General features: G+C 65.0%; 54 protein-coding genes and 1 pseudogene (1 of these 55 cut by a window edge). 36 read left to right on the forward strand and 19 right to left on the reverse strand.

Translation table 11 applies throughout. The features are described 5' to 3' along the window. Positions 1 to 265: pseudogene (locus tag EJB06_RS25690) on the forward strand (DUF4351 domain-containing protein); the annotation flags it as partial. Between the two features lie 171 nt (positions 266 to 436). Here EJB06_RS25690 and EJB06_RS25695 read toward each other — a convergent pair. Continuing rightward, positions 437 to 1,459, reverse strand: coding sequence for a CDP-6-deoxy-delta-3,4-glucoseen reductase (locus EJB06_RS25695; protein WP_126076885.1), 1,023 nt, complete (start codon positions 1,457 to 1,459; stop codon positions 437 to 439). Between the two features lie 184 nt (positions 1,460 to 1,643). Between EJB06_RS25695 and EJB06_RS25700 the strand changes: the two genes are divergently transcribed. The 4 genes from EJB06_RS25700 to EJB06_RS25715 all read left to right on the forward strand — a co-directional run bounded on the left by EJB06_RS25700 (position 1,644) and on the right by EJB06_RS25715 (position 3,612). Beyond that, positions 1,644 to 2,531 carry an SDR family oxidoreductase gene (locus EJB06_RS25700; protein WP_126076886.1) on the forward strand — a complete coding sequence of 296 codons (888 nt, stop codon included), beginning with the start codon at positions 1,644 to 1,646 and terminating at the stop codon, positions 2,529 to 2,531. A gap of 22 nt (positions 2,532 to 2,553) precedes the next feature. Then, a complete protein-coding gene (locus EJB06_RS25705; protein WP_126076887.1) occupies positions 2,554 to 2,757 on the forward strand; it encodes a hypothetical protein in 204 nt (67 codons plus the stop codon). A gap of 123 nt (positions 2,758 to 2,880) precedes the next feature. After that, positions 2,881 to 3,153: a hypothetical protein gene (locus tag EJB06_RS25710; RefSeq protein ID WP_126076888.1), complete on the forward strand. Its 273-nt coding sequence runs from the start codon at positions 2,881 to 2,883 to the stop codon at positions 3,151 to 3,153. Between the two features lie 186 nt (positions 3,154 to 3,339). Further along, the gene (locus tag EJB06_RS25715; RefSeq protein ID WP_126076889.1) at positions 3,340 to 3,612 is read left to right on the forward strand and encodes a hypothetical protein; all 273 of its coding nucleotides are present in this window, start codon (positions 3,340 to 3,342) and stop codon (positions 3,610 to 3,612) included. 66 nt (positions 3,613 to 3,678) lie between these two features. Here the strand turns inward: EJB06_RS25715 and EJB06_RS25720 are convergent, their stop codons facing one another. The 3 genes from EJB06_RS25720 to EJB06_RS25730 form a co-directional block, all read right to left on the reverse strand. Beyond that, entirely contained in the window at positions 3,679 to 4,839 is a 1,161-nt protein-coding gene (locus EJB06_RS25720; protein WP_126076890.1) for a glycine-rich domain-containing protein, read from the reverse strand. Between the two features lie 287 nt (positions 4,840 to 5,126). After that, positions 5,127 to 6,905 (reverse strand): sensor histidine kinase, encoded by a 1,779-nt coding sequence (locus tag EJB06_RS25725; RefSeq protein WP_229427289.1) that lies wholly within the window; start codon positions 6,903 to 6,905, stop codon positions 5,127 to 5,129. A gap of 260 nt (positions 6,906 to 7,165) precedes the next feature. Continuing rightward, a complete protein-coding gene (locus EJB06_RS25730) occupies positions 7,166 to 8,923 on the reverse strand; it encodes a glutamine--tRNA ligase/YqeY domain fusion protein (RefSeq protein ID WP_126076892.1) in 1,758 nt (585 codons plus the stop codon). A gap of 164 nt (positions 8,924 to 9,087) precedes the next feature. On the opposite strand from EJB06_RS25730, the gene EJB06_RS25735 reads away from it, so the two are divergent. From EJB06_RS25735 to EJB06_RS25750, 4 genes are all read left to right on the forward strand, one after another. Beyond that, a complete protein-coding gene (locus EJB06_RS25735; protein ID WP_126076893.1) occupies positions 9,088 to 9,378 on the forward strand; it encodes a DnaJ domain-containing protein in 291 nt (96 codons plus the stop codon). A gap of 118 nt (positions 9,379 to 9,496) precedes the next feature. Continuing rightward, positions 9,497 to 10,000 (forward strand): hypothetical protein, encoded by a 504-nt coding sequence (locus tag EJB06_RS25740; RefSeq protein ID WP_126076894.1) that lies wholly within the window; start codon positions 9,497 to 9,499, stop codon positions 9,998 to 10,000. Between the two features lie 2 nt (positions 10,001 to 10,002). Then, a complete protein-coding gene (locus tag EJB06_RS25745; RefSeq protein ID WP_126076895.1) occupies positions 10,003 to 10,782 on the forward strand; it encodes a hypothetical protein in 780 nt (259 codons plus the stop codon). A gap of 17 nt (positions 10,783 to 10,799) precedes the next feature. Then, entirely contained in the window at positions 10,800 to 11,672 is an 873-nt protein-coding gene (locus EJB06_RS25750) for a hypothetical protein (protein WP_126076896.1), read from the forward strand. 18 nt (positions 11,673 to 11,690) lie between these two features. Here the strand turns inward: EJB06_RS25750 and EJB06_RS25755 are convergent, their stop codons facing one another. Further along, positions 11,691 to 12,581: a LysR substrate-binding domain-containing protein gene (locus tag EJB06_RS25755; RefSeq protein WP_126076897.1), complete on the reverse strand. Its 891-nt coding sequence runs from the start codon at positions 12,579 to 12,581 to the stop codon at positions 11,691 to 11,693. A 105-nt stretch (positions 12,582 to 12,686) separates the two neighbouring features. Between EJB06_RS25755 and EJB06_RS25760 the strand changes: the two genes are divergently transcribed. Further along, complete coding sequence (locus tag EJB06_RS25760; protein ID WP_126076898.1) at positions 12,687 to 13,916, forward strand: MFS transporter; 1,230 nt, start codon at positions 12,687 to 12,689, stop codon at positions 13,914 to 13,916. Positions 13,917 to 14,070: 154 nt separating this feature from the next. Here the strand turns inward: EJB06_RS25760 and EJB06_RS25765 are convergent, their stop codons facing one another. Beyond that, a complete protein-coding gene (locus EJB06_RS25765) occupies positions 14,071 to 15,315 on the reverse strand; it encodes a CaiB/BaiF CoA transferase family protein (RefSeq protein WP_229427290.1) in 1,245 nt (414 codons plus the stop codon). 239 nt (positions 15,316 to 15,554) lie between these two features. Between EJB06_RS25765 and garD the strand changes: the two genes are divergently transcribed. Genes garD through EJB06_RS25780 form a run of 3 tightly spaced genes read left to right on the forward strand, consistent with a single transcriptional unit; the run spans position 15,555 to position 18,785 of the window. Further along, complete coding sequence (garD, locus tag EJB06_RS25770) at positions 15,555 to 17,105, forward strand: galactarate dehydratase (protein ID WP_126076899.1); 1,551 nt, start codon at positions 15,555 to 15,557, stop codon at positions 17,103 to 17,105. 2 nt (positions 17,106 to 17,107) lie between these two features. Next, complete coding sequence (locus EJB06_RS25775) at positions 17,108 to 17,914, forward strand: NAD-dependent epimerase/dehydratase family protein (protein ID WP_126076900.1); 807 nt, start codon at positions 17,108 to 17,110, stop codon at positions 17,912 to 17,914. Between the two features lie 16 nt (positions 17,915 to 17,930). Continuing rightward, positions 17,931 to 18,785, forward strand: a complete 855-nt coding sequence (locus tag EJB06_RS25780) for an aldose 1-epimerase (RefSeq protein ID WP_370660154.1) — start codon at positions 17,931 to 17,933, stop codon at positions 18,783 to 18,785. Here the strand turns inward: EJB06_RS25780 and speD are convergent. The 5 genes from speD to EJB06_RS25800 are packed head-to-tail and all read right to left on the reverse strand — an operon-like array spanning position 18,782 to position 22,276. Continuing rightward, positions 18,782 to 19,159, reverse strand: a complete 378-nt coding sequence (gene speD / locus EJB06_RS25785; protein WP_126076902.1) for an adenosylmethionine decarboxylase — start codon at positions 19,157 to 19,159, stop codon at positions 18,782 to 18,784. The genes EJB06_RS25780 and speD overlap by 4 nt on opposite strands. Continuing rightward, on the reverse strand, positions 19,156 to 19,326 hold the full coding sequence (locus EJB06_RS32070; protein WP_164558041.1) for a hypothetical protein: 171 nt from the start codon (positions 19,324 to 19,326) through the stop codon (positions 19,156 to 19,158). Before EJB06_RS32070 ends, speD begins: the two co-directional genes overlap by 4 nt. Positions 19,327 to 19,328: 2 nt before the next feature. Continuing rightward, on the reverse strand, positions 19,329 to 20,795 hold the full coding sequence (locus tag EJB06_RS25790) for a DUF4178 domain-containing protein (protein ID WP_126076903.1): 1,467 nt from the start codon (positions 20,793 to 20,795) through the stop codon (positions 19,329 to 19,331). Between the two features lie 10 nt (positions 20,796 to 20,805). Then, positions 20,806 to 21,852: an SPFH domain-containing protein gene (locus EJB06_RS25795; RefSeq protein WP_126076904.1), complete on the reverse strand. Its 1,047-nt coding sequence runs from the start codon at positions 21,850 to 21,852 to the stop codon at positions 20,806 to 20,808. A 37-nt stretch (positions 21,853 to 21,889) separates the two neighbouring features. Continuing rightward, on the reverse strand, positions 21,890 to 22,276 hold the full coding sequence (locus EJB06_RS25800; RefSeq protein WP_267876914.1) for a DUF350 domain-containing protein: 387 nt from the start codon (positions 22,274 to 22,276) through the stop codon (positions 21,890 to 21,892). Positions 22,277 to 22,341: 65 nt separating this feature from the next. Between EJB06_RS25800 and EJB06_RS25805 the strand changes: the two genes are divergently transcribed. Continuing rightward, a complete protein-coding gene (locus EJB06_RS25805) occupies positions 22,342 to 23,853 on the forward strand; it encodes a polyamine aminopropyltransferase (RefSeq protein ID WP_126076905.1) in 1,512 nt (503 codons plus the stop codon). Then, positions 23,853 to 25,460: an NAD(P)-binding protein gene (locus tag EJB06_RS25810; RefSeq protein ID WP_126076906.1), complete on the forward strand. Its 1,608-nt coding sequence runs from the start codon at positions 23,853 to 23,855 to the stop codon at positions 25,458 to 25,460. The genes EJB06_RS25805 and EJB06_RS25810 overlap by 1 nt, the downstream gene beginning before the upstream one ends. 4 nt (positions 25,461 to 25,464) lie before the next feature. On the opposite strand, the gene EJB06_RS25815 is transcribed toward EJB06_RS25810, so the two are convergent. Together EJB06_RS25815 and EJB06_RS25820 are read right to left on the reverse strand one after the other, a co-directional pair. Continuing rightward, positions 25,465 to 26,205, reverse strand: a complete 741-nt coding sequence (locus EJB06_RS25815) for a substrate-binding periplasmic protein (RefSeq protein ID WP_126076907.1) — start codon at positions 26,203 to 26,205, stop codon at positions 25,465 to 25,467. Between the two features lie 12 nt (positions 26,206 to 26,217). Then, positions 26,218 to 27,984 (reverse strand): cation:proton antiporter domain-containing protein, encoded by a 1,767-nt coding sequence (locus EJB06_RS25820; RefSeq protein ID WP_126076908.1) that lies wholly within the window; start codon positions 27,982 to 27,984, stop codon positions 26,218 to 26,220. Between the two features lie 378 nt (positions 27,985 to 28,362). Between EJB06_RS25820 and EJB06_RS25825 the strand changes: the two genes are divergently transcribed. Further along, a complete protein-coding gene (locus EJB06_RS25825) occupies positions 28,363 to 28,839 on the forward strand; it encodes a T6SS effector amidase Tae4 family protein (RefSeq protein WP_164558042.1) in 477 nt (158 codons plus the stop codon). On the opposite strand, the gene EJB06_RS25830 is transcribed toward EJB06_RS25825, so the two are convergent. Next, on the reverse strand, positions 28,797 to 31,160 hold the full coding sequence (locus EJB06_RS25830; RefSeq protein WP_126076910.1) for a sugar nucleotide-binding protein: 2,364 nt from the start codon (positions 31,158 to 31,160) through the stop codon (positions 28,797 to 28,799). The genes EJB06_RS25825 and EJB06_RS25830 overlap by 43 nt on opposite strands. Before the next feature lie 226 nt (positions 31,161 to 31,386). Here EJB06_RS25830 and EJB06_RS25835 point away from each other — a divergent pair, with 226 nt between their 5' ends. After that, entirely contained in the window at positions 31,387 to 32,034 is a 648-nt protein-coding gene (locus tag EJB06_RS25835) for a DUF642 domain-containing protein (protein ID WP_126076911.1), read from the forward strand. 193 nt (positions 32,035 to 32,227) lie between these two features. Here EJB06_RS25835 and EJB06_RS25840 read toward each other — a convergent pair whose 3' ends face one another. Both EJB06_RS25840 and EJB06_RS25845 read right to left on the reverse strand, forming a co-directional pair. Beyond that, positions 32,228 to 32,647 carry a DUF3597 domain-containing protein gene (locus EJB06_RS25840; RefSeq protein WP_126076912.1) on the reverse strand — a complete coding sequence of 140 codons (420 nt, stop codon included), beginning with the start codon at positions 32,645 to 32,647 and terminating at the stop codon, positions 32,228 to 32,230. Positions 32,648 to 32,691: 44 nt separating this feature from the next. After that, complete coding sequence (locus EJB06_RS25845) at positions 32,692 to 33,213, reverse strand: hypothetical protein (RefSeq protein WP_126076913.1); 522 nt, start codon at positions 33,211 to 33,213, stop codon at positions 32,692 to 32,694. A 137-nt stretch (positions 33,214 to 33,350) separates the two neighbouring features. Between EJB06_RS25845 and EJB06_RS25850 the strand changes: the two genes are divergently transcribed. The 7 genes from EJB06_RS25850 (at position 33,351) to EJB06_RS25880 (ending at position 41,662) form a co-directional block, all read left to right on the forward strand. Beyond that, on the forward strand, positions 33,351 to 33,782 hold the full coding sequence (locus EJB06_RS25850) for a DUF1294 domain-containing protein (RefSeq protein WP_307720481.1): 432 nt from the start codon (positions 33,351 to 33,353) through the stop codon (positions 33,780 to 33,782). A gap of 32 nt (positions 33,783 to 33,814) precedes the next feature. After that, complete coding sequence (gene ugpQ / locus EJB06_RS25855) at positions 33,815 to 34,567, forward strand: glycerophosphodiester phosphodiesterase (RefSeq protein ID WP_126076914.1); 753 nt, start codon at positions 33,815 to 33,817, stop codon at positions 34,565 to 34,567. Positions 34,568 to 34,662: 95 nt separating this feature from the next. Next, on the forward strand, positions 34,663 to 37,272 hold the full coding sequence (gene alaS / locus EJB06_RS25860) for an alanine--tRNA ligase (RefSeq protein ID WP_126076915.1): 2,610 nt from the start codon (positions 34,663 to 34,665) through the stop codon (positions 37,270 to 37,272). Positions 37,273 to 37,622: 350 nt separating this feature from the next. Beyond that, positions 37,623 to 37,850, forward strand: a complete 228-nt coding sequence (locus EJB06_RS25865; protein ID WP_054268154.1) for a sulfurtransferase TusA family protein — start codon at positions 37,623 to 37,625, stop codon at positions 37,848 to 37,850. 205 nt (positions 37,851 to 38,055) lie between these two features. Beyond that, positions 38,056 to 38,805, forward strand: coding sequence for an electron transfer flavoprotein subunit beta/FixA family protein (locus EJB06_RS25870; protein ID WP_126076916.1), 750 nt, complete (start codon positions 38,056 to 38,058; stop codon positions 38,803 to 38,805). A 40-nt stretch (positions 38,806 to 38,845) separates the two neighbouring features. Next, positions 38,846 to 39,775, forward strand: a complete 930-nt coding sequence (locus EJB06_RS25875; protein ID WP_126076917.1) for an electron transfer flavoprotein subunit alpha/FixB family protein — start codon at positions 38,846 to 38,848, stop codon at positions 39,773 to 39,775. A gap of 96 nt (positions 39,776 to 39,871) precedes the next feature. Further along, entirely contained in the window at positions 39,872 to 41,662 is a 1,791-nt protein-coding gene (locus EJB06_RS25880; RefSeq protein ID WP_126076918.1) for an acyl-CoA dehydrogenase, read from the forward strand. 54 nt (positions 41,663 to 41,716) lie between these two features. On the opposite strand, the gene EJB06_RS25885 is transcribed toward EJB06_RS25880, so the two are convergent. Continuing rightward, the gene (locus EJB06_RS25885) at positions 41,717 to 42,301 is read right to left on the reverse strand and encodes a glycine zipper 2TM domain-containing protein (RefSeq protein ID WP_126076919.1); all 585 of its coding nucleotides are present in this window, start codon (positions 42,299 to 42,301) and stop codon (positions 41,717 to 41,719) included. Positions 42,302 to 42,473: 172 nt separating this feature from the next. Here EJB06_RS25885 and EJB06_RS25895 point away from each other — a divergent pair, with 172 nt between their 5' ends. Then, the gene (locus EJB06_RS25895; RefSeq protein WP_164558043.1) at positions 42,474 to 44,516 is read left to right on the forward strand and encodes a hypothetical protein; all 2,043 of its coding nucleotides are present in this window, start codon (positions 42,474 to 42,476) and stop codon (positions 44,514 to 44,516) included. On the opposite strand, the gene EJB06_RS25900 is transcribed toward EJB06_RS25895, so the two are convergent. Beyond that, entirely contained in the window at positions 44,507 to 44,923 is a 417-nt protein-coding gene (locus EJB06_RS25900) for a TM2 domain-containing protein (protein WP_126076922.1), read from the reverse strand. The genes EJB06_RS25895 and EJB06_RS25900 overlap by 10 nt on opposite strands. 267 nt (positions 44,924 to 45,190) lie before the next feature. On the opposite strand from EJB06_RS25900, the gene rpsP reads away from it, so the two are divergent. The 10 genes from rpsP to EJB06_RS25950 all read left to right on the forward strand — a co-directional run bounded on the left by rpsP (position 45,191) and on the right by EJB06_RS25950 (position 53,907). After that, positions 45,191 to 45,448 (forward strand): 30S ribosomal protein S16, encoded by a 258-nt coding sequence (gene rpsP / locus EJB06_RS25905; RefSeq protein ID WP_126076923.1) that lies wholly within the window; start codon positions 45,191 to 45,193, stop codon positions 45,446 to 45,448. A gap of 36 nt (positions 45,449 to 45,484) precedes the next feature. Then, positions 45,485 to 46,015 carry a ribosome maturation factor RimM gene (gene rimM / locus EJB06_RS25910; RefSeq protein ID WP_198420922.1) on the forward strand — a complete coding sequence of 177 codons (531 nt, stop codon included), beginning with the start codon at positions 45,485 to 45,487 and terminating at the stop codon, positions 46,013 to 46,015. A 23-nt stretch (positions 46,016 to 46,038) separates the two neighbouring features. After that, positions 46,039 to 46,785 carry a tRNA (guanosine(37)-N1)-methyltransferase TrmD gene (gene trmD / locus EJB06_RS25915; RefSeq protein WP_126076925.1) on the forward strand — a complete coding sequence of 249 codons (747 nt, stop codon included), beginning with the start codon at positions 46,039 to 46,041 and terminating at the stop codon, positions 46,783 to 46,785. Positions 46,786 to 46,891: 106 nt separating this feature from the next. Next, the gene (rplS, locus tag EJB06_RS25920; protein WP_126076926.1) at positions 46,892 to 47,278 is read left to right on the forward strand and encodes a 50S ribosomal protein L19; all 387 of its coding nucleotides are present in this window, start codon (positions 46,892 to 46,894) and stop codon (positions 47,276 to 47,278) included. A gap of 37 nt (positions 47,279 to 47,315) precedes the next feature. Further along, positions 47,316 to 48,011: a CoA pyrophosphatase gene (locus tag EJB06_RS25925; RefSeq protein WP_126076927.1), complete on the forward strand. Its 696-nt coding sequence runs from the start codon at positions 47,316 to 47,318 to the stop codon at positions 48,009 to 48,011. 123 nt (positions 48,012 to 48,134) lie between these two features. Next, positions 48,135 to 49,112: a CobD/CbiB family protein gene (locus EJB06_RS25930; RefSeq protein ID WP_126076928.1), complete on the forward strand. Its 978-nt coding sequence runs from the start codon at positions 48,135 to 48,137 to the stop codon at positions 49,110 to 49,112. A 201-nt stretch (positions 49,113 to 49,313) separates the two neighbouring features. Next, positions 49,314 to 49,658, forward strand: a complete 345-nt coding sequence (locus tag EJB06_RS25935) for a DUF3579 domain-containing protein (protein ID WP_126076929.1) — start codon at positions 49,314 to 49,316, stop codon at positions 49,656 to 49,658. A 124-nt stretch (positions 49,659 to 49,782) separates the two neighbouring features. Then, entirely contained in the window at positions 49,783 to 50,232 is a 450-nt protein-coding gene (locus EJB06_RS25940; RefSeq protein ID WP_126076930.1) for a CBS domain-containing protein, read from the forward strand. 90 nt (positions 50,233 to 50,322) lie between these two features. Next, complete coding sequence (locus EJB06_RS25945) at positions 50,323 to 53,028, forward strand: M16 family metallopeptidase (protein ID WP_126076931.1); 2,706 nt, start codon at positions 50,323 to 50,325, stop codon at positions 53,026 to 53,028. 99 nt (positions 53,029 to 53,127) lie between these two features. Beyond that, positions 53,128 to 53,907, forward strand: coding sequence for an SDR family oxidoreductase (locus tag EJB06_RS25950; RefSeq protein ID WP_126076932.1), 780 nt, complete (start codon positions 53,128 to 53,130; stop codon positions 53,905 to 53,907). 193 nt (positions 53,908 to 54,100) lie between these two features. On the opposite strand, the gene EJB06_RS25955 is transcribed toward EJB06_RS25950, so the two are convergent. Continuing rightward, positions 54,101 to 54,841, reverse strand: a complete 741-nt coding sequence (locus tag EJB06_RS25955) for a GntR family transcriptional regulator (protein WP_126076933.1) — start codon at positions 54,839 to 54,841, stop codon at positions 54,101 to 54,103. A 390-nt stretch (positions 54,842 to 55,231) separates the two neighbouring features. On the opposite strand from EJB06_RS25955, the gene EJB06_RS25960 reads away from it, so the two are divergent. Continuing rightward, a protein-coding gene (locus EJB06_RS25960) for a TonB-dependent receptor (protein WP_164558044.1) crosses the window boundary here: on the forward strand, positions 55,232 to 55,789 show its 5' portion. 2,223 nt of this gene lie beyond the right edge of the window; the window shows 558 of its 2,781 coding nt (coding positions 1-558); its start codon is at positions 55,232 to 55,234; its stop codon lies beyond the right edge, outside the window.

Consider the following 55,789-nt stretch of genomic DNA (forward strand, 5'->3'; position numbering starts at 1 on the left):
CGCGCTGGGAGAGAAAGCCAGGGAAGAAGCCAGGGTGCAAGGCAGGCAGGAGGGGATGATCGAAGGCCAGGCGATTGGCCTGCGAAAAGTGCTTGGCAGCCTGTTAGCCAGGCGCTTCGGCGACGTGCCGGCTTGGGTTGTGCAGCGCATCGACCAGGGGACGATTGACGAGCTTGAACAGTGGTTCGAGCGCAGCCTCGACGCGACCGGCCTGGCGGCGGTATTCGGCGACGCGACGGCGACCGGCCGGAGTTCATCCGACTGAGTCAATGATCTGTCGTTTGCCAGCGCATCTGGACATCAGCCGATCCGGCCTCACTGAACAGCACGACGGCAACTGGCCCCACCTCCGCCGGCCAAATCACATCATGCCGATGTCGCGCATCGGCACGCGATCGATGACGATCCGGCGCCGGTGAGTTCAGCCGGCCGCACGCTACGCCAGGTCGGCTTCGCTGGTGAAGGCGTCGGCGTAGAACTCGTCGGCCGGCAGGCCGCATTGTTCCACATACTCGCGCCGCGCGGACTCGATCACCACCGGTGCGCCGCAGGCGTAGACCTGGTAGCCCGACAGGTCGGGGATATCGTGCATCACGGCGGTGTGGACGTAGCCGGTGCGCCCGGTCCAGTGGTCTTCCGGGAAGGCGTGCGAAATCACCGGCACATAAGTCAAGTTCGGCAGGGTGGCGGCCCATTCTTCGCACAGCGCGTTCATGTACAGGTCGATCGGACGGCGTCCGCCCCAGTACAGGCTGACGGGGCGGGTGGAGCCGAGGTGGATCAGGTGCTCGACCAGGGCCTTGACCGGCGCGAAACCGGTACCCGAGGCCAGCAGCACGATCGGCTTGTCGGAATCCTCGCGCAGGTAAAAGGTGCCGAACGGGCCTTCGAAGCGCAGGATGTCGCGCTCCTTCATGGTGTTGAACACCTGCTCGGTGAACAGGCCGCCCGCCATGTAGCGGATGTGCAGGGTCAGCGGGCCGTCCTGGCTGGGTGCGCTGGCCATGCTGTAGCTGCGCCGCTTGCCGTCGCGCAGCATGAATTCGATGTATTGCCCGGGACGGTAGGCCAGCGCTTCATTGGCCGGCAGCTGCAGGGTGACGATGGCCACGTCCGGAGCGGGCTTCTCGATGCTGGCCACGCGCGATGGCATCTTGCGCACCGGATAATCGGTGCTGCCGCCCACTTCACGCGCTTCGATGACCAGGTCGCCCGCCGTGGTGGCGCAGCAGAACAGCGAGTAGCCCTGGGCTTTTTCTTCCTCGCCCAGTGCGCGCTGCTGGTGCGCCTTGTGCGCGACAGTGCCGGATACGACCTTGCCCTTGCAGGAGCCGCAAGCGCCGTTCTTGCAGCCGTAGGGCAGGCCGATGCCGGCGCGGATCGCCGCCGCCAGCACGGTTTCGTCCGCTTCGCAGCTAAACTGGTGGCCGCTGGGCTGGACAGTAATCTGAAACGTCATGGTGTCATCATCAGGTTGAACTACATGGTCGGGGCCGATCGCACGCTGCCTGGACGATCGGCGGTTGCCGGTATTTTACATGCACTGCCGAAGGCGCTGCATCCCGCCCGGCGGCTGGCGCGGCACCGGCAGCGCGCTTATCTTGTATATTGTCCGGCCAGCCCATCGATAATTCATCATTGACATGACCATCTCTTCCTCCTTCCAACGGCCGCGCCTCCTGATCCTCGGCTGCGGCGATGTCGGCATGCGCCTGCTGCCGCTGGTGCGCGCGCGCTTTCGCGTATTCGCCGTGACCAGCAATGCCGAGCGCTGCGCCGAGTTGCGCGCGGCCGGCGCGGTTCCCGTCATTGCCGACCTCGACCGGCCGGCCAGCCTGAAGCGCCTGGCCGGCCTGGCCGACTGGGTGGTGCACATGGCGCCGCCGCCGTCCGAAGGCGGCATCGATACGCGTACGCGCAATCTGTGCGCGGTACTGCCGGCCGGCGCGCGCATGGTGTATATCAGCACCACCGGCGTGTACGGCGACTGCGGCGGCGCGCTGATCGACGAAACCCGCACTGTGGCGCCGCGCAATGCGCGCGCCCAACGCCGGGTCGATGCGGAACGGGTGCTGCGCGCCTGGGCCACGCGCAGCGGCGCGCGCCTGGCGATCCTGCGCGTGCCCGGCATCTACGCGCGCGACCGGCTGCCGCTGCGCCGCCTGGAGCAGGGCACGCCGGCGCTGCTGGCAGCGGAGGACGTGTTCACCAACCACATCCATGCCGACGACCTGGCGCGCATCGTGGCGCTGGCCTTGTACAGGACATTGCCCGGCCGTATTTATCACGCGGTCGACGATACCCACATGAAAATGGCCGATTATTTCGATACGGTGGCCGATGCCTTCGGCATGGCGCGCCCGCCTCGCGTTGCGCGATCGCAACTAGTTGCTTCGGTATCTCCCATGTTGCTGTCGTTCATGTCGGAATCGCGCCGCATGAGCAACCGCCGCATCAAGGAAGAACTGGGGGTGCGCCTGCGCCATCCGCAAGTGGGCCCGGCGGTGGCGGCAATGGCGCTGGTAAAATGACGGTTCTCACTAAGGAAGCGCGATGACCTACGAAGAATATCTTGATGAAGTAACCACCCTGATCACCGAAAAATACAAGCTGAGCGATGCGGCAGCGATCAAGCTGGTCGTGAAGGCGCAGGACGCCGAATTTTTCGTCGAGCATGACGAGAAGGAAGCCATGCGCACCATCGACCGCGCGCATCAGGATGCCAAGACCCTGTACCTGGCAAGCCAGAAGAAATAAGGCGCAAAACAGGCTGTCAATGGGCACATTCCAGCGCCCGTTTGACCGCCGTCAAGTTCTCGGCGCGTGGCGGATCGTATCGTGTGCGGTGTCGCCCTCCATCGCTCACTTGCGAGCCCTGCCATGCCGCATCGAATCATCCAGCCTACCAAAGAGCAAGTACGCGCCTACATGGTCAGGCGCGAAGGCGCGCGCCGCCCGCCGCCGCCTCCCGACGAGATCCGCCGCCAGCTCGGCTGGCGACTGGTGCGCAGCGAGAGTGAGTGCTTGCTCATCGAATTCTATCTGATTCCCACCAACTACAGCCGTTTGGCCGCCCAGATCGCGCTGGACTGGTTGTTCGCGCCCGCGCGGCGCGCCGCGCACCGCTCAAAATCTCACCAAATATTGCCTTAATTACAAACTGTATTGAATTTAAGTTCTACTGGTTGAGCGAATGTCAACACTTAGGTGTATGATGCACGCCTATGCCCAAGCCGCCGCATATTCGGGCTGTTTTTGCCATTACCGCTTACTAATCGACTGTAAAGACAGTGCCCTGGCGAATATGCCACGGGTGCGAATTTCGAGAGACTTAACTTCATGACCAATCGCAGATTTCCAGAAGAACCGACCTACGATCCGAACGCAGTGCTCGACGCCATCATCGAGCGCCTGCAGCTCAAGAACGATGCGGCCCTCTCGCGCGCGCTCGAAGTGGCGCCGCCCGTGATCAGTAAAATCCGCCACCGCACCTTGCCGATCGGCGCCACGATCCTGCTGCGCATGCACGAGATCAGCGACTTCAGCATCCGCGAACTGCGCGCGATGATGGGCGTGCCGGCGGAAAGCATCAACGTCAATATCAACGCCTGAGGCGATCCAAAAGAAAAGGGGCACCATCGGTGCCCCAGGGGATTGCGGGTCAGGGCCGCGGCGTGGTCAGGCCGGCTGCGCGGCGTCCGCGCCATCCTTCATCAACAGCGCCGGTGTGGCCGCGGTGACGATGACAGGCGCGCTCGCGGTGCGCGTGCACCAGGCCGATTGGACAGCGGCCGGCATGGCCCTCGTGCACCATGCCGCCTTGACCGCCTCTTCGCTGGTGCGCGTGCACCACGCGGCGTTGACGTCGGGCGTGACGGTGCGTGTGCACCAGGCGGACTGGCTGCCCGCGGCCGTCGTGCGCGTGCACCAGGCGGCTTTGATTTCCGGCGTGACGGTGCGCGTGCACCAGGCGGACTTGGCGTTCTCGTTGGTGGCGCGCGTGCACCAGGCGGCCTTGATTTCCGGCGTGACAGTGCGCGTGCACCAGGCGGACTTGGCATTATCGGTGGTGGCGCGCGTGCACCAGGCGGCTTTGATTTCCGGCGTGACGGTGCGCGTGCACCAGGCGGACTTGGCGTTCTCGTTGGTGGCGCGCGTGCACCAGGCGGCCTTGATTTCCGGCGTGACAGTGCGCGTGCACCAGGCGGACTTGGCATTATCGGTGGTGGCGCGCGTGCACCAGGCGGCCTTGATTTCCGGCGTGACAGTGCGCGTGCACCAGGCCGACTTGGCCGCTTCGGCGGCGGTCCGGGTACACCAGGCGGCCTTGGCGCCCGTCGCTGGCGCCGCTTCTTGTTCCGTTGGCGTGCGGGTGCACCAGGCCGATGGCGCCGCGCCCGTTTTCACCGGCACCACAGGGTCCACGGTGCGCGTGCACCAGGCGGCGGCGCGGGCGCCATATACTTCGCCGAAGGTGCTTTCATACAGGTCGCGCATGCGGTTGCCGCAGTCCTGCAGGTGCTGCGTGTCTTCCGCTTCGCCGCTCATGCCCACATACGGATAGTGGTGCAGGAAATAGCCGAACGCGTGCTCGCAATCCTTGGCGTACTTCATCGTGTCCAGGATGTGGTAATGCCAGAAGATGTCCACTTCCATCATCGGCGCGGTTTCATCTTCCGGGAATGCCTTCATCAGATACAGGAAACGGCGGTACTCCACTTCCACCGCGTCGGCTTTTTCCTTCGACCAGCCTTCGCCGGATTCGGCATGCGTGAGCTTGAATTTGATCGGTTCCAGATCGAGTTCGGAGATTGCTTTGATTGCGTCGTTGGTCATCATGATAAGGCCTCTTTTTTAGAGTTGTGATTGGTTTAGTGACTACATTCCCTGTTTGAACTTGCGGATATTGCGGTGCTGCGGGCTGCCTGTCTCCTTTCTTTCTACGATTCAATCAATTGCCCGATTACATTGATTTTCGTTACTGTTTGAGGATGTTGCGCCGGTCCGCTGCCAGCTTGTTGACTTTGCTCAAGCATTAATCGGGGATATTCCTAGTGCATTGCGGATGCACTGACGCTGCCGCAGGCCAAACAGGAGGGTTCTGTTTAGGACAGTGCCGGTCCTCATCAGACAAACGCGGCATGGGATGCTGTTTTGCTGCTCGTCGGGATGCTTTGCCCGCGCGCGGGCTCATTGTGCAAAGGGACGCTCACGCAGACCGTCGTCCCTTCTCCGGCATTGCTGGTGATCGAAAACGAGCCGCCCAGGATGCTGATGCGTTCCTCGATGCCGACCAGCCCGAACGAGCCCACCTTGGCCCGTTCGCCGGCCTGCAAGCCGATGCCGTTGTCGATCACCGTCATCGACAGGCGGTTGCCGTTGAGCTTGAGTTCGACGCGGACCCTGGTGGCCTGCGCATGGCGCACGATATTGCTCAGCGATTCCTGCAGGATGCGGAAGAAGGCGGTGGCGGCATGGTCGCCCAGCGCGACTTCCTTCGGCTCGTCGATCAGCTCGCAGGCGATGCCGGTGCGGCGCTTGAATTCGGCGATCTGCCACTCGACCGCGGCCGAGAGTCCCAGGTCGAGCACGTTCGGCCGCAGGTCGTTGATGATCTGGCGCACGCTCTTGATGGTGGCGTCGATCTGCTGCAGGGTGGAGCGGGCGCGTGCGTGCAGGCGCGGATGGCGTTCGCGCGTGCGCGAACTGAGCATGTCCGCTTCGATGCGCAGCGCCAGCAGGTTTTGTCCGAGGTCGTCGTGGATTTCGCGCGCGATGCGCTTGCGCTCGCCTTCCTTGATCTGGTCGGCGTGGGCCGCCAGGCGGCGCAGGTTCTGGTGCGACAATTGCAGCTTGGCCTGGCTGTCGCGCAGTTCGCGCGTCATGCCCTTGGCCATCTTGATGGCGCGCCGGCGCGACGAGGTCAGCGCATGGAACAGCGCGTACAGCAGCATCGAGCTGACCGAGCCGGCCAGCATCGCCAGCCATGGCGCAAATTCTTCGAAGCCCGTGTACAGCTCGGTGGCGGCGACGGTGAAGGTGGCGTCCCACTGGCGCCCGTTGAAGTCGATCGGCAGGGTCGCGCTGAAGCGGCGCGGCGAGAGCATCGCCGGCAGGGACGACGCGGGCGCGCCGCTGTCGAACAGCACGCGCCCGCGCAGCTTGTCCGGCCCCATGGCGTTATCGACCAGCGTCATGCGCACGTTCTTGATCGGCACTTCGTCGATCACGCCCTGCACCAGCTTGTGCACGCTGAACGCGATGCCGACCGTGCCCAGGTAGGCGGCGCGGCGCTGCGCCACGGTCTCGGTCGGCGCATGCGGCCGGTACACCGGCAGGCGCATCCCGAGGCCGGTGCGGTTCGGCCCGGAAATGAAGGAGATCGGCAAGCCCGAGGTGAACAGCTTGCCCGTGTCGCGCAGCTCGTTCAGGGTGCCGATGATCAGCGGATTGGCGAACATATCGTAGCCGAGCGTGGCGGCCCAGCGCTGTTCCGGCTCGACGAAGGTGACCACCGTGTAGGCCGGACGCCGGCCCGGCGGCGTGATGTTGAACTCCGCCGTTTGGGCGCCATCGGCGGCGCGTTCCTTGCGCACGCGCTGCAGGAAGGCGTCGCGCTCTTCGTCCAGCAGCAACTGGGCGAAGTTGATGTTTTCGATGGCCGGGAAATTGTGCGCCAGCCCCAGCCCGTTGACATAGCCGTGGAACTGGCGCCGGGTGAGCGGTTCGCTGATCTGGAACACGCTGACCGTGCCGCGCAGCACGTCGGTATAGGACTTGATGCGGGCATTGATGGTGTTGCGCGCATTCTGCGCCAGGCCGGCGAAACGGGCGCGCGAATCGGCTTCGATAGAATTGGCGGTGGCAAAGTAAAGCACCGTGCCCACCGCCAGCGAGAAGGGCAAACCGATCCACAAAGCTGGACGTGCCGTAGAGAATGTTTTTAGAGTTGTCTTCAAAGTAAGCATTGCGCGTCGCCTTCCTTTCGGTTAGCCGCAATTGGCGATGCATTGTTTGATCTACATTAACTGGAAGTTAGTTGTCAGAATACCTAGCCACCCTGCTAGGTATGCAGTTAGGAAAAGTCTGAATATTGAACAAACCCCGCTGCGGCAGTGCCGGGGCGGGGTTCGGAGGGGACAAAAACGTCGCGCTATGGCAACATTTATTTAGCGAAGCTATCTTTCAGAGTGGTAACTCTGTTAAATACCGGCTTGCCCGGCGCGGAGTCGACACGGTCGGCGACAAAGTAGCCGTGGCGCTCGAACTGGAAGCGCTGGTCCGGTTCGGCCGCGCTCATGCCCGGTTCCAGGTAGGCGGTCACCACTTCCAGTGCGTTCGGATTGAGGAAGGGTTTCCAGTCGCGGCCGCCGGCATCCGGCTGCGCTTCGGTAAACAGGCGGTCGTACAGGCGCACTTCGGCCTCCAGCGCGGTGGCGGCGCTGACCCAGTGAATGTTACCTTTGACCTTGTAGGCGTTCGATCCTTCGGTGCCCGACTTGCTGTCCTCAAAATACTTTACGTGAACGGCAGTAACATTACCGTCGGCATCTTTGTCGAAACCGGTGCATTCGGTCACGTAGCCGTGGCGCAAGCGAACGCGGCTGCCGGGGGCGTCGCCGATCGGCGGGAAATACCGAAAGTAACCTTTTGTCGGCACTTCCATGAAGTCGTCCCGCTCGATCCAGAGCTCGCGCGTGATAGGGAAAACGCGCATCCCGCGCTCCGGAAAGTGCGGATGCACGGGCGAGCTGCATTCGACCGATTCGCCTTCAGGAAAGTTATCAATAATCAACTTCAGCGGACGCAGCACGGCGGTGGCGCGCGGGGCCTTGGGGTCGAGGTCGTCGCGCAGGCAGCCTTCCAGGGTGCTCATGTCGATCCAGCCGTCGGCCTTGGACACGCCGATGCGCTCGCAGAACAGCTGGATCGATTCCGGCGTGTAGCCGCGCCGGCGCAGGCCGACGATGGTCGGCATGCGCGGGTCGTCCCAGCCGGTGACGATGCCTTCGTCGACCATCTCGCGCAGCTTGCGCTTGCTGGTGACGACGTAGGTCAGGTTCAGGCGCGCGAATTCGTACTGGTGCGGCAGCGGCTGTTGAAAGAAGCCGCCCTCGGCCAGGGTAGCCAGCAGCCAGTCGTAGAACGGGCGGTGATCCTGGAATTCGAGCGTGCAGACCGAATGGGTGATGTTTTCCAGCGCGTCCGAGATCGGGTGCGTGAAGTCGTACATCGGATAGATGCACCAGGCGTCGCCGGTACGGTGATGGTGGGCGTGGCGGATCCGGTAGATGGCCGGATCGCGGTTGGTCATGTTGGGCGAGGCCATCGAATCGGCGGCCATCTTGATGCGCAGGATGTGCTCGCCGTCCTTGTATTTACCGGCCTTCATGTCGCGGAACATCGCCAGCGATGCTTCCGGGCTGCGGTCGCGGAAGGGCGAATTGGTGCCCGGCGTACCGAAGTTGCCGCGGTTTTTCTTGATGTCGTCGGCGCTCTGGCTGTCGACGTAGGCGTAGCCGGCCGTGATCAGGTACTCGGCCATGGCATACAGGCGCTCGAAATAGTCGCTCGCGTAGTACAGGTGGCTCTGGCCTTCCTGTTCCCAGCTGAAGCCGAGCCATTTGACGCTGTCGATGATGGTGTCGACGTATTCCTGTTCTTCCTTGGCCGGATTGGTATCGTCGAAGCGCAGGTTGCAGCGGCCCCGGTAGTCGCGCGCCAGGCCGAAGTTGACGCAGATCGATTTGGCGTGGCCGATGTGCAGGTAGCCGTTCGGCTCCGGCGGGAAGCGGGTGATTACCGGCGGCAAGCCCTCACGGACGTGGGTGCCGGCGGCCAGGTCGTTCTCGACGATGGCGCGCAGGAAGTTCGGCGACGGGGCATTCGCAGCCGGCGCCGCAGTGTTTTTTTCGTTGCTCATGGAGAGATGCTTTGCGGATGATAGGGTTGTGTCATTTTAACGCAAATAGGGGGCATCCCAGTGACTTGGCGTGGGCTTGCCCACTGCCGCGAGCCGCGTTCCGCCCCGTCAGGCCGGTTCTATAGGATAATCTCGCTTTACAGTTTCGGCAGCAGGAGTTTCCCGTGGACAATTTATACACCACCCTCGGCGTGGCGCCGAATGCGACCGACGACGAGATCAAGAAGGTGTACCGCTCGCTGGCCATGCGTTTCCACCCGGACCGCAACGACGCCCCCGGTGCGGAAGTGCGTTTCAAGAGCATCACCAAGGCTTACGAAATCCTGTCCGATCCGGCCAAGCGCGAGGAATACAACCAGAGCGTCAACCACCGCATCATCATCGACGCGGAGGAAGAGGCGTTCGCCCTGTGGCGTTCGCTGTTCAGCCTGAACGGGGTGAGCTTGCCGGCGTAAGCGCCGCCTTCCACTTTCGGACCGTGCACGCGCCGCTTTCCGGCGCCGGGCGTCCGTGCTTGAAACGTCCGTGCTTTAAACGTCCGTGTTTTATACGTATTACCAACAGGATCATAAAATGAGAAAAGTACATCCCGAATTTGCCTACCAGTCGCGTGAACTCGGCGGCCAGATCGACGGCATTTTGGGCGACCCGCCGAACCGCAAGAACTACGACATGATGGTCGGCGCCCTGGTCGGCGAATACGCTTCCGGCGGCGGCATCGAAGACGTCAACATGATGAGTTTCGCGCTGGTCGATCACATCACCTTCAGCAATCCCAAGGGCTTGCTGGTGGAAGCGGGCGACTACGAAGGCGGCAGCCCCGAAAAAGTATTCGCCATGGCCGCCTGCGAAGGCGAGGCCGAAGCCATGTACAGCGCCATGACCGACAACCATCCGGAACTGGCGCGCCAGGCCATCATCACCGCCTTCCTGTTCAAGCACCCGCGCCTGTGGGACGAGGACGACGAGTCGCTCGAACAGCTCTCGCGCGACGATGACGGCGACGACGGCTACGACGACGAAGAAGACGGCGTCAGCGACGACTTCGCCCAGATGTTCGATAAGGAAGGAGATTGAGCATGAGCGACAACAGCAATCTGCCCGCGCTGTCGAAACAGATCAGCGAACTGGTACTGGCCGGTTCGCTGTCGCATGCCGAGCAGGCGTTTTCCGAAGCGGTCGAGCAGCACGGCGACCTGGCCGTGGTCGAGGTGCTGTCCACCCTCGCGCCGCAGGTCACGGCGCTGCACTTGTCCGGTTTCGACGGCGGCAAGACCTCGCTCGCGACCCTGCTGGTGCCGCCCAAGGCCTGGGCCGACAGCCTGGCGTTTTTCGCCGCCACCTGGTCGGACGACATGATCGAAGACGACCCTGAGCGCGTCGCCGAGACCCTGTTCGCGCATGTGCACGGGATCGTCTTTTCGACCGACGACGCCGAACGCCGCGCCGAACTGCTGGTGGAGGCCTCGGCCACCGATCACGGCGCGACCGTGTTCGCCATCCTGTTCTCGATGGCGCCGAAAGAGATGCTGGAACTGGCCGGCGAAGTGCTGGCCAAGGGCCCCTACATCACCAGCCAGACCTCGTCCGACAGCGACGTCGCGCCGCTGGCGATCGAACTGGCCAAGGCCAGCGAAGATGGCTGGGACCGCGCCCTGTTCGAACTGTTTCCGGACTTTCGCCACAGCGGCGACCTGGCCGACGCCGAGTACAACGACGACCCGGACGAAGAACAGCAATTCCTCACGCGCAGCACCAAGGAACTGCTGTACCGCTTGCGCAAGCAGGTGCCGTCCTCGCGCAGCAATGTGCCCAAGCGCGGCGCGCGCAAAAGCATCGGCACGGGAATCTTCTCGTGACGGAGGCGGCGCAGGACATGTTGCCCGCCATCGTCGTCGAACGCCTGCCGCGGCTGGTGCGGGCGATCCGCTGCCTGTCCGCGCGCGCGATCGGCGACGAATCGGTGATCCTGGCCGACGAACTGGCCGGCATCACCGCCATGGTGGCCGAAAAATTCACCAACGAGCGCACCGCCGAAGGCATCCAGAAAGCCATGCTGCTGACGGTGGGCTGCGTGTCGCTGGGGCTCGACCATGAGCTCAGGCACGAGAGCGACGACGAGGCGCTCGACTTGCTGATCGGGGAAGGCGCGGAGCATGCGTTCCAGACCGGCTTCCGGCTGGTGCGCGACCTGTCGGCCCTGCCCGAGGATGCGCTGGTGGGCGAGTACGACCAGGATCCGGTGTATGCGCAGCGGCGCCTGCGCGATCTGTTCGTCGACCTGTGCAGCGCCGATCCGCACCAGAACTGGGCCGGCTACGACAAGTTCGAGATCCAGTACAGGCAGCGCAAGGCGGTGCAGGCGATCGTGCGCGCGGCCGGCTGGCTGCGCCGCCATCACTACGCGGGGCCGATCAACGATGCCGACCTCAATGCCGAAGGCGTGATCGCGGTGGCGATCATTTTCGCCATCGAGGGAGGCGGGCGGATCGTGGCGCGCACCGGGCAGGCCGATTTCGAGCGCCTGGTCAAGTCGGTGCGCAAGAACAAGCCCGATTACGAAGAGGGCTGGGCGGCGCTGATGAAGCAGGTGCCGGCGCAGCACCAGCCGGTGATCGCGGAGCGGATCGCGTCCTACCGCGACAGCTGCACCGTGATCCAGAAAATCCGCACGCGCACGGCGATGAAGACCTTGTTCGCCGAGTTCGAAAATTATGCGGGCTCGGAATTGGACGCGGATTACGGTTGATGGCGCCGGGCGGGCGGCTCACAGAGCCGCCTCACTCGCCAGCGCCAGAAACGCCTGCACCAGCGGCGCATGCTCGCCCTTCCTCTGCGCCAGCAGCAAGGTGGTGGTCGCCGCCGCGTCGAGCAGCGGGCGATAGCACACCCCGTCCATCCTGATCCGCTCGAACGACCCTGGCAGCACCGACACCCCGCAGCCCGCCGCCACCAGTCCGATGATGGTCGACGCTTCGCCCGCCGTCTGCTCCACCCTCGGCACGAAGCCCGCATCCCGGCACAACCTGAAGATCTGCGGATAAATCCCCGTCCCCGCGCTGTGCGGATACATCACGAAGGGCAGATCGGCCATCTCGGCGATGCCGATCGCCTTCTTGCGCGCCAGCGCCAGGCCGGTCGGCAGCACCGCCACCAGCGGGTCTTCGCGCAGCGCCGTCAGGCCGATATTGTCGGGCAGCGCATCCTCGGGCGGACGCACGAAGCCCAGGTCGAGTTCGCGCCGCGCCAGCTTCTCGAGCTGCGGCACGGTGGCCATTTCGTGCAGGGTCAGGGTCACCGCCGGATACTGCTGGCGATAGCGGTTGATCACGTTCGCAAACAGGGGCGTGAGCGGAGTCGAAAACGTGAAGCCGATGCGCAGTTCGCCCGCCTCGCCGCGCTCGGCCCGGCGCGCGGTGGCGGTGGCCTGCTCCGACAGCGCCACGATGCGGCGCGCATCCTCCAGGAACAATCTGCCGGCTTCGGTCAGCCTCACCCAGCGCTTGCTGCGCTCGAACAGCCGCGCGCCGACGTCCGCTTCGAGCATCTGGATCGCATGGCTCAGCGGCGGCTGGCCGATGTGCAGCCGCTCGGCGGCGCGCGTGAAATGCAGTTCCTCGGCGACGGCGATGAAGTAGCGGAGCTGGCGAAATTCCATGTCTGTAATCGATTCTAAGTATGAGAAACGACTTAAATATATATTGGACAGTATAAAAGCGCAAACCTAAGATGGCATCAAGTTATTCACTTCGGGTTGCCCATCATGTCTTCCAGCGCCGTTACCGCCGGCTTTTCTTCCTCCTCTGCCGCTTTCAAGCGCATCAACCGCGCCATGCTGTGCGGCGGCTTTTCCGCTTTCGCGCTGCTGTACTGCGTGCAGCCGCTCATGCCGCTGCTGGCGCACCAGTTTGCGCTCACGCCGGCCCAAAGCAGCTGGTCGCTGTCGATCGCCACCCTGGCGCTGGCGGTGTCGCTGGTGATCAGCGGCGCCGTGTCGGACCGCATCGGCCGCAAGAAACTCATGACGGTCGCCCTGGTCGGCGCCGCCGTGTTCACGCTGCTCACCGCCGTCGCCCAGAACTATGCCCAGCTGCTGGTGCTGCGCGCCTTGCTCGGGTTTTCGATGGGCGGCATGCCGGCGGTGGCCATGGCCTACCTGAGCGAAGAAATCGAAGGGCCCTCGCTCGGGCTGTCGATGGGCCTCTACATCAGCGGCACGGCGCTGGGCGGCATGGCGGGGCGGGTGATCGCCTCGGTCGTCAGCGACCATTATTCGTGGCGCCTGGCGCTGGGCGCGATGGGCGCCGCCGGCCTGTACGCGGCCTGGGAGTTCGCGCGCAGCCTGCCGGAGTCGCACAACTTCAGGGGCGGCAAGCCGGGCCTGCGCGGCTTGCTCGACGGCGCCCGCATCCACCTGCGCGACGACGGCATGCCATGGCTGTTCGCGCTCGGCTTCCTGGTGATGGGCGTGTTCGTCAGCCTGTATAACTACATCGGCTACCGCATGCTGGCCGCGCCATTTCACATGAGCCAGAGCGCGGTGGGGGCGATGTCGGTGCTGTACCTGATCGGGATGTTCAGTTCCGTGTGGGCGGGCCGGCTGGCCGACCGCATCGGGCGGCGCAATGTGCTGTGGATGGTGACCGTCATCATGCTGGCCGGCCTGCTGCTGACCTTGTCGAGCCATCTGCTGCTGATTTTGGCGGGAATGAGCCTGTTCACCTTTGGATTCTTCGGCACCCATTCGGTCACCAGCAGCTGGGTGGGCCGGCGGGCGAGGGCGCCCCAGGCGCTGGCGTCGGCGATGTACCTGTTCTTCTACTATATCGGATCGAGCGTGATCGGCGCGGGGTCGGGGATGGTGTGGAGCGCGGCCGGCTGGAATGGCGTGGTGGGGATGCTGGCGCTGGCGCTCGGCCTGGCCCTGGCGATCGCCCTGCGCCTGCGCGGACTGGCGCCGATCGAGCCGGCCGGTTTGAAGGCCGCAGTGTAAGTACCCAACAGGCTCTCTCTTTCCCGATACCCGTCGTTCCCGCGAAGGCGGGAACCCAAGTTCGTGCCGCAGCTACGCGTTACCGAGCATCCTGGGTTCCCGTCTTCGCGAAAAGTCGGTTCCGGCAGTGCCGAAGACGACGAGGGTATCGAAACTAAATGGCGCCTTTTGCCCTGAGCGCCGCAATCTCTTCCTCGCTGCGCCCCAATACCTCGCGCAGCACTTCCTCGGTATGCTGTCCCAGCATCGGCGGCGGCAGGTCGGCCTGCGCCGGCGTGAGCGACAATTTCATCGGACTGCGCACCAGCTTGACCTTGCCCGCCGCCGGATGATCCATCTCGATCGCCACGCCGCGCGCCTTGACCTGCTCGTTCTCGAACACTTCGCCGACATCGTTGATCGGCCCGCACGGCACGCCGACCGCTTCCAGCTTTGCGATCCAGTCGTCGCGCGTGCGCGTTTTGACCATCTGCGCCAGCAGCGGCACCAGCACATCGCGGTGCTGCACGCGCAGCGGATTGGTGGCAAAGCGCGGGTCGGTCAGCAAATCCTCGCGCTCGCCCGCTTCCACGAACTTGCGGTACTGCCCATCGTTGCCGGTGGCGACGATGATATGCCCGTCCGCGCACGCGAACGTCTGGTACGGCACGATATTCGCATGCGCATTACCCCAGCGCCTGGGCGGCTTGCCGCTGTTAAGGTAGTTGCTGCCCACGTTGGCCAGCATCGCCACCTGCGTGTCGAGCAGCGCCATGTCGATGTACTGGCCCTGGCCCGTGCGGTCGCGGTGCGTGAGCGCGGCCAGCACCGCCACGGTGGCGTACATGCCGGTCATCAGGTCGGTCAGCGCCACGCCGGCCTTTTGCGGTCCGCCGCCGGGCAGGTCGTCGCGTTCGCCGGTCACCGACATCAGCCCGCCCATGCCCTGGATCAGGAAGTCGTAGCCGGCGCGGTGCGCATACGGTCCGTCCTGTCCGAAGCCGGTCACCGAGCAGTACACCAGGTCCGGCTTGATTTCCCTGAGGCTGTCGTAATCGAGGCCGTAGCGTTTCAGCTGGCCGACCTTGTAGTTTTCCAGCACCACGTCGGCCTCGCGCGCCAGGTCGCGGATCAGCGCCTGGCCCTCGGGCGTGGCAATATCGACAGTGACCGAGCGCTTGCCCCGGTTGGCGGTCAGGAAGTAGGCCGCCTCGCTGGTGTTGTTGCCGTCGGCGTCGCGCGCGTACGGCGGTCCCCACGCGCGCGTGTCGTCGCCCACGCCGGGTCGTTCGATCTTGATCACATCGGCGCCCAGATCGGCCAGGTTCTGGGAGCACCAGGGACCGGCCAGCACGCGCGACAGGTCGAGTACGCGGATGTGGCCGAGCGCTTTGGGCATGCCCGAAAATGCTTGTGTCATTGTGTCTGCCTTGTTGCAAATCAGGCAGCAATTATATCGGCTCGCGCCGCTCTGCGGCCAAGCGCGGAACGCGGCCGGACCGCCCTGACCATTTTGTGCAGAAAAGTTAAATTGGTCTGACCAATAACGCCAATTGGACTAGCCGATTTGAAAGTTTGCTGGCATACTTATCAAAACCGACCGCAATGGCGCCCGCAATTCCCGGGCTCATGCGGGTACGGGCAGACAAGGCACCCAACATGACGACACCGGAAAAAATCCCGCTCCACATCCGCATGCACGCGGACGACAACGTGGCCATCGTGGTCAACGATGGCGGCTTGCCGGCCGGGACGGTGTTTCCCGATGGGCTGGTGCTGGTCGACGCCGTGCCGCAGGGGCACAAGGTGGCCCTGGCCGATTTCGCCGAGGGCGACCCGGTGACCCGCTACAACGTGACGATCGGCTTCGCCGCCCGCGCGCTGTCGAAGGGCAGCTGGATTTCGGAAGCGGTGCTGCGCATGCCGGCCGCGCGCGAACTCGAAGGCTTGCCGATCGCCACCCGCGCCGCACCCGTCCTGGCGCCGCTCGAAGGCTACACCTTCCAGGGCTTTCGCAATGCCGACGGGTCGGTCGGCACGCGCAACATCCTGGCCATTACCACCACCGTGCAATGCGTTTCCGGCGTGGTCGAACACGCGGTCAGGCGCATCAAGAGCGAACTGCTGCCGCGCTACCCGAACGTGGACGATGTGGTGGGGCTGGAGCACACCTACGGCTGCGGCGTGGCGATCGACGCGCCGGGCGCCGAGATCCCGATCCGCACGCTGCGCAATATCAGCCAGAACCCGAATTTCGGCGGCCAGGCGATGGTGGTCAGCCTGGGCTGCGAAAAACTGCAGCCGGCGCGCCTGTTCCCGAAAGGCTCGATCCCGATCCTCTCCGGCGCCGACCCGGCGCACGTGTGCCTGCAGGACGACGGCCACGTGGGCTTCCAGTCGATGATCGATTCGATCATGCGCACCGCCGAAGTCCAGCTCCAGGCGCTCAATGCGCGCCGGCGCGAAACCTGCCCGGCGTCCGACCTGGTGGTGGGCGTGCAGTGCGGCGGCAGCGATGCGTTTTCGGGCGTGACCGCCAATCCGGCAGTGGGCTACGCGACCGACCTGCTGGTGCGCGCCGGCGCCACCGTGATGTTCTCGGAAGTGACGGAAGTGCGCGACGGGATCGACCAGCTGACCTCGCGCGCCGCCAACGCGGACGTGGCCGAGGCCATGATCCGCGAAATGGCATGGTACGATGCCTATCTGACGCGCGGCGGCGTCGACCGCAGCGCCAACACCACGCCGGGCAACAAGAAGGGCGGGCTGTCGAACATCGTCGAAAAGGCGATGGGATCGATCGTCAAGTCGGGATCGTCCGCGATCACGGGCGTCCTCTCGCCCGGCGAAAAACTCAAACAGAAAGGGCTGATCTACGCAGCCACCCCCGCCAGCGATTTCATTTGCGGCACCTTGCAGCTGGCGGCGGGAATGAACATCCACGTGTTTACCACGGGGCGCGGCACGCCGTACGGCCTGGCCGAATGCCCGGTCATCAAGGTCGCCACGCGCAACGACCTGGCGCGCCGCTGGCACGACCTGATGGACGTGAACGCGGGCCGCATCGCCAGCGGCGAAGCGAGCATCGAAGACGTCGGCTGGGAGTTGTTCAAGCTGATGCTCGATGTGGCCAGCGGCAGCAAGACCTGGGCCGAACACTGGAAGCTGCATAATGCCCTGACCCTTTTCAATCCTGCACCGGTGACCTGATTATGAGCAAACCCTTCAAACGCATCTTGCTGACCGGCGCCGCCGGCGGCCTCGGACGCCAGCTGCGCGACCGCATCAAACCCTGGGCCGACATCGTGCGCCTGTCCGACCTGGCCGACGTCGGCCCGGCCGGCGAAGGCGAAGAAGTCGTGCAGTGCGACCTGGCCGACAAGGCCGCCGTGCTCGCGCTGATGGAAGGCGTGGACGCGGTACTGCACTTCGGCGGCATTTCGACCGAAGCGCCGTTCGACGCGATCATGCAGGCCAATATCCTCGGCGTGGCCAACCTGTACGAAGCGATCCACAAGTGCGGCGTCAAGCGCGTGGTCTTCGCCAGCTCGAACCACACGATGGGCTTCTACAAGACCACCGACCTGGTCGACGCCGAGATGCCGCCGCGTCCCGACGGCATGTACGGCATCAGCAAGGTGTTCGGCGAGTCGATGTCGCGCTACTACTACGACCGCTTCGGCATCGAGACCGTGTGCCTGCGCATCGGTTCCTGCTTCCCCAAGCCGGGCAATGCGCGCATGATGACCACCTACCTGAGCCTGGACGACCTGGTCGAAGCACTGCGCTGCTCGCTGTTCGCGGCGCGCACGGGCCACACCATCGCCTTCGGCGTGTCCGACAACAAGGCGAAATGGTGGGACGACCGCCACTCGCGCCACCTCGGTTTCGTGGCCAGGGACAGTTCGACCCAGTTCGGCGACATGTTCCCCTTCACCGGTGAATACGCGCCGGACGACGACATCACCATCACCTACCAGGGTGGCGGCTTCTTGCTGACCGGGCCGCAATATAACTAAGCTGGCATCGCTGGTCCTGCGCAACGCGCAGCTGTCCGCCGAGATCCTTCCGGGATTCGGCGGCGCCTTGTCGCGCCTGGACTGGATCGGCGGCGCTGCGCCGGTGCCGGTGCTGCGCCCGTACGCCGGGGGCGAGGCCGCGCCGCGCCCGAACCAGCTGGCCTGCTTTCCGCTGCTGCCGTGGTCGAACCGCATGGCCGGCGGCTTTTCGCATGGCGGCCAGCGCTACGACATCGCACCGAACCGCGAAGGCGATCCCTTCCCGATCCACGGCGAGGGCTGGCAGCGGCCGTGGACCGTGGCGTTCCAGTCGGCCAGCCAGGCGCTGCTGATGCTCGAGCGCCGCGACGGCGTGCCGTTTTCCTACCGCGCCTCGCTGGAGTATGCCTTGCGCGGCAATACGCTGGTGGTGACGCTGGAAGCGACCAACACCGGCGCGCTGGCGCTGCCGTTCGGCCTGGGCCTGCATCCGTGGATGCCGCGCGCTCCCGGCACGACCTTGCAGGCGGCCGCGCGCGAGGTGTGGATGGCCGGCGCGGACAAGCTGCCCGCGCATGCACAGGCGATTCCGGAAGCGTGGTCGTTCGAACGCGCAAGGGCGCTGCCCGATGGCCCGATCGATAATATCTTCGAAGGCTGGGATGGCAAGGCGCGCATCCGCTGGCCTGAGAATGGCCTGAACCTGGAGATCGCGGCCGATGGCGCTTACTACATCGTGTATGCGCCGGCCGGCGGGGATTTTTTCTGTTTCGAGCCGGTCGATCACCTGATCAATGCGCACAATATGGCCGGCGGACCGGCAAGGCATGGCTTGACCGTGCTGGCGCCGGGCCAGCGGCTGCGCCGCACGTTCAGTTTTGCGGTGACTTAGCCCGCCACGACGTGCGCGGCGCCGCGTTCGATGGTCTGCACCACGCGCGACGCAGGCTTCAATGCCATTTCGATTACCTGCAAGGCCAGCTGCGGCTGCGCGTCCCCGCACATGAAAATATCGGCCGCCGCGAACCCGTATTCCGGCCACGTATGAATCGAAATGTGCGACTCGGCCAGCAGCAGCACGCCGGTCACGCCCATCATGTCGCCGAAGCTGTGGAAGTGGCTGTGCAGGATGCGCGCCCCGGCCGCCTCGGCGCCCGCGCGCAGCAGGGCGTCGATTTCCGCGCTGACCGTCAGCAGGACAGGATCGACCCCATGGAAATCGGCCAGCAGATGAATGCCGGCCGGGCGATGCGCGCCGATACTCATTTATGGCCCCCGCCAGAGCTGCCGCTATAGCCGCCGCCGGAACTCCAGCTGCTGCCCCCGCTGCTGCGGCCGCCCCAGTTGGAGGAGGAATCGAACATCGAGACCCAGCTGAAGATAGTCGCGAGCACAGTCACGCCGATGGCGTACACGAAGTTTTTCGTTCTCATTGCTAGTCCTTGTCAAGCCAGTCGCCCGGTTGCGCCAACGCGAAAATGAATATGATGGCGACCAGCAGGATCAGCGCGGTCTCTCCGAAGTTAAACATCAGCGGAATGAAATTCAATCCGAGTAACCACCAGAAGAATTTTTGCACGGAGCCCGAGCCCTCCGGCGGCGCCTCGGCCCCGTAGGTTGCGTCGGCCATCTTCGGCCCGACGCCGAACCAGGTCTTGATCTGGTCGTACGCCAAGCGCGTCGAGCGCGACCACGTCATCTCTTCGCGCGTGGTTTCGGCCGACAAGGTGCCGGACGTGTTCTCGTATTCGGTGACGAACACCTGGTCGCCCACGCTCACCCGCCAGTTGAAGGCGCCCGCCGCCGCGACCACCGTCGCCAGGTAGCTGTCGCTCTTTTCATAGTTCTGGTTCTCGGCCTTGGCTACCTCGCCGGCAGCGGGATTCCAGCTTGGCCAGCGGTGCATCACCTTGGCCTGGAACCAGCCGGCATTGGTTTCCACCAGCCAGAAAAAGCCGCCGCGCGCGGAAAACAACAGGTACTCGGTCCATTTGCTGGCGCCCGTGCCGCTGGTGGAGCGTACCATGGCGCCGATTACCGTGTGCTGGCTGCCCCGGATGTTGGCCGTGGCCCCGAGTTCGATGGTAGTGCGCATGGCCGCCACCTTGTCGCCGGCCGCCAGCACGCTCGCCTGCGGGCCGGAGGCGTCGAGCTGCGCCTTGCACGCGGGGCAGATCAGGGTCGTGGTGATGCCGGGCAGGTACTTGATGGCGCTGCCGCACGACGGGCAGTCGAGCGCGTCGACCTTGCCGCGAAAGCGGCCGGCGCCGGCCTTGACCTGGTCGTCGTCGCGCAGCAGCTGGCAGCGCATCTCATCTAACGTGACGGCCACCCCCGAATACACCAGCGGCACTTCGCCGTCGGTGTAGTCGAGCGTCACAAAAGCGGCGCCGTTGCGCAAATCCGCGACCCGGATGCGCCAGCCTTCGCCCACGCGGAACGGCAGCTCGCCCTGGCCGGCGATGCACTCGGCGCTGCGGATCTCGGCCGGCAGAAAGGTTTCGCCGTTGATGACGACCGGCTGCGCGATCCGCAGCGCGTCGAAAGCGGGCAGCGCCTCCTGGACCTTGCGCGCGCCGGTCATGGTGAACTGGCCGGACGAATCGCCCAGCCAACCGCTGCCGCCGTCGCCGAACAGCACGTACCACTCGTTCCACATGCCCTGGGCGTAGCGCAGCTGGATGCGCCCGAGCACCGTGAAATTGCGCCCGCCGTGAATGCCGCAGGTACCGATCTGGATCGGCGAATAATCCTCCAGCACCGACGACATGGTGCCCAGGTTCTTGACCGACTCGGCGTCCTTGAGCAGGGTGGCGCGGCAAAACCCGCACACCGCCATCACGGCGGCGTGCGATCGGAACGTGACTTCGGCGCCGCAGCTTGGGCAGGAAACGATGTGCATGGACAGCGGCTTAGCCGATCAGTTTTCTGAGCAGCTCCGTCTTGGTGCTGTTGTAGTCGTCTTGCGAGATCAGGCCCTTGTCGAGCAGTCCCTTGAGCTTGAGCAGGCGCTCTTCGATCGGATCGACTTCCGGCGCGGGCGCCTGCAAGGGCGCGGTCGGCGCCGGCGGCACCTGCGGGATCATCGAGCCGCTCATGCCCTGCGCCATGGCGTGGCCGAGCATCGCGCCTGCTCCCAGGCCGGCGCCGATGCCGGCCAGGCCGCCTTCATTCTGCGCCGCCAGCGGAATGCTGGTGGCGACCTGGAACTGGGTGAAGCCGCCCATCTTCTCGCTCGAGAGCCCGCCCTTCATGCCGGCCGAAATGCGTTCGTCGAGCGCAGCCTGCAGTTCTTCCGGCAGGCTGACGCTGGCGACGTTGAATTCGTCCAGTCCCACGCCGTAGCGCGCAAAGGCGGCGTACAGGTCGCCCTTGACCTGCTGCGCCATTAGCGCCTGGTTGGCCGCCATGTCGAGGAAGGCGACCTTGGCGCTGCCCAGCGAGGAGGCCATGGTGGCCATCAGGATGCCGCGCAGCTGGTCTTCGACCTCGTCGCGCGTGTAGACTTCGCGCGTGCCGCTGATTTCGGTGAAGAACAGGCGCGGGTCGGCCACGCGGTAGGAGTACATGCCGAAGGCGCGCACGCGGATCATGTCGAAGTCGGCGTCGCGGATCGTGATCGGCTGCGGCGTGCCCCATTTGCGCCCGGTCTGCACGCGCGTGCTGAAGAAGTAGACGTCGGACTTGAACGGCGAATCGAAGAACTTGTCCCAGTTTTTCAGGTTGGTCAGCAGCGGCAGGGTATTGGTGGTGAGCTTGTGGGTGCCGGGGCCGAAGACGTCGGCGATCTTGCCTTCGTTGACGAACAGCGCCATCTGCGACTCGCGCACGTTGAGGATGGCGCCGTTCTGGATTTCGAAGTCCTGCATGGGGAAGCGCCATGCCAGCACGCCGTCGTTCTCTTCGTTCCATTGCAGGACGTCGATGAACTGTTTTCTGATGAATGAGCCAAGGGACATGTCGGTCTCCGGTAGGAATGCGTTGAATGAGGGCGCGTCAGGACAGGGCGCCGGCGTTGACCAGGCCGATCGACACGGAGATGGCGCCGAGCAGCCCGCCGAAGGCCGAATTGTCGGCCTCGATCTGGTCTTTCGACATTTTCAGCAGGCGCGTGGCGACGTTATACGCCAGCACCTGGACCAGCATCGCACCGGCCGCCCATTCGAGGAACTGGTAGTAGTCGCGCGTATGCAGCAGGGCCGAGGCGATCGTCAGCGAAAAGCCGATCAGGGCGCCGCCCAGCGACAGGGCCGCCGCGTGGTTGCCGCCGCGGATCAGCGCCACTTCGTTGAACGGCGTCAGACGCGTATAAATGACAAAAAACGCCATGACCATCGCAACCGCGGTTGCAAGGTGGAGCAGATAGTTTAGGATGGCGGGCACGAAGTTTCCCCATGAAAGATGGTCATAATGGCAGCGCACGACGATCTTAGAGCAAAAAACACGACATGACCAAAAGAATTTTGATACTTTCCGTGTTCGTGGTGGCCTCCTGCGGGCTGGCCTACGAACTGATTGCTGGCGCCTTGTCCAGCTATCTGCTGGGCGATTCGATCCTCCAGTTCTCCACCATCATCGGCTGCTACCTGTTCGCGATGGGCGTCGGCGCCCATTTTTCCAAGTACGTGGCCGAAGAAGACGTCCTGTCGCGTTTTATCGACATCGAGCTGGCCGTGGGCCTGATCGGCGGCCTGTCGGCGGCGCTCTTGTTCATGACGTTTTCGTGGATGACCGCGCCGTTCCGCACCCTGTTGTATGTGCTGGTCTTCATGATCGGAGCCATGGTCGGCATGGAAGTGCCGCTGGTGATGCGCGCCCTGAACGCGCGCGACACCGCCTTCAACGACCTGGTCAGCCGGGTGCTGACCTTCGATTACCTGGGCGCGCTGGCGGTGTCGCTGCTGTTCCCGCTGGTGCTGGCGCCCTATGTGGGCCTGGTGCGCACCGGCTTCCTGTTCGGGATGCTCAATGTCGGCGTGGCCTTCTGGACCCTGTACGTGTTCCGCGCCGAATTGAGCAACATCGGCGCCCGCGTGCTGCGCGCGTCGTGTGTGATGGCGGTGCTGGTCGCCGGCTTCGCGCTGTCGAACCGCATGGTGCAGTGGGGCGAGCATGGCCTGTTCGGCGACGAGATCGTGTACTCCACCAGCACCCCCTACCAGCGCCTGGTGATCACGCAATGGAAGGACGACACGCGCCTGTACATCAACGGCAACCTGCAATTTTCCTCGCGCGACGAGTACCGCTACCACGAAGCGCTGGTGCATCCGGCGCTGCAAACCTTGCCGTGGGCGCGCAGCGTGCTGGTACTGGGCGGCGGCGATGGCCTGGCGCTGCGCGAAATCCTGCGCTACCCGAACATCGAGCACGTCACCGTGGTCGACCTGGACCCGGCCATGACCCAGGCCTTCACCACCCGCGCGGAACTGGTCAGGCTCAATGGCGGCGCCTTCGCCGATGCGCGCGTCAAGGTGGTCAACGCCGACGCCGCGGTCTGGCTGCAGAATACGCGCCAGATGTTCGACGCGGTCATCATCGACTTTCCCGATCCGTCCAGCTTCGCGCTCGGCAAACTGTATTCGGTGCCGTTCTACGGCATGGTGAAAAAGCATGTGGCGGCCAAGGGGCTGGTGGTGGTGCAATCGACGTCGCCGTTCTTCGCGCCGCACGCCTACTGGACCATCGACGCCACCCTGCGCGACGTCGGCATGCGCACCTATCCCTTCCACGCCTACGTGCCCTCGTTCGGCGAATGGGGCTTCATCATGGCCTCGCCCGAACAGGCATACGTGCCGCCCACCAGTTACCGGCTGCCGATGCGCTACCTGAACGAAGCGACCACGCGCGAGATGTTCGTCTTCCCGCCCGACATGCAGCGCCTGGAGATGGCGCCCAACCGGCTCAACACGCAGTCGCTGGTGCACGAGTTCGAGCAGGACTGGCGCAGGGTGATCCGCTGATGGACCGGCGCTCGTTCCTGGCCGTGGCCGGCGGCCTGGGTGCGGCGGCGGTGAGCGCGGCCGGCTTTCGCCAATGGCTGGAGATCACCCCCACCGTGCACTATCCGGGCCGCGCCGAGGGCCACTTCCTGCGCGAGCGCGGCCAGCTGCCGGCGCCGAGCCAGGTGATCGAGACCGACATCGTCATCCTCGGCTCCGGCATCGCCGCCCTGACGGCCGCCTGGAAGCTGGAGCGGGAAGGGCAGCGCAAGGTCCTGATGATCGACGGTCCGCAGCCGTTCGGGAATGCCGCCGGCGGACACTTCGGCGAGCTGGCCTATCCGACCGGCGGCCACTACCTGCCGCTGCCGTCGCCCGAGTCGGTGCATGTGCGCGAGATCCTGTTCGACCTCGGCATCATCGAACGCGATCCCTACGGCGAAAAGCCGTATTACGACGAGCGCTGCATCCTGCACGGCCCGGAAGAGCGCTTGCTGTTCAACGGCCGCTGGCAGGAAGGCTTCATTCCGACCGAGGGCGTGGGCGCGGACGAACTGGCCGAGCACAAACGCTTTTTCGCCGAGGTCGAACGCCTGCGCAAGCTGCGCGGGAGCGACGGCAGGCGCGTGTTCGTGTTCCCGACCGTGAATTCCTCGCGCGACCCGGCCTTCGATGCGCTCGACGACATGACCCTCAAGGACTGGCTGGACCAGCAGGGCTACCGCTCGCCGACCCTGCACTGGTACCTGAACTACTGCTGCCGCGACGACTACGGCACCCGCTACGACAAGGTCTCGGCCTGGGCCGGCCTGCATTACTACTGCAGCCGCTGGGGGCAGGCGGCCAATGCCGGCAACGGCGCCTGGCTGACCTGGCCGGGCGGGATGCAGGTGGTGGCCGACAAGCTGGCCGCCGCCTCGGGCGTGCGGCGGCGCGCCGGCACCGCGGTCTCGCTCAAGCGCAGCGGCGAGGGCGTGGAGGCCCTGTGCTTCACGCTCGACGGCGGCGTGGCGCGCAGCTATCTGGTACGGGCGCGCAAGGCGATCTGCGCGATGCCGCTGTACGTGGCATCGCGCGTGGTCGAGGATATCGGCGCCTACGGCTTCGATGCCAAGCGCCACACGCCGTCGTACGCGCCGTGGATGGTGGCCAACTTCCTCATGAAGGACTTCCCGCGCGAGCTGCCGGAGGCGCCGCTGGCCTGGGACAACGTGGTGTATCAGGAGCCGGGACTGGGCTATGTGGTCTCGACCCACCAGGATATCCGCGTCGCGCCGCCCGAAAAAACCGTGTTTTCGTCCTACGTCGCGCTGTCCGACCGCACGCCCGAGGCGGCGCGCAAATGGATGATGGGCGCCGGCGGCGAGGAACTGGTGGCGCTGGCCGGGGCCGACCTGACCAGCGCCTACGGCTGGAAGTTCGCGGCCTGCGTGGAGCGGGTCGACATCACCCTGCGCGGGCATGCCATGGCCGCGCCGCTGCCGGGTTTTCGCAGCAACGCGGGGCTTCAGGCGCTGCGCCAGGCGGACGGGCCGATCGTGTTCGCGCACGCCGACCTGTCCGGCTTCTCGGTGTTCGAGGAAGCCGCATGGTGGGGCGTGCAGGCCGCGCTGAAGGTGCTGAAATAGGCGCCTAGCGGTAGCTGGCGGCGATGCGCTGCCAGGCCGGATCGTCCTTGAGCTTCCTGAGGATGGGCGCGATCTGGTCGAAGGTGGCGGCCTGGCTGCGCGGCGCCAGCATGCGCCGTTCGGTGGGCGGACTGGCCAGGGGGGCCAGGTGCAGCCTGGACGACATGCCGTGCGTGCGCACGAAGTAATGCGCCATCGATTCGGCGACGATCACGCAATCGACCCGGCCGAGCAGCAGCTTCTCCAGGTTTTTCTCGTCGCTCGGTCCTTCGCTGCGCACCATGCGCGAGGCCGACAGCCAGGCGTCGATGCGGGGATAGGCGTAGCCGTGGGTGACGCCGACCGAAGCGCCCACCAGGCTGGCCGGAGCGTCCGGGCTGACCGGCTTTGCCGCCAGCGACGCCAGCACGTAGCCGTCGGTGGCGAAGGGCGCCGACCACAGGTACTTTTTCTGTTCCACGTCGTCGAACCACTCGGGCATCATGCCGATCACGATGCCGTCGATACTGCCGTCTTCCAGCTTGACCTGGAGGCGCTTGCGCGGCATGTAGCGCAGGCGGAAGGTGAGCTTGCCGGGCTTGCGCTGGTTCAGGTAGGCGATCAGGTCGGGGTACATGCCGCGCCCGTCGTCGAGCATCAGCGGCGCGAAACTGGCGCTGGTGTAGACAGTGACCACCTGGGCCGGCGCGCCCGTCGACAGCAGCAGGGCGCACAGGACGGCCAGGGACAGGACCAGTTTTTTCATCGGGCGATTATCTCACTTTGCCGGGTTGCGGGCATGGACTTCGGCGTCGAGCGTGGCCAGGAACAGGTTGCGCTCGGCGTCGACGATGCGGTCGACCCGGTCCTCGTCCATGCCGATCGCCTCGAGCACGAAGGCGGACAGCTGCAGGCTGGCCTCCAGCGTTTCGGGCACGACGATGGTGGCGCCGGCGCGTTTGAGCGCGCGCGCATGCTGTTCGTCGCGCGAGCGCACCAGCAGCGGCACGTCGGGAAATTCGCGCCGGATGCCGCGCACTGCGTGCAGGGCCGATGCCGGATGGTCCATCGTCAGCACGATGGCGGGCGACTCGCCGGCGTTCACGCGGCGCAGCAGCTCGGCGCGCGCGGCATTGCCGAAGTAGACCGGCAAGCCCTGGCCGTGCATGCTGGTGGCCAGGCGCGCATCGTTTTCGAACGCGATGTAGCCGATGCCTTCGGCCGTGAGCAGCTTGGCCAGCTGCTGGCCGACGCGCCCGAAGCCGGCGATGATGATGCGGCCGCGCGCGGCGCGCAGCGCCGCCTGGTCGGGCGTGGCCGCCTGTTCGTCGCCGCGCGGCTCCCAGCGCGTGCCGATCTCGCGTCCCAGGCGCGCCAGCATCGGCGTGACGAACAGCGACAGGCCGACCGCCAGCATGACGCGCGCGCCCAGGTCGGCGTCGACCAGTTTGCTGGCGGTGGCGTAGCCGATCACGATGAAGGCGAATTCGCCGCCCTGGCCGAGCAGCAGGCCGCCTTCGACCGCGCGGCCCCAGCTCAAGCCGCCGAGGCGGAACAGCACGGCGATGACCAGCGCCTTGAGGGCGATCAGGCCGAACACGGCGCCCGCCAGCCAGAACGGCGCCTCGACGACCTGGCGCGCGTCCATGCCCATGCCGACCGTCATGAAGAACAGGCCCATCAGCAAGCCCTTGAAGGGCTCGACCATCAGTTCGACCTCGTGCTTGAACTCGGTTTCGGCCAGGAGCAGGCCGGCGATCAGGGCGCCGAGCGCCATCGACAGGCCGGCCGCCGCGCTCAGGCCGGCGATGCCGAGGGTCGAGAGCAGCACCAGCGCCATGAACACGTCGGGCTGGCGGTGCCGCGTGAAGATGCGGAACAGCGGGTGGATCAGGCGCCCGCCGACCAGGTAGATCAGGGCGATGGCCAGGCCCGCCTTGACCATGGTGATCGCCACCAGCGACACGATGCCGTCGCTCTCGCCCTTGGCCATGACGCCGATCAGGATCAGGAGCGGCACCACCGCCAGGTCTTGCAGCATCAGGATAGAAAAGCCGGCCTGGCCGAGCGGGGTGTTGGTGCTGTGCTGTTCGTTCATCAGCTGCATCACCACGGCGGTCGACGAGAGCGACAGCACGATGCCGAGGATGACGGCGCTCTCCATGCGGTGGCCGAGCAGGTAGATGGCCGTGCCCAGCAGGACGGCGCTGATGCAGACCTGGGCCGTGCCGGCGCCGAACACCCAGCGCCGCAGCGCCCACAGGCGGGCGGCCGACAGTTCCAGGCCGATCATGAACATCAGGAACAGGACGCCCAGTTCGGCCAGCGCCACCACGCCTTCGGCGCGCGGGAAGGTGAGGTAGGCCAGCCACGGGTGGGTGTCGGCGAACAGGCCCAGGCCGAACGGGCCGAGCAGGGCGCCCACGGCCAGGAAGCCGAGCACCTGGTTGATGCGCAGGCGCTGCAGGGTGGGGATCAGGATGCCCGCGAGCGAGAGGAACAGGAGGATTTCCCGAAGGAATGGGAAGGCGTGTTGCTCTTGCACGGGGTGGGGCCTGTCGAATGGTTGGTCGCGCTTGCCATTTTATAACAGGGGGACGGCGCGGCGGACTTTCCGGTGGCGCCGCGTTGCGGGCGTTTTCTTTGCGGGAGTGTTAAGTGAATGCGCATACATTCTTGCCATTTTCCAGCTTCCATCAGCGGTGCATTGCGGTGTTGTCCACCGCTACGCAGCGCCCGCACTGCCTAGCGGCGTGCGCCTTGCAAGGCATCCGCTTCTGTTGATTGCAAATCACAATAATTTCTGCACACTCCTCTACAGCCGTCCGCGTGCTTGGCGGTGCTGTTGCCTTGCGACCGCGCAAACGTCGGACTATATCCGTGAGGCAATATGACTGACCTGCCGCCTCATCGGAGTTCCTGTATGAAGCCATCGTTTTCCGCCATCCGCAGCCATTATCCGACCCGCGCCGCCACCGATACCGCCGCGCTGTACAAGGCGATCGGCTGGGATGCCCTGATCGGCGTCACGGCCTACCAGAACACCTGCGCCACCCGGGTCAGCCTGGCACTGGTCCGCTCCGGCATGCGCCTGCCCGGGCGGCTGGCGATCCTCAAGGGCGAATACAAGGGCAGCATGATCGAACCCGGCCATGCGCGCCTGTCGATCCTGCTGCAACGGCGTAACCTGCTGGGCCTGCCGGAGATCCATCGCAGCGGCCAGGCGCGCCAGGCCATCGGCAGGCGCAGCGGGATCGTGTCGTTCTGGCGCATCCAGAGCGGCGATGGGCCGGACGAAGGCCATATCGACATCGTCTGCCCCGATCCGGACGGCAGCCCCATCTGCGGCACCCAGTGCTACTGGCAGGCGCGCGAAGTGTGGTTCTGGCCGCTCGACTGAGGGCGGCCCGCCTGGTTGCCTGCGCCCGCCTGCCGGCGCCTCCCTGTTCGCGCCTGCTGGCGCGTGTCCGTGCAATGGATCGGCTGTGCCGGTTCCACGTCGTCGCCCCGCAGCCGCTCGGCGCGCGCCTGCAGAAAGCGTGCGAGCGCGTCGTCCAGGCGCGGCAGCAGGATGCCGCGTTCGGTGTGCAGCGCGCTGTACGACGGGCGCGGCGCCAGATAGCGGCAGTCGGCGCCCGGCTGCGCTTGCAGGCCGCTGGCGTCGACCCCGGCGTGGCGCGCCGCCTTGCCGGCCAGCTCGGCCCAGGTGAGCGGATCGCCGTTGCTCAGGTGCCAGACCCCGCTTTCCTTGTCGATGGCCAGGTCGAGACAGGCGTTGACCAGGTCCGGCACGTAGGTCGGGGTGACGGTGATGTCGCTGGCGGCCGCGAACGGCGCGCCGCGCTCCAGGCTGGCCAGCGCCTGGGTCACGAAGTTGTGGCTGTCCCAGGGGCCGAAAAACGCGCTGGTGCGCACCACCAGCGCGCCCGGGTCGTGCTCCAGCACGGCGCGCTCGGCGGCGGCCTTGCTTTTGCCGTAGATATTGATCGGCGTGACGTCGTCGCTTTCGACATACGGGCACTGGCGGCGGCCGTCGAAGACCAGGTCGCTGGAAAAGGTGGTCAGGTGCGCGCCGTGGCGGGCGCAGGCGGCGGCCAGCAGCGCCGGGCCGGCGACGTTGTCGCGGAAGCAGCGCGCGACGTCGTTCTCGGCCTCGTCCACCCGCACGTAGCCGCTGGCGTTGATGACGGCCCAGGGCTGGTAGCGCCGCATGGCATCCTCCACCGAGGCGGGGTCGGCGATGTCCATCTGCTGACGGTTGAGCAGGCGGTAGGCCAGGTTGCGGTGCGCGCAGATGCGGGCGAAGGCGCGTCCCAGGGTGCCGCTGGCGCCGGTGATCAGGATCGGCGCCGGGGCGGTGCCGACCAGGCTGTGGCCGTCCGCCGCGATCGAGGTCGGCGCTTCGGGCGTGGCCACGGGCGGGCACAGGCAGCGTCCGGCGCGGCGCCACCAGCCCTGGCCGCGCAGCACCGGGTGCGAGGGCGCTCGTCCAGCGGCCAGTTCGCGCATCATGCCCGCCAGCGCGGTGGGGCGCGGCAGCGGCGCGCGCACGTCGAACGGTCCCGGTTCGTAGTAGCCGCGGCAGGCCGTCACCAGGCAATTCCAGTCGAACGAGCCGAGCAGCGCCCAGACGGTGACGGCGCGCAGGTCGACCCCGTTGCGGCGCGCTTGCTGGCCGGCGTCCCACACTTCCAGCAGCCAGCGCAGCTGGTCTTCGCGGTTGGCGTCGATGTGCGCCTCGGTGACGGCCAGCGGAAGGCGGTAGCGGTCCCAGATTTCTTGCAGCAGGGGGCCGAGGCCGGGCGTGGGCGTGGCGAGGGCGCGCGCGGTTTCGATGTCGGCGCAGGGTAGGCCGTTGGCATGGCCGCGAAAGTGCGCGGGGTAGCGTTCGGCCCGGTGGTCGAGCCAGCGCTCGCTGGTCACGTAGTAGTTGACGCCGATCAGGTCGGGCGGACAGGGATTGTCGCGGAACCAGAGCAGCGCGGCCGGCTCGGCGCCGTGGCGGGTCAGGTAGTCCCACAGCGCGTGATCGCGGTCGACTTTGCCGCACAGCAGATCCCAGCCCAGCCAGCGCCGCTCGTTGTAGAAGCCGGCGCAGTGGGCCATGGCGGGCGTGCTGTAGGTCTTGCCGAGGTCGTCGGTCTGGAGCAGGCGCGCGCGCGGATTGACGCGCCGGATCGCGCGCATCGCCAGCACCGTGGCGCGGCACTGGATCAACAGCGCCTGCAGGAAACTGCGGTCGTCGCGCCCGTGCGGATACCACAGGCCGTACAGGCCGGAAAAACGCGCCGTGGTCAGCGGTTCGTTGACGGGGGTGTAATCCTCGATCCACGGGTAGCGCGCGGCCACCGCGCCCGCGTAGTCGGCCAGCCCGGTGGCGAATCCCGGATCGGTCAGGCAGGTGTGGCGCGGGCCGCTGCCGTGGTGCACCAGCCCGGCGATGGGGCCGATGCCGGCCGCGCGCAGGGCATGCAGGCGCTGGTCGGCCCAGCTCCAGTCGGCGCCGGCCAAGCCGTCGGGCGCCACGCGTTCCCACAGCAGGGGGTAGCGGATCCTGCTGATGCCTAATGAGGCAAAGCGCGCCACATCGTCGGCGCGGGCGTGATGTCCATTCCTTTCTATCTGGCTGAAGTAGTTTTCTCCCACACGGTTGACCGTGCATTCGAGCCCGCCCCAGAGGGCGAGCGGCTGGCGTGCCGCAGCGCTGTCGATTGTTTGCATAGATTTACTCATGACATTTAAGCAAGTTTGAATTTAGATATCGGGCAGCGCGGAAAAGTTCAGACGCGCGATGGGCGCGCTCGCCGAGATGACAAAAAACAACGAGAAAGTGCTGGCATCCAGGAAATTTTTGTTAATCGTGTACAAAGATGATATGAATCAATGATATGATCCGCTATCAATTACGTAACAATAATTTCCTTCTAGATAATAAGTTAGGGTATCAATGAAATTCACAGCACTCCTGGGCGGCTTGTTTGCCGCCGCCATGCTCGTCAGCGGCGCAGCGCGCGCTGAACTCGTTACCAATGGCAGCTTCGAAGTCAACAAGACCTCCGGTTCGTGGCAGCAGTTCAGCGCCATCAACGGCTGGACTTCCAGCAGCAATGTGTTCGAAATCCAGAAGGGCGCCAAGCAAGGCGGCGTCGCCGGTTTCAACCCGTACGCAGCCAACGGCCGCCAGTACCTGGAACTGAACAGCACCGGCCTGAGCTCGGTATGGCAGATGATCGACACCTCGGCAGCCGGCCTGTACTCGGTCTCGTTCGCCTTCTCGGGCCGTCCGGACACCGCCGGCGGCGCCAACAGCGCGATGAATGTGTACTGGGGCGACACCAAGCTCAACGATTCGCTGCTGATGGGCGGCACCAACGGCCAGTGGAGCTTCTTCAGCATCACCGACCTGGTCGCCACCAGCGCGCTGACGCAGCTGCGTTTCGAATCGGTCGGTCCGACCTCGGCGCCGACCTACGGTTCCTACCTCGACGCCGTCTCGGTCGAAGTAACCCCGGTACCCGAGCCGGAAACCTACGCCCTGTTCCTGCTGGGCCTGGCTGTCGTCGGTTTCACCACCCGCCGCAACAAACAAGCCTGATCTCGCGCGCCATTGACGCGCCTCAAACCGGGGTCAGAGCTTTAATTAGAAATCTTTCTAATTAAAGCTCTGACCCCGGTTGGTGTTTTTGCTGTCGCATGGTGCGCAGGCAATGAAAAACGCCGCCGGCTTGATTGCCCGGCGGCGTTTTTTTCGTCTGGATCTTGCGGGACCGCGGTCCCGCGCGCCACGCTTAGTCCTTCAGGTCGGCCGGCACCTTGCCGCCATTGGCCGCCAGCTTGTTCATGACCTGGCGATGCAGCCAGATATTCATCGAGGCCGAATCGCCGGTGTCGCCCTTGTAGTCGAGCTCGCTCGCGAGTTCCTTGCGCGATTGCAGGCTGCTGTCCAGGTTCAAGAGCTTGAGCAGGTCGACGATCGAGGTGCGCCAGTTCAGGTTCTGGCTTTGCGGCATGCCGCTCAGGATCGCTTCGACGTCAACCTGCTCCATCGGCGCGGCCGGTGGCGGAACGGCGGCCTTGGCCGGTGCGGCGGCGGGCGCCGCGCCAGCCGATTGCATCGATGCCGGCGGCGCCGCCTGGGTCGATGCCGGTTGCACCGCCGGATGGGTCGAAGGGAAGATTTTGTGGAAGATATTGCTGAGAATGCCCATGTGTGACCTCGTTTTGTGTGGGTGAGTGAATCAGTGGAAGCCGATTAACGGCGCATGCCTTCGGCCACGCGGCCGAGCACGATCGCCAGCGCGGCGCCGCCGATGGTCTTGACCAGGGTCGGATGCTCGGCGTAAAAGTCGCCCATGCGGTCGACAATGCTCGGGTTGTTGCGTTCGGCGTCTTCGGCGATGTGCTGGACTTGCTCCGGCGTCAGCTGGGCCGCTTGCTCAGGCGTAATCGCAGCCGGCGTCTCGCCGCCACGGAACAGGTTGCCGAGGGCGCCGCCCGCAATCGAGCCGAGCAGCCCAGGGCCGACGTTGCCGATCAGCTGGTTGAGCATGCCGGCGCGCTGCTTGGCGTCGCTGTGGCCGAACAGCTGGCCTATCATTTGCGGAAACGGCGGCGTCTGGTCGGAACGCAATGCCTCCGAGACACCCTGGGCCACCGTGCTACGCGGCGCGTTCTGCGCGACCTGGTCGAAATCGTCGTCGACAGCCCGCCCGCCATTGTTGCCGGCGGCGCCGCCCAGGTATTGCTGTAACAGATTGCCTAAATCGAAAGCCATACATCCTCCAATCGGATTGAGAAGACCGGCCCGGCCGAAAGGCGCGAGCCGATGCGGGAGCTTAGGCCGCAATGGGGCTGGCATCTGTACGCCAGCGCACCGTGACGGGTTGAAGCTGTTAATCAGGCAAGTTTCCGATGCTAAGTAAATGGTTGCGTGGCAAGCTGCTGAGCCATAAGCTGTCGGTTTTGCTCGATGCCATGCCGATGCCTTACCTGTCGATCCTCTTGTTTGCCGCCGTGTTCGCGGGCGCCGTGCTGGCCTGGGAGGCGCCGCTGTGGGTGGGGACGCTGTACGCGCTGGCCAGCCTGGTCTGCTTTGCCGTGTACGCGCGCGACAAGGCGGCGGCGCGCGCCGGACGGCGCCGTACGCCGGAACGCACCTTGTTGCTGCTCGGTCTGCTGTGCGGCTGGCCCGGAGCGCTGCTGGCGCAGCAGTGGCTGCGCCACAAGTCGTCCAAGATGCCGTTCCTGGTGGCATCCTGGGGCACGGTGGTCGGCAATATCGGCTTCTTTCTGTACTTGGCATCGCCGGTGTCGTTCTTGCGCATGGCGGAAGGCATTCGCTGACGCCCGCCACGGAACATGGTAAGGTCCTGCCTATGTGGAATTACCCTGACATCCTGGCCCATCGGGGCGGCGGCAAGCTGGCGCCCGAAAACACCATCGCTGGCCTGCGCTGCGGCCTCGAGCACGGCTTTCGCGCGGTCGAGTTCGATGTCATGCTGGCGCGCGACGGCGTGCCTGTCGTCATGCACGACCCCTACCTCGGGCGCACCGTCGCCGGTGCCGGCAATGTCTTCGATTACGACGCCGCCGAACTGGTCACGATGGACGCCGGCAACTGGTTCGGCGCCCGCTTCAAGGGCGAAACGGTGCCCCTGTTCACCGCATTCGTCCAGTTCTGCAAGGACCACGGCATCTGGATGAATATCGAGATCAAGCCCGCCCCCGGCTTCGAGGAAGAAACGGGCAGGGTGGTGGCCAGCCTCGCGCGCGCCCTGTTCGGACTGGAAATCGCCCGGGACGATGCGCGCCGGATCCCCCTGCTGTCGTCCTTCAGCCCGGTCGCGCTGGCCGCGGCCATGCAGGCGGCGCCCGACCTGCCGCGCGCCTTGCTGCTCGAGCGCCTGGAGGAGGGATGGCAAGACCAGGCCCGCGCCTTGCAGGCGGTGGCCATCCATACCAGCCACAAGCACCTCGACGAAGCGCAGGCGCGCGCGGTCAAGGACGCCGGTTACGGCCTGTTTTGCTACACCGTCAACGATCCGGCCCGCGCACGCACGCTCCTGGGCTGGGGCGTGGACGCCTTCTGCACCGACCGCATCGACCTGATCGGGCCGGATTTCGCCTGAGACCCCGGCGCCGGCCGTCCCAGACGGTGTTGACTGCAGTCGCATACGCTATAATCGTTTTTTTATAGCATGCTGCCCTCTCACGCCCATACGACATGAAATCATCCGAAATCCGCGACAAATTCCTGAAGTTCTTCGAATCCAAAGGCCATACGATTGTCCGTTCGAGCTCACTCGTACCGGGCAACGATCCGACCCTGATGCTCACCAACAGCGGCATGGTGCAGTTCAAGGATGTGTTCACCGGCACCGACAGCCGCCCGTACACCCGCGCCACCTCGGTGCAGCGCTGCGTGCGCGCCGGCGGCAAGCATAACGACCTGGAAAACGTCGGCTACACCGCGCGCCACCACACCTTCTTCGAAATGCTGGGTAACTTCAGCTTCGGCGACTACTTCAAGCGCGACGCCATCAACTACGCGTGGGAGCTGCTCACCAAGGTGTACGGCCTGCCGGCCGAGAAGCTGACCGTCACCGTCTACATGGAAGACGACGAAGCCTACGACATCTGGGCCAACGAAGTGGGCGTGCCGAAAGAGCGCATCATCCGCATCGGCGACAACAAGGGCGCGCGCTACGCGTCGGACAATTTCTGGCAGATGGCCGACACCGGCCCATGCGGCCCGTGCACCGAGATTTTCTACGACCACGGCGCCGACATTCCGGGCGGCCCGCCAGGCTCGCCCGACGAAGACGGCGACCGCTTCATCGAAATCTGGAACCTGGTGTTCATGCAGTTCAACCGCGACGAAGCGGGCGTGATGCACAAGCTGCCGAAGCCCTGCGTCGATACCGGCATGGGCATGGAGCGCCTGGCCGCCGTGCTGCAGCACGTGCATTCGAACTACGAGATCGACCTGTTCCAGGCATTGATCAAGGCCGCCGCGCGCGAAACCGGCACCACCGACCTGGAAAACAAGTCGCTGCGCGTGATCGCCGACCACATTCGCGCATCGGCCTTCATGATCGTCGACGGCGTCATTCCGGGCAGCGAAGCGCGTGCCTACGTCCTGCGCCGCATCATCCGCCGCGCGCTGCGCCACGGCCACAAGCTGGGCCAGACCAAGCCGTTCTTCTTCAAGCTGGTGGAAGACCTGAACATCGAGATGGGCGCAGCCTATCCCGAGCTGGCCGCGGTCAAGAAGCGCGTCGCCGACATGATCGAAGCCGAGGAAATCAATTTCGGCCGCACGCTCGAAAACGGCATGAAAGTGCTGGAAGCGCAGCTGGCCAAGAACCCGGGCAAGCTCGATGGCGCCACCGCCTTCCTGCTGTACGACACCTACGGCTTCCCGCTCGACCTGACCGCCGATATCTGCCGCGAGCGCAATATCGATTTCGACGAAGCGGGCTTCCATGAAGCGATGAAGCGCCAGAAGGAGCAGGCCGGCGCCGGCGCCGGTGGCGCCAAGCAGAAAAACGTCGAATACACGGGCGAGAAGAACAAGTTCGTCGGCTACGACAGCCTGGCGCACGCCAGCCGCGTGGTGGCCCTGTACGCCGACGGCAGCGCGGTGCAGGAACTGGCGGCCGGGCAGAGCGGCATCGTGGTGCTCGACACCACCCCGTTCTACGCCGAATCGGGCGGCCAGGTGGGCGACCAGGGCGTGCTCGCCTCAAGCAGCGCCACCTTCAGCGTCGACGACACCCTCAAGGTGCAGGCCGACGTCTTCGGTCACCATGGCGTGCTGACGGCCGGCGTGCTCAAAGTGGGCGACACGGTCGACGCCAAGGTCGACCAGGCCAAGCGCGCGCGCACCATCCGCAATCACTCCGCAACGCACCTGATGCACAAGGCGCTGCGCGAAGTGCTGGGCGACCATGTGGCGCAAAAAGGCTCGGTGGTCGATCCCGACCGCACCCGTTTCGACTTCTCGCACAATGCGCCGCTGACGGCCGACCAGATCGCCCAGGTCGAAGTCATCGTCAACCGCGAGATCCTGGAAAACCATGCCACCCAGGCGCAGCACATGAGTTTCGATGACGCCGTCAAGCATGGCGCCATGGCGCTGTTCGGCGAAAAATACGGCGACCAAGTGCGCGTGCTCGATATCGGTTCGTCCAAAGAGCTGTGCGGTGGCGTCCACGTGGGCCGCACCGGCGACATTGGCCTGTTCAAGATCATCGGCGAAGGCGGCGTCGCCGCCGGCATCCGCCGCGTCGAAGCGGTGACCGGCGAAGGCGCGCTGGCGCTGGTGCAGTCGCTCAACCGCCGCGTGCAGGAAGCGGCAGGCGCGCTGAAAACCACGCCGGACGAACTGGGCAACCGCATCGCGCAGGTGCAGGACCACGTCAAGTCGCTGGAAAAGGAACTGGCGGCGCTGAAGTCGAAACTGGCGGCAGGGCAGGGCGATGAACTGGCCGGCAAGGCGGTCGACGTGAACGGCGTCAAGGTGGTCGCGGCGGTGCTGGAAGGCGCCGATTCGGCACGCCTGCTGGAAACCCTGGACAAGCTGAAGGACAAGCTGAAGACGGCCGCCATCGTGCTGGCCAGCGTGGCCGACGGCAAGGTCAGCCTGATCGCCGGCGTGACGGCCGATGCGACGTCCAGGGTCAAGGCGGGCGAGCTGGTCAACTTCGTGGCGCAGCAAGTCGGCGGCAAGGGTGGCGGACGTCCCGACATGGCGCGCGCCGGCGGCACCGATCCGAGCGGCCTGGATGCGGCGCTGGCGGGCGTGACGGCCTGGGTGGCCGAGCGCGCGTAACATACGTCGCCCCGCGCAGGCGGTGGCCCAGGTTCGCCGGCGTCGCCAGTGACTGCGGCAGCTCGGACCCCGCCTTCGCGGGGGGGCGGCGCTGGCTGCGCGAGCACGACGTGGTTAACCATGCGTCACAGTACGGCGCCGACCGATTCGCCACATCACTTCAGACGTTTCTTACACGCAGCTTACAATTTCAGTTGCAGCCCCGTTATTGTCGTTGTGACCATGCAACAAGCAATTTTAATATTGGTGCGGTGCGTCAAATTTGCGGATTTGGAGTATATTTGTTGGGTGAGTAGTCCAATCCACCCAAAGAGCATGCGATGAGCGATACAACTTTCGACAGCGAGATCATGGAATACCAGAAGGAACTCGACGCGCGGGGACTCAATTGCCCACTGCCGATCCTGAAGGCCAAGAAGGCGCTCGCGGAAATGGAAACCGGCGAAGTGCTGCGCATCGTCGCCACCGATACCGGTTCCGTGCGCGACTTCCAGGCCTTTGCCAAGCAGACCGGCAATGCCCTCGTTTCCCACACCCAGAACGGCCGCGAATTCATCTTTTTGATGCGCCGCAAATAAAATCACGGACGGGGCAAGGCAGCAGCACGCCCCGCGATTTTTCCCGAACAATTTCCCGACTTCATGACCAAGCCCGATGATTAGGTGGTTTCCTCTAGCTAAAAATCGCACGATCGTGCTTTAATTTAGCGGGAAAACCATTTTTCTCATATAATCTAGGCCACTTTAGTCAAGTCACCTTATTTATTCTTCCAAAGGCACCCCTATGAAAGTCCTGGTTCCCGTCAAACGCGTGGTCGACTACAACGTCAAAGTGCGTGTGAAATCCGACGGCAGCGGCGTCGATATCGCCAATGTCAAAATGTCGATGAATCCTTTCGACGAGATCGCGCTGGAAGAAGCGATGCGCCTGAAAGAAGCCGGCAAGGTCACCGAAGTGGTGGCTGTCTCCTGCGGCGTGACCCAGTGCCAGGAAACCCTGCGCACCGGCATGGCCATCGGCGCCGACCGCGGCATCCTGGTCGAAACGAGCGCCGAACTCGAACCGCTGGCCGTGGCCAAGCTGCTCAAGGCGCTGGCCGACAAGGAACAGCCGCAGCTGATCATCCTGGGCAAGCAAGCCATCGATGACGATTCGAACCAGACCGGCCAGATGCTGGCCGCCCTGCTGGGTTGGCCGCAAGCCACGTTCGCCTCGAAAGTCGTGCTGGACGACGGCAAAGTCACCGTCACACGCGAAGTCGACGGCGGCCTGGAAACCCTGGCCCTGACCCTGCCGGCCATCGTCACCACCGATCTGCGCCTGAACGAGCCGCGCTACGTCACCCTGCCGAACATCATGAAGGCCAAGAAAAAGCCGCTCGACGTGGTCAAGCCGGAAGAGCTGGGCGTCGATGTGGCCGCGCGCCTGAAGACCCTGAAAGTCGTCGAGCCAGCCAAGCGTTCGGCCGGCATCAAGGTGCCGGATGCGGCCACCCTGGTCGCCAAGCTGCGCACCGAAGCCAAAGTTATCTGATCGCGGCCTGGCCGTCTCACCTAAAAATACAGGAAAAATCATGGTCGCATTAGTCATTGCTGAACACGACAACGCCTCCCTCAAGGGAAGCACCCACCACACCGTTACCGCCGCTGTCGAATGCGGCGGCGAAGTGCACATCCTCGTTGCTGGCAGCAACTGCGGCGGCGCCGCTGCGCAAGCGGCCGCCATCGCCGGCGTGACCAAGGTACTGGTCGCCGACGCGCCGCACCACGCCGACGGCCTGGCCGAGAACGTGGCCGAGCAGGTCCTGGGCCTGGCGGCGTCGTACTCGCACATCCTCGCTCCCGCTACCGCCTACGGCAAGAACATCCTGCCGCGCGTGGCCGCCAAGCTGGACGTGGCGCAGATCTCCGAGATCACCAAGGTCGATTCGCCGGACACCTTCGAGCGTCCGATCTACGCCGGCAACGCCATCGCCACCGTGCAGTCGTCGGACAAGATCAAGGTCATCACCGTGCGCACCACCGGTTTCGACGCCGCCGCCGAAGGCGGTTCGGCTGCCACCGAAGCCATCGGCGCGGTGGCCGATTCGGGCAAGTCGCGCTTTGTCGGCCGCGAACTGGCCAAGTCGGATCGTCCTGAACTGACCGCCGCGAAAATCATCGTTTCCGGTGGCCGCGGCATGGGCTCGGGCGACAACTTCAAGCTGCTCGAGCCGCTGGCCGACAAGCTGGGCGCCGCCATGGGCGCCTCGCGCGCCGCGGTCGACGCCGGCTTCGTGCCGAACGACTGGCAGGTCGGCCAGACCGGCAAGATCGTCGCGCCGTCGCTGTACATCGCGGTCGGTATCTCCGGCGCGATCCAGCATCTGGCCGGCATGAAGGATTCGAAGACCATCGTGGCGATCAACAAGGATCCGGAAGCGCCGATCTTCTCGGTGGCCGACTACGGCATCGTCGGCGACCTGTTCGAGGTAGTGCCTGACCTGGTCAAGCAACTCGGCTAAGCCGTACAGCATCTGCAGCACACACCTGTAGGGTGGGCACGGGAACCCTGTGCCCACCCTACACGTCCATTGGAAGCGCAATTTTAGGAGATCAAGGTGACTTACAAAGCCCCGCTGAAAGACATGCTGTTCGTGATGAACGAACTGGCCGGACTGTCCACCGTCAACACGCTGCCCGGTTGCGAAGACGCCACCGCCGACACGGTCGAAGCCGTCCTCGAAGAAAACGCCAAATTCTGCGCCAACGTGGTCGCGCCCCTGAACCACGCCAGCGACAAGGAGCCGAGCTTCTGGCACGACGGCCAGGTGACCACCTCCAGGGGCTTCAAGGAAGCCTTCAAGGGCTTTGCCGAAGCCGGCTGGCAGGGCGTGCAGCATCCGGTCGAATTCGGCGGCCAGGGCTTGCCCAAGCTGGTGGCCACGCCGTGCATCGAGATGCTCAACGCCTCGAGCATCTCGTTCGCGCTGGTGGCCCTGCTGTCGGACGGTGCGATCGAAGCGCTGCTGACGGCCGGATCGAGCGCGCAGAAGGCGACCTACCTGGAGAACCTGGTGTCGGGCAAATGGACCGGCACCATGAACCTGACCGAGCCGCAGGCCGGTTCCGACCTGGCCGCCGTGCGCACCCGCGCCGAGCCGCAGGGCGACGGTACCTACAAGGTATTCGGCACCAAGATCTTCATCACCTACGGTGAGCACGACCTGACCGAAAACATCGTCCACCTGGTGCTGGCGCGCACGCCGGACGCGCCGGCGGGCGTGAAGGGCATTTCGCTGTTCATCGTGCCGAAGTTCCTGGTCAACGCCGACGGTTCGCTGGGCGCGCGCAACGACGCGCACTGCGTCTCGATCGAGCACAAACTCGGCATCAAGGCCAGCCCCACCGCCGTGCTGCAGTTCGGCGACAACGGCGGCGCGATCGGCACCCTGGTCGGCGAAGAGAACCGCGGCCTCGAATACATGTTCATCATGATGAACGCGGCGCGCTTCGGCGTCGGCATGCAGGGCATCGGCCTGGCCGAGCGTTCGTACCAGCAGGCGGTAGCCTTCGCCAAGGACCGCGTGCAGTCGCGCGACCTGGCCGGTTCGGCCGGCCCGGTATCGATCATCCACCACCCCGACGTGCGCCGCATGCTGATGTCGATGCGTTCGCAGGTCGAGGCGGCGCGCGCGCTGGCCTACGTCGGTGCGGGCATCAGCGACGTCGCCCACCACCACGAAGACGCGGCCGTGCGCGCGTCCAACCTGGCGCTGTACGAATACCTGGTGCCGATCATCAAAGGCTGGTCGACCGAGATGTCGCAGGACGTCACGCGCGACGGCGTGCAGGTACACGGCGGCATGGGCTTCATCGAAGAAACCGGCAGCGCGCAGCACTACCGCGACGCCAAGATCCTGACCATCTACGAAGGCACGACCGCGATCCAGGCCAACGACCTGGTGGGCCGCAAGACGGTGCGCGACGGCGGCGCGGTGGCCAGATCGATCATCGGCCAGGTGCGCGAGACCGAGGCGCTGCTGGCCGGCCAGGATGGCGCCGACTTCAAGGCGATCCATCGCGCGCTCGCCGAAGGCAGCGTGGCGCTGGAAGCGGTGGTGGATTACGTGGCCGGGAACATGAAGACCGATATCAAGGGCGTGTTTTCGGGCAGCGTGCCGTACCTGAAACTGGCCGGCATCGTGCTTGGCGGCTGGGTGATGGCACGCGCGGCGCTGGTGGCGCAGGCCAAGCTTGACGGCGGCGCCGGCGACGCGGCCTTCTACAAGGCCAAGATCGCCACGGCGCGCTTCTTCGCGGACCACATCCTGACGCAGGCGTCGGGCTTGCGTACGGCGATCGTGGAAGGTAGTGCAGGGGTGCTGGCGCTGACGGAAGACCAGTTCTAAGGCAGCACCGTTAGCCCGTCGTTCCCGCGCCTTGGCGCGGGATCGGCAGCGATTTTATGAGCGCCGAATCGAATTGCCCGCATTGCGCACGCGGTCCCCGCGCTGCAATCCCGGCTGGCTGTTGAACTTGAACGAACGGCGCTGGCCGTTGTCGTACTCGACATCCACCGTCCACACCGTGCGCGCATTGGCGCGTTCCTGGATCGCCTTGCCCGCATACGCACCGCCGATGGCGCCCGCCACGGTGGCGACCGCGCGCCCCGATCCGCTGCCGACCTGATTGCCCAGCAGGCCGCCCACGGCGCCGCCGCCGACCACCCCCAGTGCATTCGCTTCGCCCTTCTGGCGCGCGCTGTGCACCGCCGTCACCTTGCCGCAGTCGCGGCACTGCGCGCCCCGGTCGTTGCGGTCATCGTCGCGCTCGCCCCCGCGCGCCGCCGCCAGCGCGCGCGTGTTCTCGGCCTTGGCCGCGCGCAGGCATTTCATGCGCTGCCCGTCATTGCGCTCGTCGTTGCAAATTTCGCGGTCCTGCGCGTACTGCGCGTCGGCGGCGCGCACCTGCGCGGACGAGGCCTGCGCCGTTCCCATCGCGCCGCCCAGCGCCAGTGCCAGCGCCAGCGTCAAATTAAGTTTCATCATGGTCTTCTCCTGATCGATTTATCGTGCTCGCCAACGAGCTGCATACCGTATTGTAGAGCACTTGTGAAATAGCAATTATTCGGGGCAAGGATGTGCTTCGTTTGCGCCCATCTGTTTATAATCGACAGATGGTCTTTACCTTCCCCGCTTGCCTTAGCCGACAGGACAAATCTTGAACATTCATCAATATGCCGTGCGCCTTCCCGCCGCGCTGGCCATCGCCACCCTGTTCGCCGCCTGCGGCGGCGGCGGCGGCAATCCGACCAGCGTGCCGGGCGACCCGTCGGGCACGCCGACCCCGACGCCCACCCCGACGCCAACGCCAACGCCGACACCCACCCCCACGCCGGGCGACGTCAAGCCCGACGGCTGCAAGGCGTACATCGTGGCCGACAAGACCGTCGCCGCCGGCAAGGCGGGCGGCGCCAGCGTGCTGTCGTGCGGCGCGCCGCTGGCCGATGTGAGCTGGACCCAGGTCAGCGGCCCCGCCGTCACCCTGCAGGCGGCGCGCACGCCGACCGTGTCCTTCGAAACGCGCGAGAAGGGCGTGATCGTCCTGCGCGCCGACGTCACCCTGGCCGACGGCGCGCGCCTGTCGCTCTCGACCGAGGTGACCGTGGGCGACGCGCCGGCGGGCAGCTTCATCAGCCTGCGCGCCGACCATTCCGTGCGTCCCGAGGTGCAAACCTCGGTGCGCGCCTGGCCCACCCTGAGCGGCAACGACAGCGTCGCCAGCATCGTCTGGACCCAGGTCGGCGGCCCCGCCGTGAAGATGGATACCGCGAACCGCCAGCTGCTGATGTTCAAGGCGCCGGCGTCCGCCACCGACGTGGCGCTGCGCTTCCGCGCCACCATGACCACCAGCGCCGGCGTCACCGACAGCGACGAGGTCCTGATCGGCCTCGATCCGCAGGCGCCCGGCAACGCCGACACCCTGTTCGACACTCCCACCGCGCGCGTGCATGCCTACCGCCAGGCCGGCGCCTATGCGGGCGTGCTGGCGCGCTGCACGTACGACGTCAAGGTGTACTACGCCAGCGCGGCGAACAACTCGCTGTGCAGCGCCCAGGTGCTGCCGCCGCTGCAGACCGAAGCGGGCGTGGGCGTGGTGCCGAGCGTGGCGCAGATCATGGGGCGGGTGCTGGTGTCGCACGACTTCCTGGGCGCCAATTTCGAGCAGTTCCTGCTGACCCAGGACCCGAACAGCGACTTCCGCCGCCTGCTGGCGAGCGTGTCGGCCATCGTCATCGGCTCGCATGTGCGCCCGAGTTTCTACAGCGCCGGCACCGGCGCGATCTACCTCGACGCCAACAACCTGTGGCTGAGCGCCGAGCAGCGCGACGTGGTGACCGAGGTGCCCGACTACCGGTCGAGCTTCGACGACGACCTCAATTTCATTCCGCTGGGCCGTTCGGTGAAAAACAACGACTACGCGCGCCGCAGCTATCCGTCGACGTCGCGCGTGACGCGCACCACCGACGAGCTGCTGTTCGACCTGGGCCGCCTGCTGTACCACGAGCTGGCCCACGCCAACGACTTCCTGCCCTCGGTCAACCGCGCCATGAACCTGCAGCGCACGATCTGGGACAATATCGCCGAGCGCGTCGGCAGCCGCACGCTGCCGTCCGATGCGCTGGCCAGCCAGTATCCGCTGCAGTCGGCCGAAATGCTGGGCATGGGCCAGGTGCTGTACCAGGGCGCGACCGCCACGGCGCTGCAGAAGGGCTACACGGCGGCCGAGATCGGCGGCTTCTTCGGCGCCGACCGCGCCTCGGACGATTACGCGTACTCGATCTACCAGAGCGACAGCTCGCGCGAAGACCTGGCGATGCTGTTCGAGGAATTCATGATGAGCTACCGCCATAACGTGCGCTACGACGTGGCCTATGCCAACCAGAGCGCCGGCAACGACCTGGTGCTCGGCTGGGGCCAGCGCGGGCGCATCGCCGAGCCGGCCATCAAGCCGCGCATCAAGCTGGTGCTGCAGCGCATCGCGCCGTGGATCGATCCGGCGGCGGTGGACAGCTTGCCGGCGCCGGTCATGATGCAGCCGGGCGCGCGCTGGGATGCGACCCTGGCGCTCAATCCATCGGGCCTGGCCAGGCGCTCGGCGCTGCGCATCGAATCGTCCGACGAGCGCGCGGCGCGCCTGAAAAACGATATCCGGCAGCGCGAGCGGCACGGCAGGATGACGCCGGACGGGCGTCAGCCGTAGGAGCCGCCCGTGTAGAGCAGGTCGAACAGGCGGGCGAGGGTGGCGATGCCCATCGTCGCCGCCACCAGCATTGTGCAAACCAACAACACTGCCAGCACCCAGCTCGAATTCGACTGGCGGCCCGAGCCGGCGTTGAAGGCGGCGTCGAATTTTTCGTCGGAGGACAGGCCGATCACCAGCGCTTCGATGAAGCCGACGATGCCCGACAGCACCAGCGGCAGCACCTTGAAGAACCAGTCGGCTTGCGGCGCCAGTCCGTACACCAGGCCGGCGACGGGCAGGCTGGCCAGGTGCAGCAGGCCGATTTTGTCGACGCTGCCGCGCAAGTAGAAGCGGTGCGCGCCGAGCGCGCCGAGGATCAGGGCGAGGAAGGTGGCGAAGGTTTTGTTTTTGTGCGATGTGGACATGGCAGTGGAAGTGAGCGTGGACATTCTGCGGGCGAGGTAGCGGGAAAGCTGGCAGTATCGGTCAATTCCGCGCGGAACGCACGGCGTTTGCGCCATCGGCCCCGCGACAGCCATCCACGATGCGGGTAGCGGTGCGGGCCAAAATAAGCGATAATCTTCAATTCGCCCCGAAGTGCGCGCCCTGTTGTCATTAACGCTTGCTGCTGCGCGGCATTGCGCGCTATAATTGTCGGCTTTTTCCGCCCAGCACAACTTTTTGGAATTATTATGGTCGTTATTCGTTTAGCTCGTGGAGGCGCCAAGAAGCGCCCGTTCTTCAACATCGTTGCAACGGACTCGCGCAATCGCCGCGACGGCCGCTTCATCGAGCGCATCGGTTTCTACAACCCGATGGCATCCGGTGGCGAAGTCGGCCTGCGTATCACCGCAGACCGTCTGGCTTACTGGCAAGGCGTTGGCGCACAACTGTCGCCAACCGTTGCACGTCTGGTGAACAGCCAGCCAGCAGCTCCAGCAGCAGCCTAAGCAGGTCCGGGTTTGAGCGGTTCGGCAGCATCCGGGGTGCAAATCCCTGACGACCTGACGCAAGTCGGGTACGTGTCCGGCGCCTTCGGCGTCACCGGTTCGATTCGGGTTACCCCGTTTTCCACCGACGCGGATGGGTTGCTGAGCGTGAAAACCTGGTGGCTGGATAAACCCAGCCTGCAATCCGTCTCCGTACGGACTGCGAAAATGCACGGCGGCGACGTCGTGGCCCAGTTGGCAGGAATGCTCGGGCGGGATGCCGCGGAGGCGCTGAAAGGCGCCGCTGTTTCCATCCCGCGCAGCCAGTTTCCGCAACTGCCGGCCGATGAATTTTATTGGGCCGATCTGATCGGCCTGAATGTAGTTAACCTGCAAGGCGAGGCCTTGGGGCTGGTGTCCGACATGATGCATAACGGCGCGCAATCGATTTTGCGCATCGCGCCGGTGCCGGATCCCGCAAGCGATGCCAGGGCGCCCGAGCGCCTGATTCCGTTTGTGGACCAGTTCGTCAAAACAGTTGACCAGGCAAGCAAGACCATCACGGTGGACTGGGGCCTGGATTATTAAGGCTTCCCACGAGCGAGTGCGCCATGCAATTTGATGTCGTGACCTTGTTTCCCGAGATGTTTGCCGCGCTGACGCAGTCGGGTGTGACCCGCCGCGCCTTCGAGCAGAAACGCTGGGGCCTGTCGACCTGGAATCCGCGCGATTTCACGAGCGACAATCACCGTACCGTCGACGACCGCCCGTATGGCGGCGGACCGGGCATGGTGATGCTGGCCAAGCCGCTCGAAGCGGCCATCGGCGCCGCCAGGCAGCGCCAGGTCATGCTCGACCTGCCCATACCGCGCGTGGTCTTCATGTCGCCGCAGGGCAGGGCGCTGACCCACGAGCGGGTGATGGACCTGAAGGATGAAGCCGGTTTGATCGTGCTGTGCGGACGCTACGAAGCGGTCGACCAGCGCTTGCTCGACCGCTGCGTCGACGAGGAAATCAGCCTCGGCGACTTCGTGCTGTCGGGCGGCGAACTGCCGGCGATGGCGCTGATGGATGCGGTGGTGCGGCAATTGCCGGGCGTACTGAACGACGACGCCTCGGCGGTCGAAGACAGTTTCGTCAACGGCTTGCTCGATTCGCCCCATTACACCCGTCCCGATACGTACGAAGGCGTGGCGGTGCCGCCGGTCCTGATGGGCGGCAACCATGCGGAGATTGTCAAGTGGCGGCGCGAGCGCATGCTCGAAGCCACCGCCCGGAAACGGCCCGACCTGCTGGTCCGCGCGCGCAGCGCCGGACTGCTGAGCAAGGCCGACGAAAAGTTTCTTGCAGGTTTGTAAACCTGCTATTGCAGTACCACTGTGCAGGCAATCTCGCCCGTATCAGTAACCCCATCCTCTACTGGGCGAATGCAGCGCCAGCAAGATGGTTATCGGAGTCCTAAAAATGAATTTGATTCAGCAACTTGAGCAAGAAGAAATTGCCCGTCTGGGCAAGACGATTCCTGATTTCGCACCTGGCGACACCGTGATCGTCAACGTCAACGTGGTCGAAGGCACCCGCAAGCGCGCCCAGGCATACGAAGGCGTCGTGATCTCCCGTCGCAACCGCGGCCTGAACTCGAACTTCATCGTTCGCAAGATCTCGTCCGGCGAAGGCGTCGAGCGTACGTTCCAGCTGTATTCCCCGCTGATCGCATCGATCGAAGTCAAGCGTCGTGGCGATGTTCGCCGCGCCAAGCTGTACTACCTGCGCGAGCGTTCGGGTAAATCGGCGCGTATCAAAGAAAAACTGCCAAACCGTCGCGCTGCTGCACCAGCGGCTGCCAAGTAATCGGCACCGGCGTTTTAAGAAAGGCATCCCTACCCGGATGCCTTTTTTTGTTTTAAGGACAATACCCTTGCCCAAGATTATTTTCGATCCAGAAAAATTGCCTGTCGAAGGCCTCGGCGGCGAAGCGGCGCTCGAGCCGGAGCGCCTCACGCCCGCGTGGCTGCGCCGGCGTTTCGCCAGTCCGCCCGACTGGCAGCCCGAGCCGCCGGGCGAATCCTGGGGAGGACGCACCGACATGATGCCGGCCTCGGTGCTGCTGCCGCTGGTGCAGCGCGAGGCGGGCCTGACCATGCTGCTGACCGTGCGCACCGCGCACCTGTCGGCGCATGCGGGGCAGATCAGCTTTCCGGGCGGGCGGGCCGAGAGCTACGACGCCTCGGCGATCGCCACCGCGCTGCGCGAGAGCGAGGAAGAAATCGGCCTGCAGCGCCGCCACGTCGACGTGATCGGCACCTTGCCCGACTATATTACCGGCACCGGCTACCGGGTCACCCCGGTGGTGGGCCTGATCGCGCCGCCGTTCGAGCTGGCCGCCGACGCCAACGAAGTGGCCGAAATCTTCGAAGTGCCGCTGCAATTCCTGATGGACGGCATGAACCACCAGCGCCTCTCGCTGGAACTGCCCGAAGGGGCCGGACAGCGCAGCTTCTACGCCATGCCGTACGATCGCTTCTTCATCTGGGGCGCCACCGCCGGCATGCTGCGCAACCTGTTTCACTTCCTGCGTGCCTGAGCCGGACGCGCATTGGTCTGACCAATCCTCAATAAGTTTGATTCCGCCGGTGCTCTGCGCTATCGTAGCGGGCATTGACGAATTGCTCTGCTGCTTCATTCTAAAAGTATAAAAGGACCTTCGATGACATTTTTCTCCATTCTCTGCGCGCTGCTGATCGAACAGCTCAAGCCGCTGCGGGCAGACAATCTGATTTATGCGGAGATCAAGAGTTTCGCGATGCGCATGGAAGGCTGGTTCAACGCGGGCGACGCCAGCAACGGCCGCATGGGCTGGGTGCTGGTCATCCTGCTGCTGATGGGGCCGACCGCCCTGATTTCCTGGCTGCTGTACGACTACCAGCTGGTGTTCGTCGCCTTCGCCTGGAATGTGCTGATCGTCTACCTGACCCTGGGTTTTCGTCATTACAGCCATTATTTCAGCTCGATCCAGGGGGCGCTCAGCGCCGGCGACGAAGCCGGCGCGCGCGCGCTGCTGGCCGAGTGGGCGCGCATCGACACGGTCGGCATGGAAGGATCGGAAGTGGCGCGCATCGCCGTCGAAAAGTCGCTCCTGACCACGCACCGCAATGTGTTCGGGGTGTTCTTCTGGTTCCTGCTCGTCGGCCCGGCCGGTGCGGTGATGTACCGCGTCTCGGAATACCTGGCGCGCGCGTGGAACGAGCCGGACCACATGCGCAACGAAGCCTTCGGCCAGTTCGCCGCGCGCGCGTTTTACTGGATCGACTGGGTGCCGGTGCGCCTGACGGCGGTGGCGTTCGCCGTGGTCGGCAATTTTGAAGATGCCATCTATGCATGGCGCAACTTCGCCCATCGCTGGACCGACGAGGCGCGCGGGATCATCCTGTCGGCCGGCGGCGGGGCCATGGGCGTGCGCCTGGGCACGCCGAACGAGAATGCCTCCAAGGTCTTGCCGCCGGATGCGGCCACCGTCGACAGCACCTACAGCGAAGTCGACGTGATGCCGGGCGAAGAGCCGAACGCGCGGGCCCTGCAAAGCACGGTCGGATTGGTGTGGCGGGCGTTGCTTTTATGGATGCTGCTGCTGTTGCTGTTGTCGGGGGCGGTGGGTTTGGCTAATATTGGACAGGCGGCGGCCTGAGGCCGGTTGCGCGGCCGCGGCAGTAACAGGCGTCGTTCGCGCGCCAGGGCGGCCCTGGGCGGGAACGACGCGGTGCATCATTCCTGCAAACTCAACTCTTCTATAAGATATAATACTGACGTTGCATAGCAGAACCTGATTCACTGGCCCGGCGCTTGCGCCTTCGTCTCCACGCATCTTCCTGTTCCCACGACCCGCCCTATGGCCGAGTTATCCGAAAGCAAGAAAAAACTCGCCGACGAGTTTTTCATTCTTGGCCTCACCAGCAATGGCAGGCAGTTCCGCCCCAGCGACTGGGCCGAGCGGCTGTGCGGCGTCATGTCCTGCTTTCGCCCCGAAGGCTCGGGCGGACGCAATGCCCACCTGCAGTTCTCGCCCTTCGTGCGCCCGACCATGCTCGACGGCGTGAAGGCCGTGGTGGTCGATAACGAACTCCAGAAAGTCGAACCGCTGGCCTACCACTTCGTCCTGAATTTCGCCAAGGACAATGATCTCCAGATCATCGACGCCTGCATCCTGCCCGAACCGGGCGAGCCTAAAATCTGAAAATCCTCACCGCTGTTTTGAGCAAGATCAAACTGGCAACAGAAAGAGCGCGTTAGTTTAAGCCTTTTGCGCGCCCATTTGCGCGCGCGCACATCACAAGCGCACCGCCGCTAGGGAGAACACAATGCGCATAGGCGAAATCTGCACTGTCCACACCAGTTACTGCAAGGGCGACGAAACCGTCCAGGCCGCAGCCCTGCTGATGCGTCAGCATCATGTCGGCGACCTGGTGGTGGTCGAACAAAGGCAGGAGGAACGCATTCCGGTCGGCATCCTCACCGACCGCGACATCGTGGTCTCGGTCATCGCGCTCGGGCTCGATCCGGCCAGCCTGCTGGTCGGCGACATCATGAGCGCCGACCTGCTGACCGCGTCGGAAGACGACGACGTCTACGAAACCATCGAACGCATGCGCCTGCGCGGCATCCGCCGCGTCCCGGTGGTCAACAACGCCGGCGGGCTGGCCGGCATCGTCAGCGTCGACGACCTGCTGGAGTTCCTGGCGGAGGAAATGGGCGAACTGTCCCGCATCAGCGCGCACCAGCAAAGCCACGAAAAACGCGCGCGCCAGTAGCTTGCCTGACGGATTGCCGCCCTCTGGTATGATGAGCCGCGCCGGGGTCCGCGTGGCTCCGGCAAACCGTGTCCACTACCAGAAGAGCCCATGAATCGAATTCGCTGGATCTGCGCCGCCGCCTGCTTCCTTACGGGCGCCGCGCTCGCCCTGCCTTTGCCCAAAGGCGTCGTGCAGGGCCCCTCCGTCGAAGGCATTACCGAGTACCGCCTGCCGAACGGCCTGAAGGTGCTGCTGTTTCCCGACTCGTCCAAGCCCACCGTCACCGTCAACGTGACTTACCTGGTCGGCTCGCGCCACGAGAACTACGGCGAAACCGGCATGGCCCACCTGCTCGAACACCTGATGTTCAAGGGCGCGCCGAACAACCGCAATATCGCGCAGCAGTTTTCCCAGCGCGGCATGCAGTTCAACGGCACCACGGCGCTCGACCGCACCAATTACTACGAAGTGTTCCAGGCCGGCGACGACAACCTGAAATGGGCGCTGCAGATGGAAGCGGACCGCATGGTCCATTCCTATATCGCCAAAAAAGACCTCGACTCCGAAATGACGGTGGTGCGCAACGAGTACGAAAGCGGCGAGAACTCGCCCGCCGACGTCCTGATGAAGCGCATGCAGAGCCTCGGCTACGACTGGCACAGCTACGGCCGTTCGACCATCGGCAACCGCAGCGACATCGAGAACGTCAAGATCGAGAACCTGCAGGCTTTCTATCGCACCTGGTACCAGCCCGATAACGCGGTGCTGCTGGTGGCCGGCAAATTCGATCCGGCCCGCGCGCTGGGCTGGATCGCGCACAGTTTCGGTGCGATCCCCAAACCGAAGCGCGCCTTGCCGCAGTTCTGGACGGTGGAGCCGACCCAGGACGGCGAGCGCAGTTTTACCGTGCGGCGCCAGGGCGACGTGCAGATGATCGCGCTCGGCTACAAGGTGCCGGCCGCGCTGCATGACGACAGCGACGCCCTGAGCTTCGCCTCCGAGGTGCTGGGCGCGGCCACTACCGGGCGCCTGCACAAGCTGCTGGTCGAAAGCGGCAAGGCCAGCGACGTCTTCGCCTACGCCGAAACCGGCTACGCGCCCGGCATGCTGTACTTCGGCGCGGTGGTGCGCAAGGGCGACCCGATCGAGCCGGTGCGCGAGGCGCTGACGGGGGCCGTCGAGGACTTCGCCAAGACCCCGCCGACCGAAGCCGAAATCGAGCGCGTACGGCGCAACTACAGCAACAGCATCGACAAGAGCCTGAACGACCCGCAGCAGGTCGGCGTGGCCTTGTCCGAAGTGATCGCGCTGGGCGACTGGCGCCTGTTTTTCGTGGGCCGCGAGCGCATCGCCAGCATGACCGCGGCCGAAGTGGCCGACGCGGCGGGGCGCTACCTGCGCCGCGACAACCGCGTGACCGGCCACTTCCTGCCGGACGACGCGCCGCGCCGCGCCGAGATCCCGCCGGCGCCGAGCGTGGCCAGCGTGATGAAGGACTTCAAACCGAAACAGGCGAGCCAGAAGTCGGAAGACTTCGATCCCAGCCAGGCCAACATCATGAAGCGCACCACCCTGGCCACCGTGGGGGGCATGAAGCTGGCGCTGCTGCCCAAGAAAAACCGGGGCGAAGCGGTGTCGGTCGACCTGAACCTGCATTGGGGCGACCAGAAAAACCTGTTCGGCAAGGGCATGCTGCCGGCGATGACGGGCGCCATGCTCACGCGCGGCACCACCCGCTACACGCGCGAGCAGCTGTCGGACGCCTTCGACAAGCTGAAGATCAGCGGCGGCCTGATGGAGTTCGAAACCACGCGTCCCAACCTGAACGAGGCGCTGCGCCTGATGGCGCACGTGCTCAAGGAGCCGAGCTTTCCCGAAGCCGAATTCGAACAACTGCGCCAGCAATGGCTGGTCAGCCTGGAGTCGGGCCGCAGCGAGCCGCAATCGGTGGCGGCGCGCACGCTGGCCGAACACTTCGACCGTTATCCCAAAGGCGACGTGCGCGCCACCCGCACGCTCGACGAGCAGATCGCCGAGGTCAAGGCGGTGCGCCTGGAAGACGTGAAAGCCTACTACCGCGACTTCTACGGCGCCTCGCACGGCGAACTGGCGATCGTCGGCGACTTCGACGCCGCGCCCATCGCGCCGCTGATCGACGAGCTGTTCGGCAAGTGGCAGAGCCGCGCCAGCTACGCGCCGGTGCTGCGCACCAATGCGGCGGTCGCGCCCCTGAAGAAGACCATCCACCTCGCGGACAAGGAAAACGGCGTGGTCATGGCGCGCCTGAACCTCGACCTGCACGTGGACGATGCGGACTATCCGGCGCTGATGCTGGCCAATTACATCTTCGGCGACGGCGGCCTGGAATCGCGCCTGATGAACCGCATCCGCCAAAAGGACGGCCTGTCCTATGGCGGCGGCTCGCAGCTCGGCGCCGGTGACCTCGACCGCGCGGGCGGCCTGTCGATGAGCGCCATCGCCGCGCCGCAAAACCTGGCCAGGCTCGATGCGGCGATGCGCGAGGAACTGGCGCGCGCCGCGAGCAAGGGCTTCACCGCCGGCGAACTGGCGGCGGCCAAGTCGGGCCTGCTGCAGCAGCGCGCGCAAAACCGCGCCGAAGACAGCATTCTGGCGAGCGGCTGGACCTCGCTGCTGTACCTGGGCAAAACCTTCGCATGGAGCGCGCGCTTCGAACAGAAACTGGCCGCTGTATCTTTGGAGCAACTAAACGCCGCCTTCCGCAAGGCGGTCGACCCGGCGGCGCTGAGCGTCGTCATAGCGGGCGACCAGGAGAAAGCCCAGCCCAGGAAATAAGGCCGGCAATACTTGCTGGCGGGATAGCAACGTTTACGGTATTCTGTTGCTTCGAGGAAGTATTTGCTTCCTCTGTAGAACATACGGAGATGTTGGATCATGGCCAGGGAGAAGCAGAAGGATACCTCGTTCGAGGGCAAGGTCGTCCTCGTGACGGGGGCGGCGGGCGGCATCGGACGCGCTGCGGCAGTGGCGTTCGGGCGCGCGGGAGCGTGCGTGGTGGTGGCCGATACGTCGGTCGACGGCGGCCACGCGACGGCGGCGATGATCGTCGAAAACGGCGGCAAGGCGCTGTTCGTGCAGTGTAACGTGACGCGCGCGGCGGAAGTCGAAGCGTTGATCGACAAGACGGTGGCGTACTACGGCAAGCTCGATTGCGCGTTCAACAATGCGGGCATCGAAGAAGAGCACCTGCCGCTGGCGCAGGCCGACGAGGCGCTGTTCGACCGCATCATGAACGTCAACGTCAAGGGCACCTGGCTGTGCATGAAGTACGAACTGCGCCAGATGCTCAAGCAGGGCAGCGGGAGCATCGTCAACACGGCCTCGGTGGCGGGCCTGGTGGGCGCGCCGACGCAGCCGATCTACGCGGCCAGCAAGCACGCGGTGGTGGGCATGACCAAGACCGCGGCGGCCGAATATGCGCGCGAAGGGATCCGCATCAACAGCGTGTGCCCGGGCGTGGTGAATACCCCGATGATGGGCCGCGCGCTGGAACGCGAGCCGCTGCGCGAGAAAAAGCTGCGCAATGTGCATCCGATGGGCAGGTTCGCCGAGCCGGCCGAGATTGCGCAGGCGGCCATGTGGCTGTGCTCCGAACAGAGTTCCTTCGTGACCGGGCATCAGCTGGCCGTCGATGGCGGCCTGACCGCGATCTAGAGCCCTCAGCAGATCGGGGGAAGCTGAGGGCGATGCATGATAAGCGAGGGCAAGGCGCGAGGAGGCCGCATGGCTAGCCATGCAACGGCCAGCAACGCGGCGCTCGCTTGTCAGGCGCGCCGGCAGCGACTCCGATCCACTGAGACAGGCTCGCAGGCGATTGCGCCGGCTCCGCCATCGGTGGCGCCGGCGATCACACCGTCGTCAGCTCCGCCACAAAGTCGTACATATCCCCCCTGAAGTACGAGCGGCAAAACTCCACCGCCCGTCCGTCGCGCAGGAACGCCAGCCGTTCCACGCATAATCCCGCATCGCCTTCCTTCGACTGCAGCAGCTTGGCCTGTTCCGCGTTGAGCAGCAGCGCCGACAGGCGTTGCAGCGCGCGCGTGGGCCGGTTGCCGGCCGCTTCCAGCGCCTCGTACATCGACACCCCCACCACGTCGAGCGAGGGCAGGCAGGAGGCCACGATGGTCGCGTACTCCAGGCACATCGGCAGTTCGTCCGCGTAGCGGATGCGGTTGAAGCGGTATACCGGCGCGCCCGGCGACAGGCGCAGGCGCAGCGCTTCTTCCGGCGTCACCGTGCCCTCCGAACGCTTCAGCCACACGCTGCGCGGTGTGCGTCCGCGCGCCCGCATATCCTCAGAAAACGAGGTCAGCTTGGCGAAATTCTTTTCGATCCGCGTGTTGATGAAGTTCCCCGAGCCGGGCCGCTTGACCAGCAAGCCCTCGCTGACCAGGCCGTCGATGGCCTTGCGCACGGTGATGCGCGAGATCGACAGGTCCAGCGCCAGCTGGCGTTCGGCCGGCAAGGCTTCGTCGGGGCCGAACAGGCGCTGGTCGATCGCTTCGCGCAGGGCGCGCTGCAATTGCTGGTACAGGGGCTGGGAGCTGGTCTGCGCCAGCGTGTGCATGATCTGGGCGAGGGATGTCATACCAATCTGCTTTCTTTTTGTAAGGATGGGACCACTTTTCCCGGTCGATGGCGCAAATCCGCCACATCATGCAGTTGTCGTATTTGCATATACCGATAATACCAAAAAAAGACCGCCGGAAACCCCCTCCCTCTCACCACCAGGCCAATTTCACGGGGAATGACAAGACCACTTACCCAGGATGCCAGTCCACCCGTGTCTTAACGAAACAACATATGAAAAAAATCACATAACTGGTAGTGTTCTGGTATTAAAGAGGAGTATATTGGCGTTAGATTGGTTTTAGACGTGGTTGTACCCGTAGCACATAAAAAGTCGTTGTTAAAAATGAACTGGCTTACTCACGGAGCCAACATCAAGGGGGAAGTAATGAAGCGCAATCAGTCAGTAGTGAATAAGAACGCAGAGCGTCCTGTATCGACCAGCCTGACGCCGGTAGCGTCGGCGGCAGCCATTCTGGTGTTGAGCATTGCGATGTCGACCCAGGCGCAAGCCCAGGCCCAGGCCGCCGCAACCGTGCCTCCGGTGGATCCGGAAGCGAAAACGGAAGTGGTGGTCGTCACTGGTATTCGCGCGGCGATGCAACAGTCGCTGAACCAGAAGCGCAATTCGGACACCATGGTCGAAGTCATTACTGCTGAAGACGTGGGCAAGATGCCGGACAAGAACGTCGCCGACTCCCTGCAACGCCTGCCGGGCGTGAGCGTGGCAGCGGCCGGCGGCTCGGAAGGCAGCTTCGGCGAAAACGACCGCGTGGCCCTGCGCGGCACCCCGTTCGGCCTGACCCTGACCACCCTCAACAGCCACACCGTGTCGAGCGGCGACTGGTTTGCCGATAACATCATCGGCGGCGGGCGCAGCGTCAGCTTCTCCCTGTTCCCGTCCGAACTGATCGGCCGCGTGACGGTCCACAAAGGTTCGCAGGCCAACCTGCTCGAAGGCGGCGCC

This window comes from Massilia atriviolacea (genome assembly GCF_003953935.1).
GTDB classification, from domain to species: domain Bacteria; phylum Pseudomonadota; class Gammaproteobacteria; order Burkholderiales; family Burkholderiaceae_D; genus Telluria_A; species Telluria_A atriviolacea.

Excerpts from the sequence above, each read along its gene's own strand:
- EJB06_RS25815 (WP_126076907.1), bottom strand. The coding sequence starts at position 26,205 with ATGAAAAAACTGGTCCTGTCCCTGGCCGTCCTGTGCGCCCTGCTGCTG.
- EJB06_RS25875 (WP_126076917.1), top strand. The coding sequence starts at position 38,846 with ATGGTCGCATTAGTCATTGCTGAACACGACAACGCCTCCCTCAAGGGA.
- EJB06_RS25830 (WP_126076910.1), bottom strand. The coding sequence starts at position 31,160 with ATGCAAACAATCGACAGCGCTGCGGCACGCCAGCCGCTCGCCCTCTGG.
- EJB06_RS25745 (WP_126076895.1), top strand. The coding sequence starts at position 10,003 with ATGAGCGACAACAGCAATCTGCCCGCGCTGTCGAAACAGATCAGCGAA.
- speD (WP_126076902.1), bottom strand. The coding sequence starts at position 19,159 with ATGAGTATCGGCGCGCATCGCCCGGCCGGCATTCATCTGCTGGCCGAT.
- EJB06_RS25775 (WP_126076900.1), top strand. The coding sequence starts at position 17,108 with ATGAGCAAACCCTTCAAACGCATCTTGCTGACCGGCGCCGCCGGCGGC.
- EJB06_RS25885 (WP_126076919.1), bottom strand. The coding sequence starts at position 42,301 with ATGATGAAACTTAATTTGACGCTGGCGCTGGCACTGGCGCTGGGCGGC.
- EJB06_RS25700 (WP_126076886.1), top strand. The coding sequence starts at position 1,644 with ATGACCATCTCTTCCTCCTTCCAACGGCCGCGCCTCCTGATCCTCGGC.
- EJB06_RS25695 (WP_126076885.1), bottom strand. The coding sequence starts at position 1,459 with ATGACGTTTCAGATTACTGTCCAGCCCAGCGGCCACCAGTTTAGCTGC.
- EJB06_RS25705 (WP_126076887.1), top strand. The coding sequence starts at position 2,554 with ATGACCTACGAAGAATATCTTGATGAAGTAACCACCCTGATCACCGAA.
- ugpQ (WP_126076914.1), top strand. The coding sequence starts at position 33,815 with ATGTGGAATTACCCTGACATCCTGGCCCATCGGGGCGGCGGCAAGCTG.
- EJB06_RS25940 (WP_126076930.1), top strand. The coding sequence starts at position 49,783 with ATGCGCATAGGCGAAATCTGCACTGTCCACACCAGTTACTGCAAGGGC.
- EJB06_RS25955 (WP_126076933.1), bottom strand. The coding sequence starts at position 54,841 with ATGACATCCCTCGCCCAGATCATGCACACGCTGGCGCAGACCAGCTCC.
- EJB06_RS25795 (WP_126076904.1), bottom strand. The coding sequence starts at position 21,852 with ATGTCCCTTGGCTCATTCATCAGAAAACAGTTCATCGACGTCCTGCAA.
- EJB06_RS25930 (WP_126076928.1), top strand. The coding sequence starts at position 48,135 with ATGACATTTTTCTCCATTCTCTGCGCGCTGCTGATCGAACAGCTCAAG.
- EJB06_RS25870 (WP_126076916.1), top strand. The coding sequence starts at position 38,056 with ATGAAAGTCCTGGTTCCCGTCAAACGCGTGGTCGACTACAACGTCAAA.
- EJB06_RS25935 (WP_126076929.1), top strand. The coding sequence starts at position 49,314 with ATGGCCGAGTTATCCGAAAGCAAGAAAAAACTCGCCGACGAGTTTTTC.
- EJB06_RS25850 (WP_307720481.1), top strand. The coding sequence starts at position 33,351 with ATGCTAAGTAAATGGTTGCGTGGCAAGCTGCTGAGCCATAAGCTGTCG.
- rpsP (WP_126076923.1), top strand. The coding sequence starts at position 45,191 with ATGGTCGTTATTCGTTTAGCTCGTGGAGGCGCCAAGAAGCGCCCGTTC.
- EJB06_RS25805 (WP_126076905.1), top strand. The coding sequence starts at position 22,342 with ATGACCAAAAGAATTTTGATACTTTCCGTGTTCGTGGTGGCCTCCTGC.
- EJB06_RS25840 (WP_126076912.1), bottom strand. The coding sequence starts at position 32,647 with ATGGGCATTCTCAGCAATATCTTCCACAAAATCTTCCCTTCGACCCAT.
- EJB06_RS25755 (WP_126076897.1), bottom strand. The coding sequence starts at position 12,581 with ATGGAATTTCGCCAGCTCCGCTACTTCATCGCCGTCGCCGAGGAACTG.
- EJB06_RS32070 (WP_164558041.1), bottom strand. The coding sequence starts at position 19,326 with ATGAGAACGAAAAACTTCGTGTACGCCATCGGCGTGACTGTGCTCGCG.
- EJB06_RS25720 (WP_126076890.1), bottom strand. The coding sequence starts at position 4,839 with ATGATGACCAACGACGCAATCAAAGCAATCTCCGAACTCGATCTGGAA.
- EJB06_RS25765 (WP_229427290.1), bottom strand. The coding sequence starts at position 15,315 with ATGACACAAGCATTTTCGGGCATGCCCAAAGCGCTCGGCCACATCCGC.
- EJB06_RS25810 (WP_126076906.1), top strand. The coding sequence starts at position 23,853 with ATGGACCGGCGCTCGTTCCTGGCCGTGGCCGGCGGCCTGGGTGCGGCG.
- rplS (WP_126076926.1), top strand. The coding sequence starts at position 46,892 with ATGAATTTGATTCAGCAACTTGAGCAAGAAGAAATTGCCCGTCTGGGC.
- EJB06_RS25865 (WP_054268154.1), top strand. The coding sequence starts at position 37,623 with ATGGAATACCAGAAGGAACTCGACGCGCGGGGACTCAATTGCCCACTG.
- EJB06_RS25740 (WP_126076894.1), top strand. The coding sequence starts at position 9,497 with ATGAGAAAAGTACATCCCGAATTTGCCTACCAGTCGCGTGAACTCGGC.
- EJB06_RS25750 (WP_126076896.1), top strand. The coding sequence starts at position 10,800 with ATGTTGCCCGCCATCGTCGTCGAACGCCTGCCGCGGCTGGTGCGGGCG.
- garD (WP_126076899.1), top strand. The coding sequence starts at position 15,555 with ATGACGACACCGGAAAAAATCCCGCTCCACATCCGCATGCACGCGGAC.
- EJB06_RS25925 (WP_126076927.1), top strand. The coding sequence starts at position 47,316 with ATGCCTTTTTTTGTTTTAAGGACAATACCCTTGCCCAAGATTATTTTC.
- EJB06_RS25845 (WP_126076913.1), bottom strand. The coding sequence starts at position 33,213 with ATGGCTTTCGATTTAGGCAATCTGTTACAGCAATACCTGGGCGGCGCC.
- EJB06_RS25715 (WP_126076889.1), top strand. The coding sequence starts at position 3,340 with ATGACCAATCGCAGATTTCCAGAAGAACCGACCTACGATCCGAACGCA.
- EJB06_RS25945 (WP_126076931.1), top strand. The coding sequence starts at position 50,323 with ATGAATCGAATTCGCTGGATCTGCGCCGCCGCCTGCTTCCTTACGGGC.
- EJB06_RS25835 (WP_126076911.1), top strand. The coding sequence starts at position 31,387 with ATGAAATTCACAGCACTCCTGGGCGGCTTGTTTGCCGCCGCCATGCTC.
- EJB06_RS25950 (WP_126076932.1), top strand. The coding sequence starts at position 53,128 with ATGGCCAGGGAGAAGCAGAAGGATACCTCGTTCGAGGGCAAGGTCGTC.
- EJB06_RS25730 (WP_126076892.1), bottom strand. The coding sequence starts at position 8,923 with ATGAGCAACGAAAAAAACACTGCGGCGCCGGCTGCGAATGCCCCGTCG.
- EJB06_RS25900 (WP_126076922.1), bottom strand. The coding sequence starts at position 44,923 with ATGTCCACATCGCACAAAAACAAAACCTTCGCCACCTTCCTCGCCCTG.
- alaS (WP_126076915.1), top strand. The coding sequence starts at position 34,663 with ATGAAATCATCCGAAATCCGCGACAAATTCCTGAAGTTCTTCGAATCC.
- EJB06_RS25790 (WP_126076903.1), bottom strand. The coding sequence starts at position 20,795 with ATGCACATCGTTTCCTGCCCAAGCTGCGGCGCCGAAGTCACGTTCCGA.
- EJB06_RS25710 (WP_126076888.1), top strand. The coding sequence starts at position 2,881 with ATGCCGCATCGAATCATCCAGCCTACCAAAGAGCAAGTACGCGCCTAC.
- EJB06_RS25825 (WP_164558042.1), top strand. The coding sequence starts at position 28,363 with ATGAAGCCATCGTTTTCCGCCATCCGCAGCCATTATCCGACCCGCGCC.
- EJB06_RS25760 (WP_126076898.1), top strand. The coding sequence starts at position 12,687 with ATGTCTTCCAGCGCCGTTACCGCCGGCTTTTCTTCCTCCTCTGCCGCT.
- trmD (WP_126076925.1), top strand. The coding sequence starts at position 46,039 with ATGCAATTTGATGTCGTGACCTTGTTTCCCGAGATGTTTGCCGCGCTG.